General features: G+C 59.7%; 54 protein-coding genes. 27 read left to right on the forward strand and 27 right to left on the reverse strand.

Annotated elements, in window-relative coordinates; genetic code table 11:
* Positions 1–166: 166 nt before the first annotated feature.
* Entirely contained in the window at positions 167–1,390 is a 1,224-nt protein-coding gene (locus BLR16_RS23555; protein ID WP_170846048.1) for a CaiB/BaiF CoA transferase family protein, read from the reverse strand.
* Positions 1,391–1,399: 9 nt separating this feature from the next.
* Positions 1,400–2,581: an acyl-CoA dehydrogenase gene (locus tag BLR16_RS23560; protein WP_074808974.1), complete on the reverse strand. Its 1,182-nt coding sequence runs from the start codon at positions 2,579–2,581 to the stop codon at positions 1,400–1,402.
* A 153-nt stretch (positions 2,582–2,734) separates the two neighbouring features.
* Here BLR16_RS23560 and BLR16_RS23565 point away from each other — a divergent pair, with 153 nt between their 5' ends.
* From BLR16_RS23565 to BLR16_RS23610, 10 genes are all read left to right on the forward strand, one after another.
* Positions 2,735–3,658, forward strand: a complete 924-nt coding sequence (locus BLR16_RS23565) for a LysR family transcriptional regulator (RefSeq protein ID WP_074808976.1) — start codon at positions 2,735–2,737, stop codon at positions 3,656–3,658.
* A 405-nt stretch (positions 3,659–4,063) separates the two neighbouring features.
* Positions 4,064–5,185, forward strand: a complete 1,122-nt coding sequence (locus BLR16_RS23570) for a Re/Si-specific NAD(P)(+) transhydrogenase subunit alpha (RefSeq protein WP_092194493.1) — start codon at positions 4,064–4,066, stop codon at positions 5,183–5,185.
* 10 nt (positions 5,186–5,195) lie between these two features.
* Complete coding sequence (locus BLR16_RS23575) at positions 5,196–5,519, forward strand: NAD(P) transhydrogenase subunit alpha part 2 (protein WP_002555867.1); 324 nt, start codon at positions 5,196–5,198, stop codon at positions 5,517–5,519.
* Complete coding sequence (locus BLR16_RS23580; RefSeq protein WP_003432845.1) at positions 5,516–6,970, forward strand: NAD(P)(+) transhydrogenase (Re/Si-specific) subunit beta; 1,455 nt, start codon at positions 5,516–5,518, stop codon at positions 6,968–6,970. The genes BLR16_RS23575 and BLR16_RS23580 overlap by 4 nt, the downstream gene beginning before the upstream one ends.
* A 179-nt stretch (positions 6,971–7,149) precedes the next feature.
* Positions 7,150–8,643: an acetyl-CoA hydrolase/transferase family protein gene (locus tag BLR16_RS23585; protein WP_003368016.1), complete on the forward strand. Its 1,494-nt coding sequence runs from the start codon at positions 7,150–7,152 to the stop codon at positions 8,641–8,643.
* Between the two features lie 320 nt (positions 8,644–8,963).
* Positions 8,964–9,179, forward strand: coding sequence for a DUF1127 domain-containing protein (locus tag BLR16_RS23590; RefSeq protein WP_002555870.1), 216 nt, complete (start codon positions 8,964–8,966; stop codon positions 9,177–9,179).
* 312 nt (positions 9,180–9,491) lie between these two features.
* On the forward strand, positions 9,492–9,809 hold the full coding sequence (locus tag BLR16_RS23595; RefSeq protein ID WP_003368015.1) for a DUF2388 domain-containing protein: 318 nt from the start codon (positions 9,492–9,494) through the stop codon (positions 9,807–9,809).
* 86 nt (positions 9,810–9,895) lie between these two features.
* Complete coding sequence (locus BLR16_RS23600) at positions 9,896–10,201, forward strand: DUF2388 domain-containing protein (RefSeq protein ID WP_003368014.1); 306 nt, start codon at positions 9,896–9,898, stop codon at positions 10,199–10,201.
* Positions 10,202–10,239: 38 nt separating this feature from the next.
* A complete protein-coding gene (locus BLR16_RS23605; protein WP_003368012.1) occupies positions 10,240–10,560 on the forward strand; it encodes a DUF2388 domain-containing protein in 321 nt (106 codons plus the stop codon).
* The gene (locus BLR16_RS23610) at positions 10,557–12,518 is read left to right on the forward strand and encodes a DUF7844 domain-containing protein (RefSeq protein ID WP_054082245.1); all 1,962 of its coding nucleotides are present in this window, start codon (positions 10,557–10,559) and stop codon (positions 12,516–12,518) included. The genes BLR16_RS23605 and BLR16_RS23610 overlap by 4 nt, the downstream gene beginning before the upstream one ends.
* On the opposite strand, the gene BLR16_RS23615 is transcribed toward BLR16_RS23610, so the two are convergent.
* The 5 genes from BLR16_RS23615 to BLR16_RS23635 all read right to left on the reverse strand — a co-directional run bounded on the left by BLR16_RS23615 (position 12,519) and on the right by BLR16_RS23635 (position 15,601).
* Complete coding sequence (locus BLR16_RS23615) at positions 12,519–12,896, reverse strand: SCP2 sterol-binding domain-containing protein (RefSeq protein WP_003432843.1); 378 nt, start codon at positions 12,894–12,896, stop codon at positions 12,519–12,521.
* A gap of 166 nt (positions 12,897–13,062) precedes the next feature.
* Entirely contained in the window at positions 13,063–13,506 is a 444-nt protein-coding gene (locus BLR16_RS23620) for a hypothetical protein (RefSeq protein WP_003432842.1), read from the reverse strand.
* A 247-nt stretch (positions 13,507–13,753) separates the two neighbouring features.
* Positions 13,754–14,029, reverse strand: coding sequence for an HU family DNA-binding protein (locus BLR16_RS23625; protein ID WP_003316110.1), 276 nt, complete (start codon positions 14,027–14,029; stop codon positions 13,754–13,756).
* Positions 14,030–14,221: 192 nt separating this feature from the next.
* A complete protein-coding gene (locus tag BLR16_RS23630) occupies positions 14,222–15,370 on the reverse strand; it encodes an NAD(P)/FAD-dependent oxidoreductase (RefSeq protein ID WP_054082246.1) in 1,149 nt (382 codons plus the stop codon).
* 63 nt (positions 15,371–15,433) lie between these two features.
* A complete protein-coding gene (locus BLR16_RS23635) occupies positions 15,434–15,601 on the reverse strand; it encodes a rubredoxin (protein ID WP_002555879.1) in 168 nt (55 codons plus the stop codon).
* 188 nt (positions 15,602–15,789) lie between these two features.
* Between BLR16_RS23635 and BLR16_RS23640 the strand changes: the two genes are divergently transcribed.
* The 5 genes from BLR16_RS23640 (at position 15,790) to BLR16_RS23660 (ending at position 20,921) form a co-directional block, all read left to right on the forward strand.
* Positions 15,790–16,350: a chorismate--pyruvate lyase family protein gene (locus BLR16_RS23640; protein ID WP_074808979.1), complete on the forward strand. Its 561-nt coding sequence runs from the start codon at positions 15,790–15,792 to the stop codon at positions 16,348–16,350.
* The gene (gene ubiA / locus BLR16_RS23645; RefSeq protein ID WP_003367996.1) at positions 16,350–17,243 is read left to right on the forward strand and encodes a 4-hydroxybenzoate octaprenyltransferase; all 894 of its coding nucleotides are present in this window, start codon (positions 16,350–16,352) and stop codon (positions 17,241–17,243) included. Before BLR16_RS23640 ends, ubiA begins: the two co-directional genes overlap by 1 nt.
* 164 nt (positions 17,244–17,407) lie before the next feature.
* Positions 17,408–18,097: a phosphate regulon transcriptional regulator PhoB gene (phoB, locus tag BLR16_RS23650; protein WP_002555882.1), complete on the forward strand. Its 690-nt coding sequence runs from the start codon at positions 17,408–17,410 to the stop codon at positions 18,095–18,097.
* A gap of 96 nt (positions 18,098–18,193) precedes the next feature.
* Positions 18,194–19,480, forward strand: a complete 1,287-nt coding sequence (phoR, locus tag BLR16_RS23655; RefSeq protein WP_230082027.1) for a phosphate regulon sensor histidine kinase PhoR — start codon at positions 18,194–18,196, stop codon at positions 19,478–19,480.
* A gap of 100 nt (positions 19,481–19,580) precedes the next feature.
* Entirely contained in the window at positions 19,581–20,921 is a 1,341-nt protein-coding gene (locus BLR16_RS23660; RefSeq protein WP_003367992.1) for a hemolysin family protein, read from the forward strand.
* Between the two features lie 61 nt (positions 20,922–20,982).
* On the opposite strand, the gene BLR16_RS23665 is transcribed toward BLR16_RS23660, so the two are convergent.
* From BLR16_RS23665 to BLR16_RS23700, 8 genes are all read right to left on the reverse strand, one after another.
* The gene (locus tag BLR16_RS23665; RefSeq protein WP_003367990.1) at positions 20,983–21,885 is read right to left on the reverse strand and encodes a peptidoglycan DD-metalloendopeptidase family protein; all 903 of its coding nucleotides are present in this window, start codon (positions 21,883–21,885) and stop codon (positions 20,983–20,985) included.
* Between the two features lie 190 nt (positions 21,886–22,075).
* On the reverse strand, positions 22,076–22,963 hold the full coding sequence (locus BLR16_RS23670) for a response regulator (RefSeq protein ID WP_003432838.1): 888 nt from the start codon (positions 22,961–22,963) through the stop codon (positions 22,076–22,078).
* A 204-nt stretch (positions 22,964–23,167) separates the two neighbouring features.
* Positions 23,168–23,929 carry a phosphate signaling complex protein PhoU gene (gene phoU, locus BLR16_RS23675; RefSeq protein WP_002555887.1) on the reverse strand — a complete coding sequence of 254 codons (762 nt, stop codon included), beginning with the start codon at positions 23,927–23,929 and terminating at the stop codon, positions 23,168–23,170.
* A 70-nt stretch (positions 23,930–23,999) separates the two neighbouring features.
* The gene (gene pstB, locus BLR16_RS23680; RefSeq protein ID WP_074808981.1) at positions 24,000–24,833 is read right to left on the reverse strand and encodes a phosphate ABC transporter ATP-binding protein PstB; all 834 of its coding nucleotides are present in this window, start codon (positions 24,831–24,833) and stop codon (positions 24,000–24,002) included.
* A gap of 66 nt (positions 24,834–24,899) precedes the next feature.
* The gene (pstA, locus tag BLR16_RS23685) at positions 24,900–26,516 is read right to left on the reverse strand and encodes a phosphate ABC transporter permease PstA (RefSeq protein ID WP_165441295.1); all 1,617 of its coding nucleotides are present in this window, start codon (positions 26,514–26,516) and stop codon (positions 24,900–24,902) included.
* Between the two features lie 69 nt (positions 26,517–26,585).
* A complete protein-coding gene (locus BLR16_RS23690; protein ID WP_054082249.1) occupies positions 26,586–28,871 on the reverse strand; it encodes an ABC transporter permease subunit in 2,286 nt (761 codons plus the stop codon).
* A gap of 142 nt (positions 28,872–29,013) precedes the next feature.
* Positions 29,014–30,012 (reverse strand): phosphate ABC transporter substrate-binding protein PstS, encoded by a 999-nt coding sequence (locus tag BLR16_RS23695; protein ID WP_003367977.1) that lies wholly within the window; start codon positions 30,010–30,012, stop codon positions 29,014–29,016.
* Between the two features lie 166 nt (positions 30,013–30,178).
* Positions 30,179–31,468: an MFS transporter gene (locus BLR16_RS23700; RefSeq protein WP_003432834.1), complete on the reverse strand. Its 1,290-nt coding sequence runs from the start codon at positions 31,466–31,468 to the stop codon at positions 30,179–30,181.
* A 431-nt stretch (positions 31,469–31,899) separates the two neighbouring features.
* On the opposite strand from BLR16_RS23700, the gene BLR16_RS23705 reads away from it, so the two are divergent.
* Positions 31,900–32,301, forward strand: a complete 402-nt coding sequence (locus tag BLR16_RS23705; RefSeq protein ID WP_003316086.1) for an acyl-CoA thioesterase — start codon at positions 31,900–31,902, stop codon at positions 32,299–32,301.
* Positions 32,302–32,392: 91 nt separating this feature from the next.
* Positions 32,393–33,304, forward strand: coding sequence for a D-hexose-6-phosphate mutarotase (locus BLR16_RS23710; protein WP_003432833.1), 912 nt, complete (start codon positions 32,393–32,395; stop codon positions 33,302–33,304).
* Positions 33,305–33,324: 20 nt separating this feature from the next.
* On the opposite strand, the gene BLR16_RS23715 is transcribed toward BLR16_RS23710, so the two are convergent.
* The 4 genes from BLR16_RS23715 to purE form a co-directional block, all read right to left on the reverse strand.
* Positions 33,325–33,867 (reverse strand): DUF3299 domain-containing protein, encoded by a 543-nt coding sequence (locus BLR16_RS23715; protein WP_003367971.1) that lies wholly within the window; start codon positions 33,865–33,867, stop codon positions 33,325–33,327.
* An 83-nt stretch (positions 33,868–33,950) separates the two neighbouring features.
* Entirely contained in the window at positions 33,951–34,196 is a 246-nt protein-coding gene (locus tag BLR16_RS23720; protein ID WP_002555896.1) for a GlsB/YeaQ/YmgE family stress response membrane protein, read from the reverse strand.
* Between the two features lie 336 nt (positions 34,197–34,532).
* Positions 34,533–35,615: a 5-(carboxyamino)imidazole ribonucleotide synthase gene (locus BLR16_RS23725; protein ID WP_003349746.1), complete on the reverse strand. Its 1,083-nt coding sequence runs from the start codon at positions 35,613–35,615 to the stop codon at positions 34,533–34,535.
* A 9-nt stretch (positions 35,616–35,624) separates the two neighbouring features.
* Entirely contained in the window at positions 35,625–36,116 is a 492-nt protein-coding gene (gene purE, locus BLR16_RS23730; RefSeq protein ID WP_074808983.1) for a 5-(carboxyamino)imidazole ribonucleotide mutase, read from the reverse strand.
* 354 nt (positions 36,117–36,470) lie between these two features.
* Here purE and BLR16_RS23735 point away from each other — a divergent pair, with 354 nt between their 5' ends.
* Positions 36,471–37,103, forward strand: a complete 633-nt coding sequence (locus BLR16_RS23735) for a zinc metalloprotease (RefSeq protein WP_072365332.1) — start codon at positions 36,471–36,473, stop codon at positions 37,101–37,103.
* A gap of 43 nt (positions 37,104–37,146) precedes the next feature.
* Here BLR16_RS23735 and BLR16_RS23740 read toward each other — a convergent pair whose 3' ends face one another.
* Positions 37,147–38,058 (reverse strand): LysR substrate-binding domain-containing protein, encoded by a 912-nt coding sequence (locus BLR16_RS23740; RefSeq protein WP_003367967.1) that lies wholly within the window; start codon positions 38,056–38,058, stop codon positions 37,147–37,149.
* Positions 38,059–38,373: 315 nt separating this feature from the next.
* Here BLR16_RS23740 and aspA point away from each other — a divergent pair, with 315 nt between their 5' ends.
* From aspA to BLR16_RS23755, 3 genes are all read left to right on the forward strand, one after another.
* Positions 38,374–39,798, forward strand: coding sequence for an aspartate ammonia-lyase (gene aspA / locus BLR16_RS23745; RefSeq protein ID WP_003367966.1), 1,425 nt, complete (start codon positions 38,374–38,376; stop codon positions 39,796–39,798).
* 282 nt (positions 39,799–40,080) lie between these two features.
* Positions 40,081–41,532, forward strand: coding sequence for an alanine/glycine:cation symporter family protein (locus BLR16_RS23750; RefSeq protein WP_003367965.1), 1,452 nt, complete (start codon positions 40,081–40,083; stop codon positions 41,530–41,532).
* 29 nt (positions 41,533–41,561) lie between these two features.
* The gene (locus BLR16_RS23755; RefSeq protein WP_003432830.1) at positions 41,562–42,566 is read left to right on the forward strand and encodes an asparaginase; all 1,005 of its coding nucleotides are present in this window, start codon (positions 41,562–41,564) and stop codon (positions 42,564–42,566) included.
* Positions 42,567–42,621: 55 nt separating this feature from the next.
* Here BLR16_RS23755 and BLR16_RS23760 read toward each other — a convergent pair whose 3' ends face one another.
* The 3 genes from BLR16_RS23760 to BLR16_RS23770 form a co-directional block, all read right to left on the reverse strand.
* Entirely contained in the window at positions 42,622–43,509 is an 888-nt protein-coding gene (locus BLR16_RS23760; RefSeq protein WP_003316074.1) for a bestrophin family protein, read from the reverse strand.
* A gap of 119 nt (positions 43,510–43,628) precedes the next feature.
* On the reverse strand, positions 43,629–44,840 hold the full coding sequence (locus tag BLR16_RS23765) for a YeeE/YedE family protein (protein WP_003432829.1): 1,212 nt from the start codon (positions 44,838–44,840) through the stop codon (positions 43,629–43,631).
* A 54-nt stretch (positions 44,841–44,894) separates the two neighbouring features.
* Positions 44,895–46,457, reverse strand: a complete 1,563-nt coding sequence (locus BLR16_RS23770) for a MocR-like pyridoxine biosynthesis transcription factor PdxR (RefSeq protein ID WP_074808985.1) — start codon at positions 46,455–46,457, stop codon at positions 44,895–44,897.
* 89 nt (positions 46,458–46,546) lie between these two features.
* Here BLR16_RS23770 and BLR16_RS23775 point away from each other — a divergent pair, with 89 nt between their 5' ends.
* Genes BLR16_RS23775 through BLR16_RS23785 form a run of 3 tightly spaced genes read left to right on the forward strand, consistent with a single transcriptional unit; the run spans position 46,547 to position 48,312 of the window.
* The gene (locus BLR16_RS23775; RefSeq protein WP_074808987.1) at positions 46,547–47,185 is read left to right on the forward strand and encodes an FMN-binding negative transcriptional regulator; all 639 of its coding nucleotides are present in this window, start codon (positions 46,547–46,549) and stop codon (positions 47,183–47,185) included.
* The gene (locus tag BLR16_RS23780; protein WP_058398165.1) at positions 47,182–47,628 is read left to right on the forward strand and encodes a GNAT family N-acetyltransferase; all 447 of its coding nucleotides are present in this window, start codon (positions 47,182–47,184) and stop codon (positions 47,626–47,628) included. Before BLR16_RS23775 ends, BLR16_RS23780 begins: the two co-directional genes overlap by 4 nt.
* A gap of 15 nt (positions 47,629–47,643) precedes the next feature.
* Complete coding sequence (locus tag BLR16_RS23785) at positions 47,644–48,312, forward strand: GNAT family N-acetyltransferase (protein WP_058398166.1); 669 nt, start codon at positions 47,644–47,646, stop codon at positions 48,310–48,312.
* Between the two features lie 151 nt (positions 48,313–48,463).
* Here BLR16_RS23785 and oadA read toward each other — a convergent pair whose 3' ends face one another.
* Together oadA and BLR16_RS23795 are read right to left on the reverse strand one after the other, a co-directional pair.
* Entirely contained in the window at positions 48,464–50,272 is a 1,809-nt protein-coding gene (gene oadA / locus BLR16_RS23790; RefSeq protein ID WP_003432826.1) for a sodium-extruding oxaloacetate decarboxylase subunit alpha, read from the reverse strand.
* A gap of 11 nt (positions 50,273–50,283) precedes the next feature.
* Positions 50,284–51,699: an acetyl-CoA carboxylase biotin carboxylase subunit gene (locus tag BLR16_RS23795; protein ID WP_074808989.1), complete on the reverse strand. Its 1,416-nt coding sequence runs from the start codon at positions 51,697–51,699 to the stop codon at positions 50,284–50,286.
* A gap of 160 nt (positions 51,700–51,859) precedes the next feature.
* Here BLR16_RS23795 and BLR16_RS23800 point away from each other — a divergent pair, with 160 nt between their 5' ends.
* A complete protein-coding gene (locus tag BLR16_RS23800) occupies positions 51,860–52,810 on the forward strand; it encodes a LysR family transcriptional regulator (RefSeq protein WP_054082255.1) in 951 nt (316 codons plus the stop codon).
* Here the strand turns inward: BLR16_RS23800 and BLR16_RS23805 are convergent.
* The gene (locus BLR16_RS23805) at positions 52,764–52,949 is read right to left on the reverse strand and encodes a PA3496 family putative envelope integrity protein (RefSeq protein WP_003316061.1); all 186 of its coding nucleotides are present in this window, start codon (positions 52,947–52,949) and stop codon (positions 52,764–52,766) included. The two genes, BLR16_RS23800 and BLR16_RS23805, sit on opposite strands and share 47 nt — an antisense overlap.
* A gap of 254 nt (positions 52,950–53,203) precedes the next feature.
* Here BLR16_RS23805 and BLR16_RS23810 point away from each other — a divergent pair, with 254 nt between their 5' ends.
* A complete protein-coding gene (locus tag BLR16_RS23810; RefSeq protein ID WP_003432821.1) occupies positions 53,204–53,515 on the forward strand; it encodes a hypothetical protein in 312 nt (103 codons plus the stop codon).
* 302 nt (positions 53,516–53,817) lie between these two features.
* On the opposite strand, the gene hexR is transcribed toward BLR16_RS23810, so the two are convergent.
* The gene (gene hexR / locus BLR16_RS23815) at positions 53,818–54,684 is read right to left on the reverse strand and encodes a transcriptional regulator HexR (protein ID WP_003367945.1); all 867 of its coding nucleotides are present in this window, start codon (positions 54,682–54,684) and stop codon (positions 53,818–53,820) included.
* Between the two features lie 307 nt (positions 54,685–54,991).
* Between hexR and uvrD the strand changes: the two genes are divergently transcribed.
* Positions 54,992–57,175, forward strand: a complete 2,184-nt coding sequence (gene uvrD / locus BLR16_RS23820) for a DNA helicase II (RefSeq protein WP_074808991.1) — start codon at positions 54,992–54,994, stop codon at positions 57,173–57,175.
* Positions 57,176–57,247 lie beyond the last annotated feature (72 nt).

Consider the following 57,247-nt stretch of genomic DNA (forward strand, 5'->3'; position numbering starts at 1 on the left):
ACTATTGATCTACAAGGCTTTTTCGTTTCCGTCTGCGCCGGAAGTGGGGCGAATTATAGACACCTCACAGAGGGCGTCAACCGTTAATTTCAAAATCGCCGAAATTAACCTTAAAGGCCCCCTGGCTATATAGAAGAGCTCTTCGCAAACGCTTTCTTCTATATAGCTACAGCACCCCCGCCTCGCGCAGCACAGTGATCTCTTCCTCACCAATCCCCAGCAGCGCCTGCAGCACTTGCGCCGTATGCTCTCCCAGCAAGGGCGGCGCCCTTGTGTATTCGACTGGCGTTTCGGACAGCCGAATAGGGCTGGCCACCTGCGGAACACGCCCGGCCAGCACATGAGGGAGCTCTATGGCCAAACCCCGCGCCACCACGTGCGGATCGGCGAACACCTGAGCCAGATCATTGACCGGCCCGCAGGGCACACCGGCTGCCTCCAGCTCACTGACCCACTGGGCAGTGGCCTTGAACACTGTCACTTGGCGAATCAACGGAATCAGCTCGGCACGATGAGCTACTCGCAGTTTGTTGGTCAGGAAGCGAGGATCTTCCGCCCACTGCGGCTGCCCCGCCACAGCGGCAAACTTCCTGAACTGACTGTCATTGCCGACAGTCAGGATCAGGTCGCCATCGGCAGTGGGAAAATCCTGATAGGGCACGATGTTGGGATGAGCATTTCCCAAACGCTTGGGCGCTATTCCGGTAGTCAGGTAGTTCATGCCCTGATTGGCCAGACAGGCCACCTGTACATCCAGCAGCGCCATATCAATGTACTGGCCGATATCGCTTTGATCACGATGGGCCAGAGCGGCGAGAATGGCCGTCGTCGAATACAGACCCGTCAGGATGTCGGTCAATGCGACGCCGACCTTCACCGGCCCCGCACCCTCTTCACCATCGGGCAAGCCGGTAAGACTCATCAAGCCACCCAGCGCCTGAATCATGAAATCGTAACCCGGACGCCGCGCATACGGCCCGCTTTGCCCGAAGCCGGTAATGGAGCAATAAATCAGCCTCGGGTTGACCGCCTTCAGCGACTCGTAATCCAGCCCATAAGCCGCCAGCCCGTCGACCTTGAAGTTTTCGATCACGATGTCGGACTTCGCCGCCAGCTCGCGCACCAGCCTTTGCCCTTCAGGGCGCGTGAAGTCGATAGTGACTGACTGTTTATTACGATTGGCGGACAGGTAATAGGCCGCCTCGGTAGTGTTCTGCCCCGCAGCATCCTGAAGGAACGGCGGCCCCCATGAGCGAGTGTCATCGCCGCCCCCTGGGCGCTCGACCTTGATCACATCGGCGCCAAGGTCAGCAAGGATCTGTCCGGCCCATGGCCCGGCGAGGACTCTCGACAGGTCGAGCACCCGGATATGCGAAAGCGCGCCCATGATCAGCCCTCCTTAATAGAAAGCCTGAATGCCGGTCTGCGCACGCCCCAGAATCAACGCATGCACGTCGTGCGTGCCTTCGTAGGTATTCACAACCTCCAGGTTGACCAGATGCCTGGCGATGCCGAACTCATCCGAGATGCCATTGCCGCCCAGCATGTCGCGAGCCATGCGCGCGATATCCAGCGACTTGCCGCACGAGTTGCGCTTCATGATAGAGGTGATCTCCACGGCAGCCGTACCTTCGTCCTTCATGCGCCCCAGACGCAGGCAACCCTGCAAGGCCAGAGTGATTTCGGTCTGCATGTCTGCCAGCTTCTTCTGGATCAGCTGATTGGCCGCCAACGGACGGCCGAATTGCTGGCGATCCAGGGTGTACTGCCGCGCGGTGTGCCAGCAGAACTCTGCAGCACCCAGCGCGCCCCAGGAAATGCCATACCGTGCCGAGTTGAGGCAGGTGAACGGCCCCTTCAGACCGCGCACGTCGGGGAAGATGTTCTCTTCGGGCACGAACACGTTATCCATGACGATCTCGCCGGTGATCGATGCGCGCAAACCGACCTTGCCGTGGATGGCCGGAGCGCTCAGGCCTGCCCAACCTTTTTCGAGAACGAAACCGCGGATATCGCCGGCATCGTCCTTGGCCCACACTACGAACACATCAGCGATCGGGCTGTTGGTGATCCACATCTTGCTGCCGCTCAAGCGGTAACCACCCTCGACGCTCCGGGCGCGGGTGATCATCGCTCCAGGGTCGGACCCATGATTGGGCTCGGTCAGGCCGAAGCAACCGATCCATTCGCCAGAAGCCAGTTTGGGCAGGTACTTCTGTTTCTGGGCCTGCGTACCGAACTCGTTGATCGGCACCATGACCAGCGAGGACTGCACACTCATCATCGAACGGTAACCCGAATCGATACGTTCGACTTCACGCGCGATCAGCCCATAACACACGTAATTCAGACCGCTGCCACCGAACTCTTCCGGGATGGTCGCCCCCAAGAGCCCCACCTCGCCCATCTCGCGAAAGATGGCCGGGTCGGTTTTCTCGTGACGGAATGCTTCCAGCACGCGCGGGGCCAGCTTGCTCTGGGCGAACTGCTCGGCCGTGTCGCGGACCATGCGCTCTTCTTCGGTGAGCTGTTGATCCAGCAACAAGGGGTCAATCCAGTTAAAGCTTGCCTTACCGCTCATGCCAGTTCCTCGCGTTCAGATGAAATCCTGCAGTGATCCTAGTCCTGGCCCATGCCAGCGACAAACGAGGTTTTATCAAGCATGTGTGCTAATTTCTCACTCCGAGGCACAGAAAGGCGCTCCAAAACAAAAATACCAGTGAGAAGAAAGTACATGAGACGCAAGATACCCAGCACGACTGCACTGGTCAGCTTCGAGGCAGCCGCCCGCCACGAGAGCTTCACCAAGGCCGCTCATGAGCTGTCCCTCACGCAAGGCGCCGTGTGTCGGCAAATCGGCGGGCTGGAAGAGTTTCTCGGCGTCGAGCTGTTCCGGCGTTCGCGCAGGGGCGTAAAGCTCACGGAAGCCGGGCTTTCCTATAGCCGTCGTGTTTCCCAGCAACTGGACGCGGTCGAGCGCGACACACTGTCGGTCATGGGCCAACAAGGCGCCAATGCCATCGAGCTCGCCGTGGTGCCGACCTTCGGCACTCAGTGGCTGCTGCCGCGCCTGAAGGACTTCCAGCACAAGCATCCCGACGTCACGGTCCACCTGACCAACCGCACCCGCCCATTCCTGTTTGCCGACACCGACTTCGATGCCGCCATTTATTTTGGCGATGCGGACTGGTCCGGCACCCAGTCGCATCGACTGATGAGCGAAAACTCCATGCCGGTCTGCAGCCCCTCTTTTCTTGAAGGTCGCGACAGTCTGGGAGCACGTGAACTGGCCGAACTGCCGCTGCTGCAACAAACTACCCGGCCCTACGCCTGGCGCCAATGGTTCAATGCGCAGGATCTGGATGTCGCGCGCGACATGACCGGTCCGCGCTACGAGCTGTTCTCGATGCTGGCGCAGGCGGCCATGCATGACATGGGCGTTGCTCTGATTCCTCCCTTCCTCATTCAACGCGAACTGCAGGAAAAGCGTCTGGTGATCGCGAACACTCGGTCGCTGCTCGGCAGTAAGGCCTATCACCTGATGATTCCTGAGCGCAAAGTTGAATCGGCATCGCTGACTGCGTTTCGTGACTGGCTGATCGAACAGGCCCGGGCTTACCAGTTGCCCCAGGAAAAATCCGACCCATATCTCAGGTAGCCCATAGCTGTTGGCACCTACAGATATAAACTTATGTCGCCCTGAAGTAACTTCCAATCGCGCACAGAAAACGGGACATAACCCTTTATTTATAGGGTCTATAGGTCGATACGGCGCATTTATCGGATTTTCGGCAGAAAAACTTTTATCACCTGTTTTTCGTAAGGAATATCGCCGCAGCCCATACAGACAAAGGGCCCTGTCGAATAAGTGCGACAATAGGTCACAGTGTGACTTGTAGTTCACCTATAGTTTCGTTACAGAATGTATTGAAGCCTGCAAACTTCGCCTGCAAAATGCCCCGCCCCTGCTGCAAAGGGGTGTGCTGATTGGCCAAGCCAGACGCACCAGCCGTAGTGCACTGGCCTACATACGAACAATAAAAAATCGCGCAGGAGATTTGTCGTGCACATTGGCGTTCCTCTCGAAACACAAGCGGGCGAAACCCGGGTAGCTGCTACTCCGGAAACCATCAAAAAGCTGATCAGCCAGGGTCACCGGGTTACGGTGCAAAGCGGCGCAGGCCTTCATGCCAGCGTTCCGGACAGCGCTTACGAGGCTGCTGGCGCGGTGATCGGTGACACGCACCAGACCTATGCGGCCGAACTGATTCTCAAGGTCGTCGCACCTGACGAAGAGGCGCTGAGCCTGATCAAAAGCGGCTCGGTGGTCATCGGCATGCTCAACCCCTTCAACAACGAACTGATCGGCAAGATGGCCGCACGCGGCATTACCGCGTTCGCCCTGGAAGCCGCGCCGCGCACATCGCGGGCGCAAAGCCTTGATGTGCTGTCTTCGCAAGCCACCATTGCGGGCTATAAGGCAGTACTGCTCGCCTCGCATCACTACCCGCGCTTCATGCCTATGCTGATGACCGCTGCCGGCACCGTCAAAGCTGCCCGGGTGCTGATCCTGGGCGCAGGCGTTGCCGGCCTGCAGGCCATTGCCACCGCCAAAAGACTTGGCGCCGTGGTAGAAGCTTCGGATGTGCGTCCGGCAGTGAAGGAGCAGATCGAGTCGCTGGGCGCGAAATTCATTGATGTGCCCTACGAGACCGACGAAGAGCGCGAATGCGCCGAAGGCGTTGGTGGCTACGCGCGCCCTATGCCGGCCAGCTGGATGCAACGCCAGGCCGCCGCCGTGCATGAGCGCGCGAAACTGTCGGACATCGTCATCACGACCGCACTCATTCCCGGCCGCAAGGCCCCGGTGCTGCTCGGCGCAGAAACCGTGGCGCAGATGAAGCCCGGCTCGGTGGTGATTGACTTGGCCGCTGCACAAGGCGGCAACTGCCCGCTGACCGTTGCCGATCAAGTGGTTGTCGAGCACGGCGTAACCATCGTCGGCCACACCAACCTGCCCGCTCTGGTCGCTGCCGATGCATCGGCGCTCTACGCCCGCAACCTGCTGGACTTCATGAAGCTGCTGTTCGACAAGGACGGCACATTCTCGATCAACCTCGAAGACGACATCGTCGCCGCATGCCTGATGTGCCGCGACGGGCAAGTTGTCCGCAAGAACGGCTGAGGACACACCAATGGAAGAGCTGATTTCCCCCGGCGTCTACAACCTGATCATTTTCGTACTGGCGATTTATGTCGGCTACCACGTGGTCTGGAACGTCACGCCTGCGCTGCACACGCCACTCATGGCGGTCACCAATGCCATCTCTGCCATCGTTATCGTAGGTGCCATGCTAGCCGCCGCGCTCACGGTCACCCCGCTGGGCAAGACCATGGGCACGCTGGCGGTCGCACTGGCAGCCGTGAACGTGTTTGGCGGGTTTCTGGTCACTCGGCGGATGCTGGAAATGTTCAGGAAAAAGGCCCCCAAGGCAAAGGATGAGGCGCCCAAGTCATGAGCATGAATCTGGTTACCCTGCTGTACCTGATCGCATCGATCTGTTTCATCCAGGCACTCAAAGGCTTGTCGCACCCGACCACCTCGCGCCGTGGCAACTTGTTCGGCATGCTCGGTATGGGCCTGGCGGTCATCACCACGATCGGCCTGGTCTTCAAGCTCGCGGCACTGTCTACCGCTGAAGGGACCAGCGCGGGGATCGGCTACATCGTAGTCGGCCTGCTGGTGGGCGGAACCGCTGGCTCGATCATGGCCAAGCGCGTCGAGATGACCAAAATGCCGGAGCTGGTGGCGTTCATGCACAGCATGATCGGCCTGGCCGCGGTGTTCATCGCTATCGCTGCAGTCGTCGAGCCTCAATCACTGGGCATCGTTCGCAATCTGGGCGATGCGATTCCGGCCGGCAACCGTCTGGAGCTGTTCCTCGGGGCAGCCATCGGTGCGATCACCTTCTCGGGTTCGGTCATCGCTTTCGGCAAACTCTCGGGCAAGTACAAATTTCGCCTCTTTCAAGGCGCACCGGTACAGTTTTCCGGCCAGCACACGCTCAATCTGGTCCTTGGCCTGGCCACGCTGTTCTTCGGCCTGACCTTCATGTTCACCGGCAGCCTCACTGCCTTTGCGATCATGCTGGCGCTGGCCTTCGTCATCGGTGTGTTGCTGATCATCCCGATTGGCGGGGCCGACATGCCGGTAGTGGTGTCGATGCTCAACAGCTATTCAGGCTGGGCAGCCGCCGGTATCGGCTTTTCGCTGAACAACTCGATGCTGATCATCGCAGGCTCGCTGGTGGGCTCCTCGGGCGCGATTCTCTCCTACATCATGTGCAAGGCGATGAACCGCTCGTTCTTCAACGTGATCGGCGGCGGCTTCGGCGGCGCAACGGACTCGGCAGGCCCGGCGGGTGCGAAGGAAGCACGCCCGGTGAAGTCCGGCTCGGCAGACGACGCAACCTTCTTGCTGACCAACGCCGACACGGTGATCATCGTGCCCGGTTACGGCCTGGCAGTGGCTCGCGCCCAGCACGCGCTCAAGGAACTGACCGAGAAGCTCGTACACCGCGGCGTCACCGTGAAGTACGCCATTCACCCGGTGGCCGGACGCATGCCCGGGCACATGAACGTGCTGCTGGCCGAAGCCGAAGTGCCTTACGACCAAGTGTTCGAGATGGACGACATCAACTCCGAATTCGGTCAGGCCGATGTGGTGCTGGTGCTCGGTGCCAACGACGTGGTCAACCCGGCCGCCAAGAACGATCCGAAATCCCCTATCGCCGGGATGCCCATCCTGGAGGCGTTCAAGGCCAAGACCATCATCGTCAACAAACGCTCGATGGCCAGTGGTTACGCAGGTCTGGATAACGAATTGTTCTACCTGGATAAAACCATGATGGTGTTCGGAGACGCCAAAAAGGTGATCGAGGACATGGTGAAGGCCGTCGAAAACGCCTAGCCTGACCCCGCTCCATTGAAGCCCCGGCTCGCTTGGCGACCGGGGCTTTTTACATTCCGCGTAACAGTGTTTTGCGCTGGAACCCGCTAATTAGAGCGGTCAAATGCGACCTTGGTAGCAGGACGAAGATCGGCCAAGGCTCTAGACTTGTCGTTCGCTTCTATCTACGAGACAGACCCATGTACCGTGACCGTATCCGCCGGCCCTCCCTGATGAGCAAGGTTATGAGCGCAGCCGACGCTGCCGCCTTGATTGAAGACGGCATGACCGTCGGCATGAGTGGCTTCACCCGTGCAGGCGAAGCCAAGGCTGTGCCCCACGCGCTGGCCGAGCGCGCCAAAGTGACGCCGCTGAAAATCAGCCTGATGACCGGCGCCAGTCTGGGCAATGATCTTGACAAGCAGCTGACCGAGTCCGGTGTACTGTCCCGGCGAATGCCCTTTCAGGTCGACAGCACGCTGCGCAAGGCGATCAACAACGGCACGGTGATGTTCATCGATCAGCATTTGTCCGACACCGTCGAGCTGCTGCGCAATCGACAGATCAAGGCGGTGGACCTGGCCGTGATCGAATGCGTGGCGATCACCGAAGAGGGCCATCTGGTGCTGAGCACCTCCGTGGGCAACTCGGCCAGCTTTGCCATCCTGGCCAAACAGGTCATCGTGGAAATCAACCTGTCCCAGCCACTCGAGCTTGAAGGTCTGCACGACATTTATATACCCAGCTACAGACCGACACGCCTGCCGATTCCAGTCCTGGAGGCAGATTCGCGTATCGGCAGCCACGCGGTGAAGATCGACCCGGCAAAAATAGTCGGCATTGTCATCAGCAACCAGCCTGACTCGCCCTCCACGGTAACGCCGCCTGACGCCGACACTCAGGCCATTGCCAATCATCTGGTGGAGTTCTTCAAGAAAGAAGTGCGCGAAGACCGGCTGACCGACAAGCTGATGCCGTTGCAGGCCGGGATAGGCAACATTGCCAACGCCGTGATGCACGGCCTGCTGGCGTCTCCCTTCACCGACCTGACGATGTACTCCGAGGTGCTGCAGGACTCGACATTCGACCTGTTCGATGCAGGCAAACTGACCTTTGCCTCGGGCAGCTCCATGACCTTGTCGGCGGCCAAGCACGCTGAGGTCTTTGCCGACTTCAATCGCTACAAATCCAGGCTGGTACTGCGCCCGCAGGAAATCTCCAACCACCCCGAGGTGATCCGTCGCCTGGGTATCATCGGGATCAATACCGCGCTGGAGTTCGACCTGTACGGCAATGTGAACTCCACCCACATCTGCGGCACACGCATGATGAACGGCATTGGCGGTTCCGGGGACTTCTCGCGTAACGCACACCTGGCGATCTTCGTCACCAAATCGATCGCCAAAGGTGGCGCGATCTCCAGCGTCGTGCCCATGGTCAGCCATGTCGACCACACCGAACACGATGTCGACATCCTGGTCACCGAGCAGGGCCTGGCGGACCTGCGCGGTCTGGCGCCACGCGAACGCGCCAGAGTAATCATCGATAACTGCGTGCATCCGGATTATCGCGATGCGCTGAACACCTATTTCAGTGCCGCTTGCGCCGTGGGCGGGCATACCCCGCACATCCTGCGCGAAGCACTGAGTTGGCACATCAACCTGGAAGAAACCGGGCGCATGCTGCCAGCCTGAACAGGACAGTTGGAAGTGAGCAAGCGCTTTTCCGATTCACTTTCAGCTGGCACCCGAGGGCTTATCGAAAAACTGTACTGCTGTACCGGTCATAAAACTGCCTTGAAAGGTCAAAATCACCACAATCGACCACAAAATGCACCCATAAAGTGCAGACCGGTACAGTTGCCCCATTTATGAACAAAACAGTGTCCAATCACAGTTAACTGAACCCTCACAATACAGGTGAACTGTGTCTATGGAAGCTGGACGCACGCGAGGAAAATGGGCACCAGTCAAGCAACTCACTTATCCCGCCACAAGCGGAAGGAAGTCACACCATGGAACGTACAATCAGTTCCGATCTGTTCAGCGAAAGCACCGTTACCACCGCAAAAGCCTCTCTGCCTCTGCGCGTATTCGCCAACCTGATGCTCTGGCAGCGTCGCCTGTCCAGCCGCCACCAGCTGGCCCGTCTGGATGCACGCCTGCTGGCTGACGCCGGTATCAGCGAATCCCAGCGTTACGAAGAGCTGAGCAAGCCGTTCTGGCGCTAAACATGCGCCCGCTGGTCCTTGACCTCTAGGTCTCCCACCAGCAACCCGAATTGCTTCATACAAAACCCGTCTCAGGCAACTGAGACGGGTTTTGTCGTTTCAGGGGCAGATTCAGAGCGCGCCGGCCAAACCAGTACAGATTTAACAAAATCAAAATACGGCAGGTACAGTCATCAAATATTGCAAACTGTGTAAGCCGAAACCGTCGACCTTCATGACAACTGCAGTATGGGTGGGATAGTCTAGCGCTCTACCTCAGCCCTTCGGCTTCACAGGCAGTCTGTGCCCACTTGTCCACAACGGAACTCGATCATGTCTCTGCTACGTAACCTTGGCGCTGTCTTTCTGTTGACCGCCGCAGCCGGTGCAAACGCCTCCAGCTTCATCGTCACCACTGACGCAGTGGTCGATGCCGTCAATGCATCGACCCGCGCGACCTCCAACGTGTCCTCTTCCCTGAAAGACGACAAGATCGTTCTTGCCGCCCGTGACGACGCCGCCAGCTTCGTGGCCAGCTCTGGCGACATCCGCAGCGCCCGCCTTGAAGGCGCGTTGCAGCACATCCGCCAGGTCCTGCCTGAACTGCAAGCCAGCGACAGCCAGCTGGCTCAGGCCATTCTGGCCATCTGACCGCTGCGCCCCGGCTACGTGCCGGGGTAGCTCTGGCCCGCGCATTGCGCTAGCCTTGGAGCCTGTTTTGCCGGTTCGTGAAAGTCATGCGTTTAGTGCACCTTCTGTATATCGCTCCCTTTGCCAGCCTGATGTACGTCAGTCAGGTTCAAGCGTTCGATACGACCACGCAAGGCCTGGTCAAGACCGCCTATGCCACCAGTCAGGTCTCGACAGGACCGTTCGATAACAAACTGATCATGGCTGCCCGGGACGATGCGGCTGCATTCATCGCCAGCGACGGAGAAATGCGTGGCGCCCGGCTTGAGTCAGCGCTGCACGCCCTGCGTCAGGCAGATGCAAAACTTCATGCCAGCGACCTTGAACTGGCGCAGGCAATCCTCGTCCAATAGCCACTTTCCCCTCTTCGCGTAACTGGAGACGTCACTACATGCGTACCCCGCTGATTGCTGCTTCCCTTGGCCTGCTCTTGCTGGCCGACTTTGCCCAGGCCCAGACTGTTGTGGCCACGAGCAACATCATCGTTCGTGCGTTCGGCCGTACCATCGATTTCACTTCCGACACCACCACATCGATCCGCGACTCCAAGGTCGTTCTCCAGGCCAAGGACGATGCTGCCAGCTACGTTGCCACCGGTGGTGATATCCACGGTGCCCAACTGGATGCTGCGTTCGACACGCTGCGTAGCCGCGTGCCGGAAGCGCGTGATGCAAGCGATCAGACCCTGGCTGAAGCAATCCTCGCATTGTGAGGCGGTTTCGCGCCTGGCTGCTTGCTGGCGCGCTGTCGCTGGTCGGTACGCATGCCTTTGCCAGCCTGAAGCTGGAACTGCACACCGACGGCCTTGATGCGCCCCAACAACAAGCCAGCCAGGCGCTGCTCGACGAAGCCCTGCACGCATTACCGCCCAGCTTCGTCGCAGCACTGGACCGCACCGTCGAGGTGAGCTGGTCCGCTGACATGCCGCAGAACGCCTACGGTCAGGCCGCCGGTCCCTATCAGCTGTACCTCAACAGCCACCTGCTGACGTCCTTGACGGACGGCTCGGCAGCCACCGCTCAGACGGGCCGGCCACACGGTACGGTGCGCCGGGAGCTGCTCGCTACTGTCCTGCACGAGCTGACCCACGTCTACGACCGCGCCCGCCTGTGGTCTCCCAGCGAGCGAGCGGCGATTTTTCGCTGCACATCACGTAGCAGTTCGCTGGGCAAGGTCGGTCTGCCTGACGACTGCCGCGGCCAGACCGAGCGCCGCTTCACCCTGAGTGACGATCCACGCCTGCTGGACCTGGCGGGCTGGCAGCAATATGTCGGACGTCGTGGCGAACGCGAGGAACATAACGGCCAGGTCGCCCGCAGCCCGGACATCTACGAAACCACCAGCCCGCTGGAGTTCGTGGCGGTGAACATGGAGTACTTCCTCCTCGATCCGGCCTACGCCTGCCGTCGCCCTGCCCTGTATGCCTATTACAAGGAGCGTTTTGGCTGGGCACCTGCAGCCCATAATGAATGCCCGACGTTTTACCCCTACCTGAATGCCGGCAGCGACTTCGGCCGAGAGCCACTGGGCAAGCTGGACCCGGAGCGGGTGTATGCGGTGGATTATCTGCTGGCCGAGGCGAACCAGAACTGGGCAAGCCGCTGGGGCCACAGCATGTTGCGCCTGGTGATTTGCAAACCCGGCCGCCCGCGTGGTCCGGATTGCCGACTGGACCTTGATCAGCACCTGGTGCTGTCGTACCGGGCGTTTGTCGGCGACGTGCAGCTGTCCAGCTGGGACGGCCTGATGGGGGCCTACCCGTCGCGCCTGTTCGTCCTGCCACTGGCGCAGGTCATCGATGAATACACCAAAACCGAGCTGCGCAGCCTGGCGTCGGTACCAATCAAGCTGTCGCGTCCGGAAATAGAAGGGCTCGTGCAGCACGCCGCCGAGATGCACTGGAGCTACGACGGCAACTACTACTTCCTCTCGAACAACTGCGCCGTTGAAAACCTGAAGCTGTTGCGCGCCGGTACGCACAACCCCAAGCTCGTCGGCCTGGACAGCATCTTGCCCAACGGTTTGCTTGAAGTCCTTGAAGGCCGCGGGCTGGCTGACACCAGTGTATTGGACGATCCCAAGGAAGCGCTGCGTCTGGGCTATCGGTTCGACTCCTACCGGGATCGCTATCAGGCGATGTTCGAAGTGCTGAAGAAGCACCTGCCGATCAAACAGAACAGCGTGGAAGACTGGATGGCACTGCCCGCCAGTGAGCGCAGCCAGTGGTTTGCTAAAGCAGACCTGCGTACCAGCGCTGCGATTCTGCTGCTGGAGCAGGCCAGCCTGCGCAGGCAACTGTTGTTGGCCCAGGACGAAGTGAAACAGAGCTATCTGGGTGCACGGGAGTTGAAAGACGGCAAGGTTTCCAACGCCACCAAAACGCTGCAGGAGATCCTCGCCAGCAGCGGGTTCCTCAGTCGGCCTGCCGAGCTGCTGGGCAGCGACGGGTACGGTTTGCCACAGGCAGGAGAATGGCAGCGTCTTGAAGCAGAAAGCAGTCAGCGCCAGAAGCAGCTCAAGCGCCTGACCGGTGATCTCGACAAGGAGGTGCGAGCCCTGCTGGAGCCTGAGCGCGCCAAAGAGATTGCCGCCAACGAAGCCAACCTCAAACAGGTGTCGGAGCACCTGAGGGCGTTGCACAAGGCTGCAGGCGGGCTGCAGCTGCCGTGATCAGGCTGCTTTCTTTTTCGGTTTGAGGTATTTGACCAGGCCCTGGAACCAGATCACCAGGGCCGGGTTGCCCTTGATCTGAATATCCTTGTCCTGAATGCCCTTCATGAACGCCAGCTGCTTGTTCTTCGCCTGGAGAGTATCAAAGCCAAAGGCTGCATCACGAAACACGATGGCAAAGGCCGGCTCTGCAACCGTACCACTTGCACTGCGGATCCGTTGCTCATGGACCACGAAGTGACGTGAAATCTTGCCATCTGCAGTCTGCAACTGAAAGGTCAGGTCCTTGCCAGCCAATTGCTGCTGGAACGCCGGATTGTTACGACTGGCGCGGGCCATCAGCAGGCCCAGCATCCACAACAGGAAACGAAATTTCATACACGGCCTCTGAACACGCGGGTTCCGACTCGGAATCGGCGTAGCAGTGTAGCGGGTTATCGGCGCAAAACCTGTAGGACAAAAATGGATTTCGAGGGAGATCGGCACAAAACAGCCCTCGAATATGAGGATGCTGCTCCGCGTGGGGAGCAGCATCACACTGACATCAACGAATGCTGTTGATGCTGCCTTTGTTACCCGTGACCTTTACATCGACCTTCTTGAAGATGAAGTAGTCTTTGACGCTGACTTCGTAGCGCGGCGCAACAATCAGGTCGGCACCGGAGGATTTAACCGCCTTGAAGGCAGCTGCCGCTTTGGTCGTCGAGACAGGATCAGGCAACGCCAGACCCAGGCCGCCACCGCCAGCTGCACCACCGTAGGTCACGCCGTCGGCGAACTGATTATCGCCGCCGAAGCTCAGGAAGTTGAACAGCACGTTGGTGGACGACTCGCCGCTGATAGTGCCGCCAACCTTGACGTCAGCCTTCAGGTCGGTTTTGACCGTGCCTTCCAGCGGCGCGCTTGGCTGGCTGACGTTGTAGCTCACACAACCGCTGGTTGTGGCGATCAGAGCCGCAACAGCAGCAAACTTCCATGGCTTTTTCATTCTGGATTTCCCAAGAGTAATTGAAGGGGTGCAGCAGGGGCGGCACTCTAAGGGAATCAGCAACAAGAAAAAGTCAGGCAAAGCTGGGGCTTTGGAAGGCAATTACACGCAATGGAGTAGGACAATTCTCACAGGGAGCGAGAGGCATCATCGGCGTCATACGGCAGAAACAAGAAACGGGCACCCAATCCGATTGGTGTGCCCGCCTGTGGGTCGTGCGCCTCCCGCCGAGGCGCACACCGGGGTATCAAGGGTTGACGCTGTCTTTCAGGGCTTTCCCCGGCTTGAAGGCAACCGTGTTGCTTGCCTTGATTTTGACCGGCTCCCCGGTCTGAGGGTTCTTGCCAGTGCGGGCGCCACGGTGGCGTTGCAGAAAAGTACCGAAACCTACCAGCGTGACACTGTCCTTGCGGTTCAGTGCGCCAGTAATCTCTTCAAGAATGGCATTGAGAACGCGATTGGATTGCTCTTTGGTGAGATCCGCCTTTTCAGCGATGGCGGCTGCAACTTCTGGTTTACGCATATGAAGCCTCTTTTACGGTTTTTTGTTTTTATGTCCCGCGCCGCTTTTGTAAAACAACGGCCACAAGGCGCCGCGACAGCTCTACGTAGCGGCAGACAAGACCGAGGATGGCATGCCGAACTGACCCGCGCCAGTGCATGAGCGCGGTTTATTGGCAGAAATACGGGGTCAATCCGACAAAATGACGAGAAATCACGCCAATAACGCGGGCAGCACCTTGTTGAGTGCGAGTTTTTCCATAACCGCAGCGCCTGTCAGGGCATAGCCCAGCAGATGGCCGTCGGCGTCGTGACACAGCGCTTTGATATCAGCGCCCTGCCCTTCGACGCTCCAGTGGCCATCGCTGCCACGCGGCGGCGGCGAAACCACCAGCGGGCAGGCTGGCGTCTTCACGGTGATCGGCATGGGCCCGTATTTGACTGAGGTCGGGTTTCCGGCCAGCGTCTGAGCCAAGGCACGAGCGCAGCTCATCAACGGCATCACGTAGAGCAGGTTGAGACCATCGACCTCAGCGCAATCACCCAGCGCGTGGATGTTGGCGTGGGAGGTTTGCAGCAGGCGGTCGACCAGAATGCCGCGCCCGGTCTGCAGGCCGGCAGCAGCGGCCAGCTCGATGCGAGGACGCAGGCCGATGGCTGAGACCACCAGATCGCAGTCAATCACCTGCCCGTCCGACAAGTGCGCTTGCAGGCCCTCGCCATTGCGATTCAGACGGGTCAGCACCGGCCCCAGATGGAAACGTGCACCCAGGCTTTCAAGGCCAGTTTTCACCGCAGCCGCCGCCTCAGGGGGCAACAGGGTCGGCATGACCTGTTCGCACGGCGCCACCAGATCCACTTCATAGCCGCCCAGGATCAGGTCGTTGGCGAATTCACAGCCAATGAGCCCTGCGCCGAGAATCAGCACCCGACGCTTGCCCGACGCAGCCGCACGGAAACGGGCGTAATCCTGAAGATCGTTGATCGAAAAAATCGCGTCGCCTGCATCGCCTTCCACCGGTACACGAATGGCTTCGGCGCCCCAGGCCAGCACCAGATCGCGGTAATACACCGCCTCTTCGCCGATCCACAGGCGTTTGTGCCCGGCATCGATCCCGCTGATGCGCGTGTGCGTGCGGATCTCGGCCTTGAGCTGATCGGCCATGGCGCCGGCTTCAGCCATGCTCAGGCCGTCGGCTTCCTTGTTTTTGCCAAAGCCGGTAGAGAGCATCGGCTTGGAGTAGGAACGGCCATCATCGGCCGTGATCAATAGCAGCGACGTGTCTGCGTCCAGCTTGCGAAACTCCCGAGCAAGGTTATACCCCGCAAGGCCGGTGCCGATGATGACGACAGGTGCGCTCATTGTCCTTTCCTATTTCACTGTGCCTGGTGCTCGTTGTTGCCAGCCCTTGTCTGCAGGCAGCAATCAACCGATTTCGATCATTTCAAAGTCCATCTTGCCCACGCCGCAATCCGGGCACAGCCAGTCTTCCGGCACATCCTGCCAGAGGGTGCCGGGCGCAATTCCGTCATCCGGCCAGCCATCGGCTTCGTTATAGATCAGGCCACAGACGATGCATTGCCATTTCTTCATGTCAGGTTCTCTCGTTTATCAGGCTCAATAGCGTACGACGGTCGGTTGCCGTCTTCTGAAGGGGCGTTGTACTGATCGACAGGCGCGGATGCAAGTCTGATTCTATAACTCAGGCTCTACCGACCGTCGGTCGAAACCGGCAATCATGCTAAGCTCGCCGCCTCGTTGGCTGCCGGAACTGGCTTACCGTGACCCAGCAATCCCCCGCATTCATTGGCCCTGTCTGGTTTGAGCGCGAGCAATTGATCGACGTGCCGGACCCGGTAATGCTCGACTGGCTGTTCAATCAGGACTCCCTCACTCGCCGCTTGGACCGTTTGTCTGATGGTCGTTTCAGCGTATTTCCGCAGTTTGAAGGCTGGCAGCCGTTGCGCCCTGATGAGTGCCTGGCGTTGGGCCTGCCAGAGGCTGGCGAGGGCTGGGTGCGCGAGGTGTATTTGCGCGGCAACGGCAACCACTGGGTGTTCGCGCGCAGCGTCGCCGCCCGTAGCGCCCTGCAGGATGGCGGCCTGAATATGGATGAGCTGGGCACTCGTTCTCTGGGTGAGTTGCTGTTCAGCGACCCGGCGTTCGTGCGCGGCACACTTGAGGTGTGTCATTACCCCGAGGCCTGGCTACCCGCTGCCGACGCAGCGCGCGGACTGTGGGCACGCCGCTCGCGATTCGATCGCGGCGCATTGAGCGTGCTGGTCGCCGAAGTTTTCCTGCCAGCCCTGTGCACTGCGATCCACGACAAGGACCACGTCTGATGTACCTGTCCCTCCTCAAATCCCTCAATCGTCTGAGCCCGCGCGCCTGGGACTTCATCCAGCTGACACGCATCGACAAGCCCATCGGCGTCTACCTGCTGCTGTGGCCGACCCTGTGGGCGGTCTGGATTGCAGGCAAGGGCGCGCCCTCGCTGCAGACCGTGTTCATTTTTGTGCTCGGCGTGTTTCTGATGCGGGCGGCAGGCTGTGTGATCAATGACTTCGCCGACCGCAAGGTGGACGGCCACGTCAAACGCACCGAGCAACGTCCGCTGGTCAGCGGCAAAGTCAGCTCCCGGGAAGCGCTGGTGCTGTTTGCGGTGCTGGTCGGCCTGAGCTTTGTGCTGGTGCTGTTTACCAACGCGACGACCATCTGGCTGTCGTTCGGCGGTCTCGCCCTGGCGGCCAGCTATCCGTTCATGAAGCGCTACACCTATTACCCGCAAGTGGTGCTGGGTGCTGCGTTCTCGTGGGGCATGCCGATGGCCTTCACCGCCGAAACCGGCGAGTTGCCCGCTGCAGCCTGGTTGCTGTACATCGCCAACCTGCTGTGGACGGTGGGCTACGACACCTACTACGCCATGGTCGATCGCGACGACGACCTGAAAATCGGCGTGAAATCCACGGCAGTACTGTTCGGCGATGCCGACCGGGTCATCATCCTGACCCTGCAAGGGCTGGCACTGGGCTGCCTGATACTGGCCGGTGCGCGCTTCGAACTGGGCGCGTGCTTCTACGTCGGTCTGCTGGCAGCGGCAGGCTGTTTCGCCTGGGAATTCTGGAGCACCCGTGAGCGCGGGCGAGACGCCTGCTTCAAGGCCTTCCTGCACAACCACTGGGCCGGGCTGGCGATATTCCTGGGCATCGTCGCCGACTACGCGGTGCGCGGATAACGGCCACTGCCAGCCTGCGCACGATGGAAATAAATTCATGATCGCGAGGCCTGCGGGCCCCCGCAGCCTGTCAGCGTGCTAGCCTCATTCAGACCTGTCACACGACTGCAATAATTCCGTTATCTAATGCGCCCCAAGACAGTTAAATGACAAGAGGTTCGAGCATGGCTGGCAGGAGCATCCTGATCGTTGACGACGAAGCGCCAATTCGCGAAATGATCGCCGTTGCGTTGGAAATGGCTGGATACGACTGTATTGAAGCCGAAAACTCTCAGCAGGCCCACGCGATCATCGTGGACCGCAAGCCTGACCTGATTCTGCTCGACTGGATGCTGCCTGGCACATCCGGCATCGAACTGGCACGGCGCCTCAAGCGTGATGAACTGACCGGGGACATCCCGATCATCATGCTCACCGCCAAGGGTGAAGAGGACAACAAGATCCAGGGCCTGGAAGTGGGCGCCGACGATTACATCACCAAGCCTTTCTCGCCCCGCGAACTGGTGGCGCGCCTCAAAGCCGTGCTGCGTCGTGCCGGCCCGACTGACGGCGAAGCGCCCATCGAAGTCGGCGGCCTGCTGCTCGACCCGATCAGCCACCGTGTCACCATCGACGGCAAACCCGCCGAAATGGGCCCGACCGAATACCGTCTGCTGCAGTTCTTCATGACCCACCAGGAGCGCGCCTACACCCGCGGTCAGTTGCTGGATCAGGTATGGGGCGGCAACGTCTACGTCGAAGAACGCACCGTCGATGTTCACATCCGCCGCCTGCGCAAGGCCTTGGGGGATGCGTATGAAAATCTGGTACAAACCGTGCGCGGCACTGGCTATCGTTTCTCGACCAAGAGCTGACAACCGCTGCGTCGATGCAAGGCAATGGCCAGTGCAGACCAGACAAGGATTTACCCCTAATTGAATCAAAATTGGCACGGCACTCTGATACGCCACATGTTGTTGCTGGTCACCGCCTGCCTGTTGGTCGGTCTGATCAGTGGGCAGTATGCCTGGAGCCTGGCCGCCGGACTGGGACTGTATCTGGCCTGGACCCTCAAGCAACTGTTACGCCTGCACGACTGGCTGAGCAGCCACAAGGCTGACGAGCCGCCTCCGGACGGTTATGGTCTGTGGGGCGAAGTCTTCGACAGCATCTACCACCTGCAACGTCGGGATCAGCGCGTCCGTGGCCGCCTTCAGGCCGTTATTGACCGCGTGCAGGAGTCCACCGCCGCGCTGCGTGATGCAGTGATCATGCTCGACAGCGATGGCAACCTGGAGTGGTGGAACCGTGCCGCTGAAACCCTGCTGGGCCTGAAGACGCCACAGGACAGCGGTCAACCCGTGACCAATCTGGTGCGGCATCCACGCTTCAAGGAATACTTTGCGCTGGGCGACTACAGCGAACCGCTGGAAATCCCGTCGCCAACCAACGATCGCCTGCGCATTCAGTTGCTGATCACCCGTTACGGCAACAACGAACACCTGATGCTGGTCCGCGATGTGACGCGCATCCATCAGTTGGAGCAGATGCGCAAAGACTTCGTCGCCAACGTGTCTCACGAGTTGCGGACACCGCTCACGGTGATCTTCGGCTATCTGGAAACGCTGCTCGACAACGTCGACGAGGTCAATCCGCGCTGGGTACGTGCGCTGCAACAGATGCATCAGCAAGGCGGGCGCATGCAGACGCTGCTCAATGACCTGCTGTTGCTGGCCAAGCTCGAGGCCACCGATTATCCGTCGGACAATCACCCGGTGGTCGTCAATACACTGCTCAAGACCATCACCGCCGATGCCAACGCGCTGTCGGGCAGCAAGAACCAGCAGATCCACCTCAGCCTGGAAAGCGACATGCGCCTCAAGGGCAGCGAAAGCGAGCTGCGCAGCGCGTTTTCCAACCTGATCTTCAATGCCGTGAAATACACACCGGCCGAGGGCGTGATCCGTATTCGCTGGTGGGCCGACGAACGGGGCGCGCACCTGAGCGTGCAGGATTCAGGGATCGGCATCGAGACCAAACACCTGCCGCGCCTGACCGAGCGCTTCTACCGGGTCGATACCAGCCGCGCGTCCAATACCGGCGGTACAGGGCTCGGTCTGGCCATCGTCAAACATGTGCTGCTGCGCCATCGCGGCAACCTCGAGATCAACAGTGTTCTCGGCAAGGGCAGTGTTTTTATCTGTCACTTTGCCAGCGCTCAGTTGTCCAAACCCGCGAGCGACGATTCAGACTACTAGGCAATCCTGCTTCGAGCCGCTACATTGCCGGGTTCATGGCGTCTTCTCTGACGTGACACGACCCTCTTCCTGATTAATACGGACCCTGCAAAACCCCATCATGGACCCTTCCCCTAGTTTTAACCTGTCTTCACTCTTCGCCGATTTCGGCATGATTCTTTTTGCTTTGTTCCTGGTCCTGCTCAACGGCTTTTTCGTTGCGGCAGAGTTCGCCATGGTCAAACTGCGCTCGACCAAGGTTGAAGCCATTGCCGACAAGAACGGCTGGCGCGGGCACATCCTGCGCAAGGTCCATGGCCAGCTGGACGCCTACCTTTCGGCCTGCCAGCTGGGTATCACCCTCGCCTCTCTGGGTCTGGGCTGGGTCGGTGAACCGGCCTTCGCGCACCTGCTGGAGCCATTGCTGGCGGCGATGGGCGTGGACACGCCGGAATTGATCAAGGGCGTGTCGTTCTTTACCGCCTTCTTCATCATTTCCTATCTGCACATCGTGATCGGCGAGCTGGCCCCCAAATCCTGGGCGATCCGCAAGCCGGAGCTGCTGTCGCTGTGGACAGCGGCGCCGTTGTACTTCTTCTACTGGTTGATGTACCCGGCCATCTACCTGCTCAACGCCAGCGCCAACGCCATTCTGCGCATCGCTGGACAGGGTGAGCCCGGCCCGCACCATGAACACAGCTACAGCCGCGACGAACTGAAACTGATCCTGCACTCCAGCCGTGGCCAGGACCCCAGCGATCAGGGCATGCGCGTGCTGGCGTCGGCAGTGGAAATGGGCGAGCTGGAAGTGGTCGACTGGGCCAACTCCCGCGAAGACATGGTGTCGCTGGACTTCAATGCGCCGCTCAAGGAAATCCTCGCCTTGTTCCGCCGTCACAAATTCAGCCGTTATCCGCTGTATGACGCTGAACGTGGCGAGTTCGTCGGCCTGTTGCACATCAAGGACCTGCTGCTGGAGCTGGCAGCGCTGGACCATATTCCGGAGTCGTTCAACCTCGCCGAGCTGACCCGCCCGCTGGAACGTGTTTCCCGGCACATGCCTTTGTCACAGTTGCTCGAGCAGTTCCGCAAGGGTGGCGCGCACTTCGCCGTGGTAGAAGAAGCCGACGGCAAGATCGTGGGCTACCTGACCATGGAAGACGTGCTCGAAGTGCTGGTGGGCGACATCCAGGACGAACACCGCAAGGTTGAACGCGGCATTCTCGCCTATCAGCCCGGCAAACTGCTGGTACGGGGCGATACGCCATTGTTCAAGATCGAGCGCCTGCTGGGCGTCGACCTGGATCACATCGAAGCCGAGACGCTGGCCGGTCTGATCTACGACACGCTCAAGCGTGTGCCGGAAGAAGAGGAACAGCTGGAAGTCGAAGGCCTGCGCATCATCATCAAAAAGATGAAAGGCCCGAAAATCGTTCTGGCCAAGGTACTGAAGCTGGACTGACCCGATCAGCGCCGCCTGCCCAAGGGCGGACGCAGGGCGTGGAGCTATGAATAGCTCCCCCTCAATTCCCGCCGACGGCGAAGTTGGGCAGACTCTGTACCGGTGTGGCGAATTCGTAGGGGATCGAGACCAGTTCGTTCCCCGAGTTGCGCTGCACGACGAAGTGCAGGTGCGGGCCGGTGCTGTTGCCGGTGTTGCCCGAACGTGCCAGCGCTGTTCCAACACTCACCCGTTGACCTTCCCTGACACTCACCGAGCCGCGCATCAGGTGCAGGTAGACGCCCATGGTGCCGTCGTCGTGCAGAATGCGCACAAAGTTGCCTGACGCATTCGAGCCACGCCCTGACTGGCTGTTTTCGATCTTCACCACCGTGCCGCCGCGCGCGGCAATGATCGGCGTGCCCTCCGGCATGGCGATGTCCATTGCATAGCGCCCCTTGACGCCGTAATGGCTGTATCGGCCATTCGGGCCCTGCGTCAGGCGAAACGGCCCGCCAATCCACGGCAGCGGGTATTTATAGGCTTGCACCGAGCCCTTGGGATCACCCAGGGTTGAAGTCAGCACCGAGGCGTAGTTCATCGGCTTGCTCCCCACCTTGGGGCTCAAGACCACCACGCGCTGGTTGCTGCGCGCAGGGATCGTGCGACGCAACGTTGCCGACGAGCCAGAGACCCCCAGCACGTTGGTCACACTGGAAAGCCTGAGTTCAACTTCGACCGGGGCGTACAGATCGTTGCGCACATACAGGCTGTGTACGCCCTTTTCACGCCTGACACTCAAGTGCACCTGGCCGTCGATACGCTCGACCATGCGGTCCCGAAACACCATGACCGATGCGCCGGGCGTCGGCCGGTCCGAAAAGGACACCACGCCATTGGCATCGGTGAATTTATAAATCGTGACAGCCCCGGCCGACTGCACAGTCAACGTCAGGGCAAACAGGATAAGCAGGCGTTCAAGCATCGGAGATGTTCGGGTTCAAGGGCACTGGGTGCCAAGCCTAGCAGCCTTGCAGGCAGAAGAGGACGCAAGGGTATCAATCGGACATGAATGAAGCGTCAAGGAAGGCGCGCCAGAGGCTCGGTACGCGGTGTCGTGTAACACCGCGCAAGGCTGACGCGCATGGGCATGCCACTCAGCTCAGAGGCAGGTATCAGGCGCCCGGGATGAAGTGCTTCTGCGCCGTGCCACGAGCGATCAGACGCGACAGGTAATCGAGCTTCTGCGCGTCGTGATCGACAAAGCGGAAGGTCACTTGCAACCATTCGCTGTCGGGCTTCTGCTCGAACGCGGCAACAGAGTGCAGATAGCCGTTCAGGCGTGCGACCTCGTTTTCCTCGCCCTGCTCCAGGTCCAGCACCGCGCTATCGAGTACCTGTGGCAGGTTTTCGCTGACGCGAATCACCAGTGTGGCGTCTTTCAGGGTGAGGGCCTTGATCACACACGACTGAGTGCCGTTGGGCAGGCGCAACTGGCCCTGGCCGCGACCGGTCGGCTCTGCCGATCTGACGGGTGCAGGGGCTGGCTTGGGAGCAGCGGCGGCGGCAACAGGCGCGGCACGAACCACTTCGGCCTTGCCACCGGTCAATGCGCTCAGCGAGTCATTGAGCGGCGAGTTCATGCGTGCCGGGGCTGTGGACATGACGGCGTCGAGCTTGCCGACTTTTGCCAGTGCTTTCTTGACCTTGGTCAGCAGCTGTTCATTGGTGAACGGCTTGCCGACAAAATCGGTCACACCGGCCTGAATGGCCTGCACGACGTTTTCCTTGTCACCACGGCTGGTCACCATGATGAACGGCACGGTTCTCAGGTAATTGTCTTGCTGACGGCACCATGTCAACAGCTCCAGGCCGGACATTTCTGGCATTTCCCAGTCACACAGAATCAGGTCGAACGCCTCTTTGCCCAGCAACGTCTGAGCCTTGCGACCATTGACCGCGTCCTCGGTATGAATCCCGGGAAAATAATTGCGCAGCCCTTTCTTGACCAAGTCGCGAATGAAAGTCGCGTCATCCACCACCAATACACTGACCTTACTCATCGACGCTCCTGCGGGCGTGTTCACCTGGAGGCGAACTGCGGTATGCCAACACGCCCTTTGTTTCGGCAAGCATAGCGTTGACCGATAGCCAACTGCCATATTGATTGACTGCGCCGCGACATTTAATCCGCAGGCGACGGGAAATACTGATCTGCGTAACGAAAAACGCCCAGCGCGTGCTGGGCGTTTTTCTCGCAGGCAATCTTACTTATCGTCAGCGTCGCCCGGAACATTAGCGGTTTCGCTCGATATACCCTGCACTTCTTCCTTCATGCGCTTGAGACCCATGTGCCGCACGTCGGTCCCACGCACGAGATAGATCACCAGCTCGGAAATGTTGCGCGCATGGTCGCCGATTCGCTCCAGAGAGCGCAGCACCCAGATGACGTCCAGTACCCGGGAGATCGAGCGTGGATCTTCCATCATGTAGGTCGCCAGCTCGCGCAGGGCCGTCTTGTACTCGCGGTCGATGGTCTTGTCGTACTGCGCCACCGACAGGGCCAGCTCGGCGTCGAAACGGGCGAACGAATCCAGCGCATCGCGCACCATGTTGCGCACCTGATCGCCGATGTGACGTACCTCGACGTAGCCGCGTGGTGCCTCGCCCTCTTCGCAGAGCTTGATGGCACGGCGCGCGATCTTGGTCGCTTCATCACCAATGCGCTCCAGGTCGATCACCGACTTGGAAATGCTGATGATCAGGCGCAGGTCGGACGCCGCAGGCTGACGACGAGCCAGAATGCGCAGGCATTCCTCGTCGATGCTGCGCTCCATCTGATTGATCCGGTCGTCGACCTCGCGAACACGTTGGGCTAGACCGGAGTCTGCCTCGATCAGCGCTGTGACCGAATCGTTCACCTGCTTCTCGACCAGGCCACCCATTTCGAGCAAATGGCTGCGAACGTCTTCGAGTTCAGCGTTGAACTGTTGGGAAATGTGATGCGTATGGCTGTCTTTGTGGATCATGCTGGGTGTCCTTGGAACGTCCGGTTAATTGCGAAAACGCAGCGGTGGTTCAGGGCTGACGAAGCACGTACTACCCGTAACGACCGGTGATGTAGTCTTCTGTCTGTTTTTTTGCCGGGTTGGTGAACAAGGTATCCGTATCACCAAACTCGACAAGCTTGCCCATGTACATAAACGCGGTGTAATCCGACACCCGAGCCGCCTGCTGCATGTTGTGGGTAACGATCACAATGGTGTATTTCGATTTCAGTTCGTAGATCAGTTCTTCGACTTTAAGGGTCGAAATCGGATCGAGTGCCGAACAGGGTTCGTCGAGCAGCAGGACTTCCGGCTCCACGGCGATCGTTCGGGCAATGACCAGACGCTGCTGCTGCCCCCCGGATAAACCCAATGCCGACTCATGCAGTCGATCCTTGACTTCATCCCAGAGCGCAGCGGCTTTCAGCGCCCACTCGACAGCTTCATCGAGCACGCGCTTCTTGTTGATGCCCTGAATACGCAGCCCGTAGACCACGTTTTCATAAATCGTCTTGGGGAACGGATTGGGCTTCTGAAACACCATGCCGACGCGGCGACGCAACTCGGCGACTTCCTCGCCCTTGGTGTAGATGTTGTGCCCGTACAGGTTGATCGCGCCCTCGACCCGGCAACCATCGACCAGGTCGTTCATGCGGTTGAAGCAGCGCAACAACGTCGATTTGCCACACCCGGACGGACCGATGAACGAGGTCACCTTCTGCTTCGGGATATTCAGGGCAATATCGAACAGCGCCTGCTTGTCGCCATAGAACAGACTCAGGCCCGGCACTTCGATGGCCACGCTCTCGTCGGCCAGATCCAGACGTTGCTTGTGACGCCTCAGGGCCGACATGTTCATGCCACTCGTCGGGCTTTCATGCTGCATGGATTGCTCCTGTGCGAACTGTTCGCGTCATCGCACGGCCGCGTTTGCCAAAGGGCGAATTCGGGATCAATTGTCGAGCGCCTTGTACTTTTCCCGCAAATGGTTACGGATGCTCACCGCCGACAGATTGAGCAAGGCGATGACCAGCACCAGCAGCAGCGCGGTGGCATACACCAGCGGGCGTGCGGCCTCGACGTTGGGGCTCTGGAAGCCGACGTCGTAAATGTGGAAACCCAGGTGCATGATCTTCTGATCGAGGTGCAGATAAGGATAGTTGCCGTCCAGCGGCAGCGACGGCGCCAGCTTGACGACGCCCACCAGCATCAAGGGCGCAACTTCCCCGGCGGCACGCGCTACCGCGAGGATGAGCCCGGTCATCATCGCCGGGCTGGCCATTGGCAGTACGATTTTCCACAGCGTCTCGGCCTTGGTTGCACCCAGTGCCAGCGAACCTTCACGCAGGGTCAGCGGAATGCGCGCCAGCCCTTCTTCCGTCGCCACGATCACTACCGGCACGGCAAGCAGTGCCAGGGTCAGCGAGGCCCATAACAGGCCCGGCGTACCGAACGTCGGGGCCGGCAGCGCTTCAGGAAAGAACAGCCGATCCACCGAGCCGCCCAGCACATAGACGAAGAATCCCAGGCCAAACACGCCGTAGACAATCGCAGGCACACCGGCAAGGTTGTTCACAGCGATGCGAATCAACCGGGTAACCGGCCCCTGGCGCGCATACTCACGCAGGTAGACCGCCGCCAGCACACCGAACGGCGTGACGATCACGGCCATGATCAGGGTCATCATCACCGTGCCGAAGATCGCCGGGAAGATACCGCCCTCGGTGTTGGCTTCGCGTGGATCGGCGCTGAGAAACTCCCACAGTTTCTCGAAGTAGAAGCCAAGCTTGGTCACCGTGCCCATCGCATTGGGCTGATAGGCACGCACCACTTTGCCCAGGCTGAGCTCGATCTCTTTACCGTTGCCATCGCGTGCGGTCAGGCTGTCGCGATCAAAGGCCTGGTGCAGCCCGTCAAGGCGCGCCTCGATCACCTTGTAACGCGCATCCAGCTCGGCCCGCTCGGCAGCCATATCCGCTTGCGCGGCGGCATCCAGTCGGCCATCGAGTTCCAATTTACGGGCCTGCAGGCGCAGGCGCTCGATACCGTGATTGATGGCACCAATGTCTTTCTTTTCCAGGCTGTAGAGCTCGTCAGCCAGCTTTTCGACGCGTTTGATGCGCTCTTGCAGGACCGGCCATGCCGCCTCGCCTTCGGCCACGACACGCCCGCCTTCCTTGACGTTGACCAGATAGCCGTAGAAATTGCCCCACTCGCGACGCTCCAGCGTCATCAGGTCTGCAGGCCGGCTCTGCCCGGTCAGCCATTCGCCTACCACCCAGTTGAAGTCACTGGGGTTGAGATCGCGATTGCCGACCTTGAACAGCTCGCGGGTCATGAATTCCGGCCCTTGATCAGGCACCGGCAGGCCCGCGCTTTTCAGGCGCGCACGAGGTACTTGCTCCTGCTCGACCCGCTCGCCGACCAGAACGCTCGATTCCTGATTGGGCACCGCGTACTGCGCGCTCACCAGATCGGCGGGCCAGAAATGCCCAAGGCCACGCACGGCGATCACCGCCAACAGGCCGATGGTCATGATCACAGCGATGGATACGGCACCCGCACTCATCCAGACGCCGGGGGCGCCACTTTTGAACCAGTTCCTGAGGGAGTTCCGCTTCACCAACGCCTACCTTCCTTACAGCGACGAGTATTGCTTGCGCAGACGCTGACGAATCAGCTCTGCGAGGGTGTTCATCACGAAGGTGAACATCAACAGCACCAACGCCGCGAGAAACAGCACCCGATAATGGCTGCCGCCCACTTCCGACTCCGGCATCTCCACCGCGACATTGGCCGCCAGCGTACGCATGCCCTCAAACAGGTTCATGTCCATGATCGGCGTGTTACCGGTCGCCATCAGCACAATCATGGTTTCCCCCACGGCCCGGCCCATGCCGATCATCAAGGCGGAAAAGATGCCGGGGCTGGCGGTCAGAATCACCACCCGCGTCAGGGTCTGCCACGGCGTCGCGCCCAGTGCCAGCGAACCCAGCGTCAGGCTGCGCGGCACGCTGAACACAGCGTCTTCGGCAATCGAATAAATGTTGGGGATCACCGCAAATCCCATGGCGATGCCGACTACCAGTGCATTGCGCTGATCGTAGGTGATACCCAGGTGGTCACGAATCCAGGTGCTCATGTCACCCGCGAAGAACCAGTTCTCCAGATGCGGGCTCATGCTCAGTGAAAACCAGCCCACCAATAGCACGACCGGAATCAGAATCGCGCCTTCCCAGCCATCGGGAATACGCAAGCGAAACGAATCAGGCAGGCGGGTCCAGAAAAAGCCCACCAGCAAAATGCCGATCGGCGTAAGCAGCAACAGGCTGAAGATGCCGGGCAGATGCCCTTCCAGATACGGGGCCAGAAACAATCCGGCAAAAAAGCCGAGAATCACCGTCGGCATCGCTTCCATCAATTCGATCACCGGCTTGACCTTGCGGCGCATGCCCGGGGCCATGAAGTAGGCGGTGTAGATCGCGGCAGCCACGGCCAGCGGCGCGGCCAGCAGCATGGCGTAGAACGCCGCTTTCAGCGTGCCGTAGGTCAACGGCGCCAGGCTCAGCTTGGGCTCGAAGTCGGAGTTGGACGCCGTGGACTGCCAGATGTACTTGGGTTCATCGTAATTCTCGTACCAGACCTTGCCCCACAGCGAACTCCAGGAGACTTCCGGGTGCGGGTTGTCCAGCGTCAGCGGCAGCAGCTTGCCAGCGCTTTCAATCAGAATCCGGTTGGCGCGTGGCGATAACGCCAGAATACCGGGCCCCTCGGCGACCTTGTCGATCAGCAGGGTGCGGTGCGCTGTGCTGTGAAATACGCCCAGCTTGCCGGAAGCATCCAGAGCGATGAACCCCTTGCGGCGCTGCTCGGCCTTGATCTGCGCGATCGGTGCGCTGCCCAGGCTGAAATCGCGGATGCGCATCAGGCGCTGCTCACCGTCAGTGTCCCGGGCCATGAACCACTGGGACATACTGCCCTTCGAGTTGCCGATGATCAGCGAAATGCCGCCGACCAGTTGAGCGCTCGCCGTGATCTCGGCGTTGCCGTCTTCCAGCAATTTATAGCGGCCATTGAGGCTGCGATCGCGCAGGCTGAACACATCCGCCTGCGCGCGCCCGTTGATGACATACAACCATTGCTGACGCGGGTCGATGTAGATCGCCTTGACCGCTGCGGACATCTGCGGCAACTCGACACGCGTCTGCTCGCGGGTCATCTCGCCGGTCATCATGTTTTCTTTCTGTTCGAGCGAGATGACATGCAACTGAGTGCCGGTAGACCCTGCCAGCTTCAGGCTGTCGCCATCGGCACTGACGGTGACATGCTCGACCGCACGCCCGGCCTCATCCAGTACCAGGGGCGCTTCGCCGTAAGGCCAGGCCACGCTCGGGGTGATGGTTTTCTGATCGTTCGGGTAGGTCGTCAGGTAAGAATGCCTGAACACCAGCACCTGACCGTTGGACAAACCCAGGGCTATCAAGGGCGCGCCGGGCTGATCCTTGCCGATGGACGCAACGGACACGCCCGCAGGGAGCGGCAAGGCAATGCGCCGCAGCTCTGCGCCGTCCTCGCTGTTGAAAAAGACCACTTCGCCCTTGTCGGAAATGCGCATGCCGATCTGGTTCTGCTCTTCGATGGTAATCATCAGCGGAGCGCCGGCATCCTGCAGCCAGGCGGTATTCAGCGCAGGTTCGGCGGTCAGGCTGGCGCCTTTGAAGAGCGGCGCAACGACATAGGCCAGGTAGAAAAAGATCAGCGTAATGGCAGCCAGCACAGCAAGGCCGCCAATGGCGACGTACCAGTGAGTGAGCCGGTCGGTAAACGCACGGACACGACGCTTGCGCACCATCGCGGGCGTATTGAAATCAATACGCGCTGGAGGCGAGCTCTGGTCCATCGTCGATTTGAACAGCTCATTCATGCGCACACACCGTAGACGCCTTGTATGACAGAAACATTACAGCAAGGTGACGCAAGAAAGCCCGCTGCCTGCGAAACCGGCGGCGGACTGTTCAATTTGTATGCAGGCCAGTCCATTGAGCCCCGCTCCAACGCGTACGTGACTACTTTACCGCCACGCCACCCGCGCCCTGCAGGCCAAGATCGGCCAGCGTCTTCTCGACGACACGGGCGGGCAGCGGGATGTAACCGTCCTTCATCACCACTTCCTGGCCCTGTCTCGACAGCACCAGTTTTACAAACTCGGCCTCCAGCGGCGCCAAGGGCTGGTTCGGCGCCTTGTTCACGTAGACATAAAGGAAGCGCGACAGTGGATAACTGCCGTTCAGGGTATTGGCTTCGCTGTCTTCGACAAACTCGCCCCCTTCCTTCTTCGCCAGCGGCACAGTTCTGACGTTGGATGTCTTGTAACCGATGCCCGAATAACCGATGCCGTTAAGCGAATTGCTGATCGCGCTGACCACCGAAGCAGAGCCGGGCTGCTCGTTGACGTTGGCCTTGAAGTCGCCTTTGCACAGCGCTTCTTCCTTGAAATAACCGTAGGTACCCGACACTGAGTTACGACCGAACAACTGGATCGGTTTCCCTGCCAGATCGCCGGTCACGCCGACATCACCCCAGGTTTTCGCATCTGCCCTGGCGCCGCACAGGCGGGTCGCGGAGAAGATCGCGTCCACTTGCTGCAGGGTCAGGCCCTTGATCGGGTTGTCCTTGTGCACAAAAACCGCCAAAGCATCCACCGCGACCGGGATGGCAGTGGGCTTGTAGCCATGCTTCTGCTCGAAAGCCGACAGCTCGCCGTCCTTCATCCTGCGGCTCATCGGGCCCAGATTGGCCGTGCCCTCGGTCAGCGCGGGTGGCGCCGTGGAGGAGCCGGCCGCTTGAATCTGGATGTTCACGCTCGGGTATTCTTTCTTGTAGGCCTCGGCCCACAGGGTCATCAGATTTGCCAGGGTATCGGAGCCGACACTGGAGAGATTGCCCGACACACCGGAGGTCCTGGTATAGGCCTGGATGGCAGGGTCGACCGCAGCCAGCGTATTGGCTGCCGTCACTCCGGCGGCAACCAATGTCAGTGCAGTCATCAAACGCTTGAGTGTCATCCTTGCGCTCCTGGCAGGGTGTGTAGGTGTCCACGAGCCTTTTTGGGCCAGTCTTATGACTACTCTATGAATTGATTATGACAATAAGATGAAAAGGCTATCGACCTGTGCAGGTAGATAGCCTTTGGCTGTAGCGGTGCCCGAGCGATTCAGCAGCGGCTGATGATCAGCGCTTTCGGCTCAGCAAAAACACACCGATGGCCATGCCCAGACCGCAGAGGATCGCGACGTACCACGCCGGCCCCATCGGACTGCTCTTGAGCATGAAGGTCACGACCATCGGCGTCAGACCGCCGAAGATCGCGTACGCCAGGTTGTAGGAGAACGACAGCCCCGAGAAGCGCACCACAGGCGGGAATGCCTTGACCATGACGTAAGGAACTGCGCCGATCGTACCGACGAACAGACCGGTCACGGCATACAGCGGGAACAGCACTTCCGGATGGCTGCCGAGGATGTGATAGAACGTCCAGGAACTGACCAGCAAACCTGCGCTGCCCAGCAGAAACACCCAGCCTGCGCCGAAACGATCCGCCAGCGCGCCCGCAGCGATGCAACCCACGCTCAGGAAGACAATCGCCAGGCTGTTGGCTTTCAGCGCGGTAGCGGCCGGAAAGCCATAGATGGTTTGCAGGATGGTCGGTGTCATCAGGATCACGACGATGATGCCGGCAGACAGCAACCAGGTCATCAGCATCGACAGCGCAACGGCGCCACGATGATCACGCAGTACCGCCTTGAGCGGCACCTCTTCGGCCAGTGCCTTGCGCAGTTGCAGCTCGGCAAACACCGGCGTTTCATGCAGCAGGCGACGCAGATACACCGACATCAGACCGAACACGCCACCCAGCAGGAAAGGGATACGCCATGCGTAATCCGATACCTCGACGGGGGTATAGATGCTGTTGATCGCCGTGGCGACCAGCGAGCCCAGCAGGATGCCCGCTGTCAGGCCCGCGGTCAGGGTGCCGCAGGCATACCCGACACGCCGTGCAGGCACATGCTCGGACACGAAGACCCAGGCGCCAGGCACTTCACCGCCGATGGCGGCACCTTGAATGACGCGCATCAACAACAGCAGAATCGGCGCCCACATGCCGATCTGTGCGTACGTCGGTAGCAGACCCATGATCAGGGTCGGCACCGCCATCATGAAAATGCTCAGCGTGAACATTTTCTTGCGCCCCAGCAGATCGCCGAAGTGCGCCATGATAATGCCGCCCAGGGGTCTCGCCAGATAACCGGCGGCGAAAATGCCGAACGTCTGCATCATGCGCAGCCAGTCGGGCATGTCCACCGGGAAAAACAGTTTGCCGACCACCGCCGCGAAAAACACGAAAATGATGAAGTCGTAGAACTCCAGCGCGCCACCCAGGGCCGACAGCGAAAGGGTTTTGTAATCGCTGCGAGTCAAAGGCCGCGCAGGCTGCGTGGAACTTGGAGGAACAGATGACATGACAAGGCTTCTCTTTACGTGTTCTTTGAAAAGGGGCGAGCGACAGCAACGCTGGCTGCTGCGGGGTGCCGTGCAGAAGCGATTGTCGGGAGCAACGGCGCAGATAGGCACCAAAATTGCGTGTACAGGCAGTCTTGTCACCTGTAGAGGTCCAGCAAGATAGCAAATTGCTACAAAAAACACATGGCAGAACTGCCACTGACACAAAATGAAGACCCCACGGTCGTTCTATGACGCAACGCCCGATATACTCGCAAGTCGTCAACAGCCTTGGGAAGTTGTGCGAAAACGTCTGAATCAGCGGGTTTCGCAGAGTTTCCCTTTGGGCCACACCGGCGCTGAACACATAATGTTCATGCTCATGGTTTTGAATGGCACCTGTTAACCGCGGCATACAATAATGAGAGTCATGGGTCAGAGGCACCCTAGGCATGATCGAGCTCGAACAAGAAGATCCAACCCCGCAAGGCGACCTTGCACTGCAAATCACCGCCCTTCCCCGCGAAACCAATGGCTTTGGCGACATCTTTGGTGGCTGGCTGGTGTCCCAGATGGACCTGGCAGGCACAGCTATGGCCAGCAAAGTCGCGGGTGGCCGCGTGGCGACCGTGGCCATCGATCGCATGGCGTTTCTGGTCCCGGTCGCGGTCGGCGAACAGCTTTCCTTCTATACCCGCACCCTGGAAGTCGGACGCACCTCGATCAAGATGATGGTCGAAGTGTGGAGCGACGACCCGCTCACCAGCGAATGGCGCAAGGTCACCGAGGCCGCGTTCGTATTCGTGGCCATAGATGCCAGCGGCCGGACGCGCTCGGTTCCCGCGCGACGGTAAATTGTCGCTCGGCTCCAGGTTGGCTGCCCGGTTAAACTCGCCCTGCATGAAGCGGTCTATTTTCGTCACGGTCATTGAGTGAGAACTTTGCATGCCAACATCCCCGGTTGAACCCACCGTTGAATCCATCCTTTACGATGAGCTGAACTGCTGGCGTATTTGCCACGGCGAAGCAGAGCTGCTGGTTGCGCAACAAGGCGCACACATCCTCAGCTATCAAGTGGCCGGGCAGCAGCCGCTGGTGTGGCTGAACGAAGAGGCCGTTTTCAAGCGCGGCAAACCCATTCGTGCAGGCATGCCGATCTGCTGGCCGTGGTTCGGCAATCTGGAGCGCAACCCGCAAAGCGTGCAGGCCATGCGCGACAGCAGCGAACCTGCCAAGGCACATGGCGAAGTGCGAGCGCTCGACTGGCAGTTGCTGGGTATCGGCGCAGATGGCGATGCACTGCTGGTGGAGTTCGTCCTTCCCGAGGCCGAAGGCCACTTGCCGGGCTGGCCGCACAATGTCGCCCTGAAATTGAGCATTCGTCTGGACCACGCACTGAATGTCAGTCTGGTCAGCTACAACTGTGGCACTGAGCCTGTGGTGATCAGCCAGGCGCTGCATACCTATTTCGCAGTCAGCGATGTACGTCAGGTCAGCGTCGAAGGGCTCGACGGCCTGCGTTACATCGAAACCCTGGCAAACTGGGAAGAACGCGAGCAGACCGGCGACCTGACCTTCACAGGCGAAACCGACCGCATCTACAAGGACACACCAGGCGTGCTCAGCATCGTTGACCCGCAGTGGCAGCGACGCATCCACATCCGCAGCACGGGCTCGAACTCAGCCATCCTATGGAACCCGTGGATCGAGAAGACCGGCAAGTTCACCGACATGGCAGCAGACGGCTGGCAGCGCATGGTCTGCGTCGAAACCGCCAACGTGCTGGACGACGTGGTCACCCTGGCACCGGACCAGATGCATGTTCTGGGAGTGAGTATCTGGAGCGAGGCGCTCTGATCAGTAATTGATCAAGCCCATCAAAGGTCCGACTCAACCACCACGCGGACCTTTGAGGCATCCATCGCATACGCAGCATCGGCAAGGTCGTTACTGACCTTCTCGATTTTCAGGGTGCCTTCTACCCACAGTGGTGTGTAGATATCATCCAGTTTCAGACCCTTGGGGTAACGCACCAGCACCAGCTGGTTAGGCGGCGGTGGTGGAACGTGAATGCAGGCGCCTGGATAAGGCACGATGAAGAACAGCGTGCTGCGGCCCTTGGCGTCGGTTTCGAGAGGCACAGGGTAGCCGCCAAGACGAATCGTCTTGCCGTTCATTGCCGGGACGGTTTTGGTCGAATACATGACTGCAGGCAAACCCTTGCTCTGCTTCAGTCCACCCTTGCTGTCGAACGTGCCCATGGCTTCCGGAGAATTGTGGTCAATCTCGGGCATGGCTTCGAGGGCTTTTTGATCGGACTTGGGCATCAGCTCAAGCCAGTCGGTTTCCGGCAACTGGGCGTATGCGGGACCGCAGAGCGCGGATAACAGCAGAAGAGTCATCAACAGGAAGCGACGCATGATAAAGCTCGGCAAAGGGGTGGAAAGTTGCCGAGCATTCTAGCCCTCTGCGCACTGTAAAACAGAGGGCTGACGCCTAAGCGTTATTTCTTTTTGATCATGCCGTAGATAACCAGCAGGATGATTGCACCTACCAGCGCGCCGAGGAAACCTGCACCCTCGCCTGCCTGATAGATACCCAGCGCCTGACCACCGTAAGTGGCTGCAAGCGAACCGGCGATACCCAGCACGATGGTCATGATCCAGCCCATGCTGTCGTCGCCCGGCTTCAGAAAGCGAGCCAACAGACCAACGATCAGGCCGATAAAGATGGTTCCAATGATACCCATGCCATTTCCCTCTGTATTAAGTGAATACGCCCGGGCTGACAGCAGCCCCGACCTACTGCTATCTGAGAACGACGAGAGGGAATGGTTCCGGCGCAATGGCCAGTTTGCTTCGGGGTGGAGAATTCTTCATGAATGACGGGGCTGAACCTACCTGAACGGAGGCCAGGCGTCTCGAACAGTGCTTCAACGCGAAGCATCGGCACGACAGTTAGAAACGCTCGTTGCGCACGCTCTGCGTGGGAATGCAGTTCTCGACGCTCCGTGTCGCAAAAGGACGCGGCGTCTCCTGAAACTGCGTGCCAACGCGGAGCATCGGCACGCTAGCCGTGGGCCTGATCAGCCTTTGATCAGCGCTTCTACCAACTTCACCTGACGATCCAGCGTTGCGCGGTCAGCGCTGCGAACCGTGGCGTGTCCGACCTTGCGGCCAGCCTTGAACGCCTTGCCGTAGTGATGCAGGTGGCAGTCTTCGACAGCGATGACCTTGTCCACTGCGGGCACTTCACCAATGAAGTTGAGCATGGCGCTTTCACCGACCTTGGCTGTAGAGCCCAGCGGCAGACCGGCAACCGCCCGAAGGTGGTTTTCGAACTGGCTGCACTCGGCGCCTTCGGTGGTCCAGTGACCGGAGTTGTGGACGCGCGGCGCAATCTCGTTGGCTTTCAGGCCACCGTCGACCTCAAAGAATTCGAATGCCAGCACGCCCACGTAATCCAGCTGCTTCAGGACGCGGCCGGCGTAGTCTTCGGCCAGTGCCTGCAAAGGATGATCAGTGCTGGCGATGGACAGACGCAGGATGCCGCTGTCATGCGTGTTGTGCACCAGCGGGTAGAACCGGGTCTCGCCATCACGCGCGCGCACGGCAATCAACGACACTTCACCGCTGAACGGTACGAAGCCTTCCAGCAGGCACGGCACGCTGCCCAGCTCGGCGAATGTGTCGACCACATCGGCTGCCGAACGCAGGACCTTCTGGCCCTTGCCGTCATAACCCAGGGTGCGGGTTTTCAGCACGGCAGGCAGACCGATGCTGGCTACTGCAGCATCCAGGTCGGCCTGCGACTGGATATCGGCGAATGCCGGCGTCGGGATGCCCAGGTCCTTGAACATGCTCTTTTCGAACCAGCGGTCACGCGCAATGCGCAACGCTTCGGCGCTCGGATAGACCGGTACGAACTGTGACAGAAACGCCACGGTCTCGGCCGGAACGCTTTCAAACTCGAAGGTCACCAGATCGACTTCATCCGCCAACTGACGCAGATGATCCAGATCGCCGTAATCGGCACGCAGATGCTCGCCAAGTGCCGCAGCACAGGCGTCCGGCGCAGGATCGAGAAAGGCGAAGTTCATGCCCAGCGGCGTACCTGCCAATGCCAACATGCGGCCCAGCTGGCCGCCACCGATTACACCGATCTTCATGGAAAAACCTCAGGCGTGGCGTGGGTCTGGATTGTCCAGGACGCTGTCTGTCTGTTCAGTGCGAAATTTCTTCAGCGCTGCGTGGAATTGCGGGTACTTTGCGCCGAGGATGCTCGCTGAAAGCAGCGCTGCGTTGATTGCACCCGCCTTGCCGATCGCCAGGGTCGCGACCGGGATACCGGCCGGCATCTGCACGATCGACAACAGCGAGTCGACACCCGAGAGCATTGAAGACTGCACCGGAACGCCCAACACAGGCAGGTGGGTCTTGGCAGCGCACATGCCCGGCAAGTGAGCGGCACCACCAGCACCGGCGATGATCACTTCAATACCACGGCCTTCCGCTTCGTCGGCGTACTGGAACAGCAGATCCGGTGTGCGGTGCGCTGACACCACCTTGACTTCAAAAGGGATGCCGAGCTTTTCCAGCATATCGGCGGTGTGGCTAAGGGTGGACCAATCGGACTTGGAGCCCATGATCACGCCAACCAGTGCGCTCATCGTCGTGCCTCTCATCGGGCGCCCGCAGGCGCGTCTGAAAACAACAAGCCACGCGGGGGAACCGGCGTGGCTTGTTGTACGAATAATGACCGGTTTAACCGGCCAAAGGCCGCGCAGTATACCGCAAAGCGCCAGGATGACAGCCCCCATACGCTCAACCGTCCAGGTTTTTATAGCGGAAGGCAGCACGGAAAAATCCGGCAGAGAGTCGGCACTTGTACTGCACACTAATCAAACAAGGGCTACTGCGATAGATGTCGATCCTGATTTCCTGTCAACGCCAGTTGCTATTAGATCTCCGGCACCGGACTACACACGGCCCGGCCACAATCCACCTACTCAAGGATGAGTGTGATGATCAAGAAATATACAAGCTGTCTGGTGCTATGTGCGCTGGCGCTGAGCCATGCGGCATGGGCCAACAATAGCGCCTCCAGGCAACCGTTGACCCTGTACCTGGTTCTCCACAACGACACGTCACATCACGGCACCCAGGAACTACGCCAGGACTACTTCGCCTGGCTCATAAAAGATCTGGAAAGCTTCACGGGTCGTTATGTGCGATTGGCGTTCATTCGCGACGTCCCGGGCCTTACTGACTTCGCTTATCAGAGCGACGATGTAGACGAAACCTATTACGCCTGGAAAAACAGGATGGATCGGTATGTCATCGACCACGGCCTGGAGCGCAACGCGACCACCAAGTACCTGCTGTTGACTCAGAACAGGATCAACTCAAAGACTCTGGGCGCCAGCACCGACAAAAGCTACACAGGCATAGCCTCACTGGAAACATTCGCAATCCCCGCGCACGAGCTGGGCCATATGCTCGGCGGCACTCATGAGGCCGCAGAGGTTATCTATAAGGGGGGATGGTGGTGTCAGACGAATATCATCGAAAGCCACGAAAAAATACGCTCCAATTGCTATGTCTACAGCGACGCCAACAAGCAAATCATTGCTGATCATCTGAACAGATTTCCCTGAGCAGACCAGGGTCGCTCTCCGGCATCGCCAGGAGCGGCGCTTGTCACCGGGAATCTGGCGCCGCCGCACCTTCAAGCTTGCGCCACAACAGGCGCACGTTGGCCTTGCGCACCAGTGCGCAGCGGTACAGGCGGATCTCCAGCGGCACATGCCACTGCGGTCCGCCACACACCACCAGTTCACCGCGCGCCAGCTCGGCGCGCACACTCAGTTGCGGCACCCAGGCAATCCCCAACCCTTCCAGCGCCATGCTTTTCAAGCTGTCGGCCATGGCCGTCTCGTAAACCGTCGTGAAGCGCAGATTGCGCTGACGCAACAACAGGTTCACCGACCGCCCGAGAAAGGCCCCGGCGCTATAGGCAAGCAGCGGCACACTGCCCTCGCCTTCCATATCGAATAACGGCCGCCCCTCGGCATCGGCGGCACAGACCGGCAACATCTCGGTGTGGCCCAAATGCAGCGAGGGAAAGATTTCGGCGTCCATCTGCAGCGCGGCATCGGGATCGTAGAACGCCAGCATCAGATCACAGCCACCTTCGCGCAACGCATGCACCGCGTCGCCGACATTGGTTGCCACCAGCCGGGTGGCAATGTTCAGCCCTTCGTTGCGCAATTGGGCGATCCAGCGCGGAAAGAACCCCAGTGCCAGAGAGTGCGCCGCAGCCACCTGCATGACCTCGCCCTGCCCGCCTTCCAGGTGATGCAGATGACGCACGACTTCGCCCAGTTGCTCGACCACGGTACGGGCCGTGACCAGAAACAATTGTCCGGCAGCGGTCAACTCGATGGGCGTACGCGAGCGATTGACCAGTGTCAGCCCCAATGCCGACTCAAGACTGCGAATACGCCGGCTGAATGCCGGCTGAGTCACGAAGCGACGCTCGGCGGCCTGAGAAAAGCTGCGAGTGGCCGCCAGGGCGCTGAAATCCTCCAGCCATTTGCTTTCCAGATTCATCAGGTCCTCCCGGACAATGGATGACGGCTTCGACAGGCAATTGCGCGTGCCCTGCGGCACCAGTTTGCAGCGTCCTGGTGGGACGCCCGGCGAAGCGAGGCGGATACATACCCTGACGGCGCAGCAAATGTGACCGAAGAAGCGCACCGGTGCGACATTTTGCCCCCTTTACGCACTGAACGGAATCCAGGTCACGCGCTGATTATGCCGTTATTGCATAGGCCAGCGTTTAACAGCATTGGTCAATCGAAGACGGCAAGCCCACTATTCGTGGCGTTCCGGCATTGTCCGTGCCTTTTTGAGACTTTTTTTATCATGTCCTCGCCTGCATCATCGCGCATCGAAAAAGACCTGCTTGGTGTTCTCGAAGTACCTGCCAACGCTTATTACGGCATCCAGACCCTGCGAGCGGTGAACAACTTTCACCTCTCCGGCGTGCCGCTTTCGCACTACCCGAAACTGGTAGTCGCGCTGGCCATGGTCAAGCAGGCGGCAGCAGATGCAAACCATCAGCTCGGACACCTCAATGACGCCAAGCATGCGGCGATCAGCGAGGCCTGCGCCCGCCTGATCCGCGGCGACTTCCATGATCAGTTCGTGGTCGACATGATTCAGGGCGGCGCCGGCACGTCCACCAACATGAATGCCAACGAAGTCATCGCCAACATCGCTCTGGAAACCATGGGTTTCGAGAAAGGCGAATACAAACACCTGCACCCCAACAACGATGTCAACATGGCGCAGTCGACCAACGACGCCTACCCCACCGCGATCCGTCTGGGTCTTCTGCTGGGTCACGACGCCCTGCTCGCCAGCCTGTCCAGCCTGATTCAGTCCTTCGCCGCCAAGGGCGAAGAATTCAACCATGTGCTGAAGATGGGCCGCACCCAGTTGCAGGACGCCGTTCCAATGACCCTGGGTCAGGAGTTCCGCGCCTTTGCCACCACCCTGACCGAAGACCTCAACCGCCTGCGCAGCCTGGCACCCGAGCTGTTGACCGAAGTGAACCTGGGCGGAACCGCCATCGGTACCGGCATCAACGCCGACCCCGGCTATCAGAAGCTGGCGGTCGATCGTCTGGCGCTCATCAGCGGTCAGCCTCTGGTGCCTGCTGCCGATCTGATCGAAGCGACCTCCGACATGGGCGCCTTCGTGCTGTTCTCGGGCATGCTCAAGCGTACCGCGGTCAAGCTGTCGAAAATCTGCAACGACCTGCGCCTGCTGTCCAGCGGCCCGCGCACCGGCATCAACGAAATCAACCTGCCGGCACGCCAGCCAGGCAGCTCGATCATGCCCGGCAAGGTCAACCCGGTGATCCCGGAAGCGGTCAATCAGGTTGCTTTCGAAATCATCGGCAACGACCTGTCGCTGACCATGGCTGCCGAAGGCGGACAACTGCAGCTCAACGTGATGGAGCCGCTGATCGCCTACAAGATCTTCGACTCGATCCGTCTGCTGCAGCGCGCCATGGACATGCTGCGCGAGCACTGCATCGTCGGCATCACCGCCAACGAACAGCGCTGCCGCGAGCTGGTCGAGCATTCGATCGGTCTGGTCACCGCCCTGAACCCCTACATCGGTTACGAAAACTCCACCCGTATCGCCCGCATCGCGCTGGAAACCGGCCGCGGCGTGCTGGAACTGGTGCGTGAAGAAGGTCTGCTCGACGACGCCATGCTCGACGACATCCTGCGCCCGGAAAACATGATCGCTCCCCGTCTGGCCCCCTTGAAGGCCTGACAGGGAATGACCTGCGCAACCTGCTCACCAGATTGAGGGCCTAGACACCCCTCAATTTTTTGAGGGTCTGGGAGTGATTCTCCAGACCCTTTTTTTTGCCCGCAGCAAAGGGCTCCGACACTGGACCCAGAGCCTTCGGCACACCACTTTTGCGGAGCCATCCGTGGAAGTATTCATTCATCGTCGCGAATGAAGAATCAGCCGTACAAGAAAGCGACTACAGACGTAAAAACTTTGCACCGGTATAGTGCGCCCCCTCAAAAGTAGCGAGGAATAACAAAAATGCTGGAAATGATTAACGACTTTCTCTCCGGTAAAGTACTGATCGTACTTATCGTAGGCCTGGGTAGTTACTTCACGATCCGCTCGCGTTTCGTTCAGTTTCGACACTTTTTCCACATGTTCTCGGTTTTTCGCGACAGTCTGCGCAGCAGCGCGGGCCAGTTGAGTTCGTTTCAGGCCCTGATGCTCAGCCTTGCGGGCCGCGTCGGTGCCGGTAACATCGCAGGCGTCGGCATTGCCGTGACGCTCGGCGGTCCGGGTGCCGTGTTCTGGATGTGGGTGACCGCACTGGTCGGCATGGCCAGCAGCTTCATCGAGTGCTCCCTCGCTCAGCTCTACAAGCGCAAGGATTCCGAAGGCCAGTTCCGTGGCGGTCCGGCGTTCTACATCCAGCACGGTCTGGGTAAACGCTGGCTGGGCATGGTCATGGCCGTACTGCTGCTGGTGACCTTCGGTTTTGCCTTCAACGGCCTGCAATCGCACGCTGTGACCGACTCGCTGAAAAGTGCGTTCAACGTCGACACCCGAACCACCGGCATCTGTCTGGTCGTACTGCTGGGCCTGGCCTTCGTTGGTGGCATCAAGCGTATCGCGGCTATTTCCGACCTGCTGGTTCCGGTCAAGACCCTGATCTACATCGCGGTCACCATCTACGTCATCGTCCTGCAGATCGACCACGTTCCCGGCATGCTGATGACCATCGTCAGAAGCGCCTTCGGCCTTGATCCGGTATTCGGCGGCCTGATCGGCAGCGCGATCGTGATGGGCGTCAAACGTGGCGTCTTCGCCAACGAAGCCGGTCTGGGCAGTGCGCCCAACGTGGCTGCCGTGGCACACGTCGAGCACCCGGTAGCGCAGGGCGTGGTTCAGGCGTTCAGCGTGTTCCTCGACACCTTCGTGATCTGCACCTGCACCGCCTTGCTGATTCTTCTGTCCGGTATCTACGACATCGGCTACGACGGCAACGGTATCGTTCTGGCACAGAACTCGCTGGCAGCCGTAGTCGGTGACTGGGGCAGAATCTTCATCAGCGTAGCGTTGGCCCTGTTCGTCTTCACCTCGATTCTCTACAACTACTACCTGGGCGAAAACAGCCTGCGGTTCCTGTTTGGCGAGAAGATCCAGACCATCATCATCTACCGTATCGCGGTGCTGGTATTGATCATGTGGGGTGCCGTCGTCGACCTGAAAGATGTACTGGCGTTCGCCGACATCACCATGACCATGCTGGCGTTCGTCAACCTGATCGCGCTCGCAATGCTGTTCAAAGTCGTCAAGCGCATTTTGAACGACTACGATGCGCAACGCCGGGCCGGGGTCAAGACGCCGGTGTTCGATTCCAGTCAGTTCCCTGATCTGGACCTGGACCGCAACGCATGGCCGGCCAATCCGACCCGTCAGTCGACACAGGACGCCGAAGCGGCAGCCAAGCCTGTACCCGAAGCACGATAACCACCGCGACACTACGCCGGAGTAGAGCCATGCCTCATGACGCACAACAACCAGCCCAACGCGTAATGGTTCTTTACACCGGCGGCACCATTGGGATGCAGGCCAGCGCCAACGGCCTGGCACCGGCCTCCGGTTTCGAAGCGCGAATGGCCGGGCAACTGGCCGAGCACCCGGAACTGGTGGTGCCGCAGTGGCACTTTCGCGAGATGTCGCCGCTGATCGACAGCGCCAACATGACGCCTTCCTACTGGTTGCGTCTGCGCGAGGCGGTGATCGAGGCGGTTGAGGTCGACGGTTGCGATGCGGTGCTGGTTCTGCATGGCACCGACACCCTGGCGTACAGCGCAGCGGCGATGAGCTTCCAGTTGCTGGGGTTCAGCGCACCGGTGCTGTTCACCGGCTCTATGCTGCCTGCCGGCGTGCAGGACAGCGATGCCTGGGAAAACGTCAACGGCGCCCTGCTGGCGCTGGGGTCGGGTCTGGTGTCAGGCGTTCAGTTGTATTTTCACGGGCAACTGATGACACCTGTACGCTGCGCGAAAATTCGCAGCTTCGGCCGTCAACCGTTCGCACCGCTGCAACGCTCGCGTGGCGGCCATGCGGTGGTTTCGCTCCCTGACGCATTGAACTATCGCCAGCCGAAGACACTGGCAGAGGTCGCAGTATTACCACTGTTTCCGGGTGTCGGTGCTGCTCAGCTGGACGGTTTGATCAATAGCGGTATCCGCGGTCTGGTGCTCGAGTGCTTCGGCAGCGGCACAGGCCCAAGTGACGATCCGCAATTTCTGGCCAGTCTGGAGAACGCCCGAGCGCTGGGTGTCTGTGTGGTCGCGATTACCCAGTGCCATGAGGGCGGTGTCGAACTGGATGTCTACGAAGCGGGCAGCCGACTGCGTGGTGCAGGCGTGCTCTCCGGTGGTGGCATGACCCGTGAGGCCGCGCTCGGCAAGCTGCATGCGCTGCTGGGCGCACGCCTGACGACCGAGGAAGTACGGCGCCTGGTCGAACTGGACCTGTGTGGCGAGCTGCGTTAAGCGGCTACTTCTGCTTTACCCGAGGCGTCACGCACTCGCGCGACGCCTCACCCCTTCATGAAGCCTTGCATTCTTCCTGCGCGCCCCTGAGCATCGAATCCAGATTGCGCTCGATGTTTTCGCACAACGCCGTCATCTGAATCTCATGTTCACTGGCACGGAACGGGCTCTGCAGGTCAGTACCGATCTTCTCGATCGCCAACAGCATGAAACCCACCACCGTCGACGCCAGCGGCGTGAACCAGCCAAGGGTCTCCACCAGACCAATCGGTACGATAAGGCAGAACAGCGTGATGAACAGGCGCGGAAAGGCTACGTACGGATAAGGCAACGGTGTATTGGCAATACGCTCCATGCCGCCCTGGCAATTGGAGATGTCCACCATGGTCGACTCCAGACGTGCCAGACGAATGCTGTCCAGCCGCCCGGCCTGATACTCCTTGGCCAACAGCGCAGCCGACGTATTGAGCAGGTCGTTGGGAAAGTTGTTGGTGTCGTGACGACGTTCAAATTCCTCGCGAGGAATCAGCATCTGAACCTCATCACCACATTTGGCGCCCTTCAGGTGCGCAGACAGGCACTTCACATACGCGACATGGCGACGCAACAGTGTGGCCTTGACCGGGTTGATCCCGTCGTCATCCTCGACCAGCGTCAGCACTTGCCGAGCGAAGCTGCGTGAACTGTTGACCAGCGCACCCCATAGCGTCCTGGCTTCCCACCAGCGGTTATAGGCACTTGAGTTGCGGAAGCTGGTCAGCACCACCAGCGCCGAGCCCAGCAGGGTCAACGGCATGGACGGCAAGGTGATCTTGCGTTCCAGGTAGAGCATGAAGTCGACCGTGACAATCACGTCCCAGATCAACAGCCAGAAAAGCGACCATCCTACGTAGCCGATGGTCTTGCCGAGAAAACGGATTTTCGAAATGATCGTTTGCTGCAAAAGAACCACCCCATCGAAAAATAAGCGAACCGCATACGCACAGTTACCGCATGGCCTTTGAATACGAAACCGGCAGTTGGTTCGCAAGCGGCCCGCTTGTCTCGGGGTTTCAGACGTTTTCAGCAGCCATTAAGAGCCACCTGTGGACGCTCGCCGGTGAAGAAAATCGGCCGCAGGCGGACACCAACGACGTTACCGGCGTAGGCCGCTACCAGCCACAGCCAGCCGTGCAGGCTGCCGGATGCGATACCGCTGAAGTACGCACCGATGTTGCAGCCGTAGGCCAGTCGCGAACCGTAGCCCAGCAGCAAGCCGCCGATGACCGCCGCCACCAGCGAGCGCGTGGGGATATCGAGGCTGGGTGCAAAACGACCTGCCAGACCTGCCGCCAGCAAGGCACCGAGCATGATGCCGATGTCCATCACACTGGTGATGTCTTCCCACACCGGAGCCGCCAGCGCCTTGGCGTTGGCAGCGCTCTGCCAGAACACCCAGCTGCCGACGTCTACCCCCAGCCCGCTGGCCGCTTTTGCACCCCACAGCGCGAACGCCGAGGTGATGCCCCACGGACGACCGGCCAACGCCAGCGTTGCGTAATTGAGAAGCGCCAGCGCGACAGCGCCCCAGACCAGAATCCACGGCCCGCGCAGCACACGACTCAGACCGCGATGGTCCGTGGCTGGCGGCGTTTCAAGCTGGCCATGACGGCGCTTTTCGAGCTTGACGGTCACCAGGGCGATCAAGCCGAACAGCGCCAGATTGACCAGCAGCGCAGGCAGCACGCCGAAGGTTTTGACCACCGACACCGCCGGGAACGAAGGCAGGGCAAACCACCAGTCGACGTGATGGGTGGCAATCAGTGAGCCGAGGATGAAAAACAGCAAGGTCACCAGCATCCGCGCATTGCCACCACCGGCAGTGAACAGTGTGCCGGACGCACAGCCACCGCCCAGCTGCATGCCGATGCCGAAAATGAACGCGCCGACGACAACCGAAATCCCGACCGGAGCAACCAGACCAGTGACTGGCTGGCCAAACAGCGTGCCCGCGCCCAGTGCCGGGAAAAACAGCACAACGGCGACCGCCAGCATGACCATTTGCGCGCGCAGGCCTGCACCCCGCCGCTCGCGGATGAACACCCGCCAGGCCGAGGTGAAACCAAATGCCGCGTGATACAGCGTTACGCCCAACGCCGCGCCGACGATCCACAGCATCACCTGACGGGTGCCGACACTGAGCAGAAGGAACTGGGCGCCCATCAGCAGCAGGAACAGCGCGGCCAGCGGCGCGCCGAACTTGCGTCCGGGTGTTGCAGTAAGAGAGTTGTTCATGGGTATCTCAAGGACAGGTAACAGAAAGCACAGATTATACGCCTGCCAACGGGACTACTCGGACCAGACCTCGCGCAGCCTGTTCAATGCCTCGACCATCTCGTACTCGGGCACTGCGGCAAACCCCAGCACCAGCCCGGCCCGGTTATCCACAGGCTCAGTGGAATCAGGCAGCCAGTAATCACTCAGGGCATTCATTTCGACCCCGACGCCATTGGCCTTGGCAATCAGCGCCTGCTCACGCGCCACGCTGTCGACCTTGACCATGACATGCAGCCCGGCAACCCCTCTGGGCATTGTCGCGCATCCCGGAATATCGGCAGGCCAGTTATCCAGCAGCACATTGCGCCGACTGAGCGCCGCGCGCCGCATGCGACGTATGTGTCGCTGGAAATGACCCGACGCAATAAATTGCGCCATGACCGCCTGAACGCCAATTTCAGTATGGCGCATGTCCACGGCCTTGCGCTGGCTGAACATCGGCACCAGTTGCTCTGGCAAAACCAGATACCCGAGGCGCAGCGCCGGGAAGGCGATTTTGCCGAACGTCCCGACGTAGAGCACGCGCGCGTTGCGGTCGAGCGCGGCCAGAGGCGCCAATGGTGAACCGCTGTAGCGATACTCACCGTCGTAATCATCCTCGACAATCCAGCCTTGGTGTTTCTCGGCCCAGGCCAGCAATTCCAAGCGCCTTGCCAGGCTCATCACCACGCCGGTCGGGTACTGGTGTGAAGGTGTCACGTAGGCCAGGCTGCAGTCTGCCTGCTCGAGGTCGGCGCAACGCATGCCTTCGTTATCCACAGCCACCCCGTGCAATCGGGCACCTGCCAGTGCAAACGCATGACCGGCCGCCCGATACCCCGGATTCTCAACGGCGACGCCCTCGCCCGGGGCAAGAAGCAACTGTGCACAAAGGCTGATCGCATGCTGTGCACCACTGGTGATCACAATTTGCTCAGCACTGCAATGCAGCCCACGCGATGAGCGCAGGTAGACCGCAATCAGTTCACGTAACCGCGAGTCTCCCGCCGCTGACCCATAACCGAGCTGAGCAAGGTCCGGCTTGCGCCAAAAAGCGGCATACAGCTTGCCCCACAAGGCAAAGGGGAAAAGATCGAACGCCGGTACGCCTACCCGAAAGGCCCGCGGCCTACCCGTTGGTGGTTCATGCAAACGATGCTTTTCGAGCAGCGCGCGTGTCGGGTTGTGGATAACTTCACAGGAGGAATCTGACGGCATTTCAGCCGCGATTGTGGACAAACCTGTGCGTAAGCCTGTGGATACACCTGTGGGTAAGTTGGTGGATAGTTTTTTACGGCTTGCCCGTCGAGGCGAAGAGTTTGCTTCAGAGAGCTGCGCGACATACGTGCCGTCGCCAACGCGCCCTTCAATGAAGCCCTCGGCATACAGCTGGTCGTAGGCCCGTATCACGCTGTTACGGGAGATGCCCAGTGAATGTGCCAAATCGCGGCTGGCTGGCAGGCGCGTGCCGCTGCTCAGGCGCCCATCGAGGACCTGCTGGCGCAACAGGCTATAAAGCTGCTTGCTCAGGCCCTGATTCGGGTCCAGCGCGATACCGGTGAGCGTGGACGGAAACGCAACGGGGACATCAGGCATGCATTGGCCCTATTGAAACTATCAAAAATGGATCTTACATCAGACCAATGCCTTGCCTACGATCCGGTCATCAGCCAAGGATATTCCCCATGTACATCCCCGCCGCTTTCAAGGACAACGACACACCGAGCCTGCATCAGCAGATGGAGCAGACGCGCCTGGCGATTCTGGTCACTGACGGCGCAGAGGGCTTGCAGGCGACCCACCTGCCGCTGCTGTTGCGCCGCGACGAAGGCCCCCGAGGCACACTTTACGGGCATCTGGCCAAAGCCAATCCACAGTGGCAGCAGTTGAGCTCCGGCGCCGAAGCACTGGTGGTTTTTCCTGGCGGCGATGCCTACGTCAGCCCGTCGTTCTACCCAGGCAAGGCAGAGCACGGCAAGGTCGTACCCACATGGAATTATGTGGCCGTGCATGCCTATGGGCAGGCCGAGGTTTTTACCGACGTCGCGCACTTGCATCAATTGCTGGCTGACCTGACCCATCGCCATGAATCCGGCCGGGCGCAACCCTGGTCCATTGACGATGCGCCGGCGGACTACATCGCAAAAATGCTTGGAGCGATTGTCGGATTCGCCATTCCGGTGCAGCGGCTACAGGGCAAACGTAAACTCAGTCAGAATCGCAACGCTGCGGACATGGCCGGTGTGCGCGACGGCCTCGCCGCAAGCCAGGATGCAAATGACCAACTGATCGCTCGCTTGATGAGCGAAGGAAGCAGCTCATGACCGATGTGCGAATTCGCCCCGTTAGCGTCGACGATCATCACGCGTGGCTGCCTCTGTGGCAGGCCTATCTGCGCTTCTACAACACCGAGCTGGCCGAAGGCGTCAGCGACACCACCTGGCAACGCCTTGTGGCCCCAAACGAACCGACTCACTCGGCGCTCGCCTGGCTGGGTGACGAGGCGGTGGGCATGGTGAACTTCATCTACCATCGCTCCAACTGGAGCATCAATAACGCCTGTTACCTGCAAGATCTGATCGTCGCACCCGAAAAACGCGGAACAGGCATCGGCAGGCGACTGATCGAGTTTGTCTATGCCACGGCCAAGGCAGACGGTTGCGACAAGGTGCACTGGCTGACCCACGAAACCAACGCCACGGCCATTCAGTTGTACGAGCGAATCGCCGAACGGCCCGGCCTCATACAATTTCGCAAAGCACTCTGAAACAGGAAGTGACTGATGTCCGACACCCTGCTGGACTGGCAAGCCGCTGCATTGCCCACGCCCCATACACTGACAGGCCGTTTCATTCGCCTGGAAAAACTCGATGTCGCGCGTCACGCCGATGACTTGTGGGCGGCATTTGAAGGCCCGAATGCGGACCCGAAGCTGTGGGATTATCTGCCTTACGGGCCGTTCATCGACCGTAACGCCTTCGATGCGTGGCTGGCCGGGCATCAGGCAGCCACCGATCCGTGGTTTTACACCGTGGTCGATCAGCAGACCGATAAGGCCGACGGCGTCATCAGCCTGATGTCGATCGTCGCTGCCCATGGGCGAATCGAAATAGGTCATGTCACCTTCAGCGCCGCCATGCAACGCACGCCCAAAGGCACCGAAGCCATTTACCTGCTGGCCAGAGAGGCCTTCGCACTGGGCTATCGCCGCCTGGAATGGAAGTGCAACGCCAACAATGCCCGCTCCAAACGCGCTGCCGAGCGATTCGGCTTCAGCTACGAAGGCACCTTCCGCCAGCACATGGTGGTCAAAGGCCAAAGCAGGGATACCGCGTGGTACTCGATCCTCGACAGCGAATGGCCTGAATTACGAAAGGCATTTGAAAACTGGCTGGCTGTGGATAACTTCACTGACGGGCAACAGATCAAGGGGCTTGAGGCGTTTCGCTGATCCTGAGGATGCAAGGCGCCCAGAACTGCATTTCCACGTTGGAGCGTGCGGAACGATAGTCGTGACCGCTGGGCCCGCCTGCCAGAATAAAAAAAGGGAAGCCACGAGTGCTTCCCTGAGGTAAACCTTTGGATGATGCGCAGGTGTCAGCTCAACCTTCGATCTCGATCAGCACTTCGCCCGGATTGACGCGGTCGCCCTTGGCGACGTGGATGGCGACGACCTTGCCTGCGACCGACGCCTGAACCTCGGTCTCCATCTTCATCGCTTCAGTGATCAGCACTGCCTGACCGGCCTTGACCACATCGCCCTCCTTGACCAGCACATCGACGATGTTGCCGGGCATGGTCGTGCTGACGTCGCCCGGTGCATGGGCTTGCTTGCGTTTACTGGCCCCGCCGCCGACGAATTCGTTGAGCGGCTCGAACACCACCTCTTCCGGCATGCCGTCTATGGTCAGGTAGAAGTGGCGCTTGCCCTCAGCCTTGACGCCCACACCGGTGATGTCGACCCGATAAGTCTCGCCGTGCACATCAATGACGAACTCGGTCGGTACGCCCTCACCGCCTGCCTTCGCCACGCTTCCGGCTTCGGGAATCGGCAGCAGCACTTCCGGCGCCAGCGTCCCGGCAGCGCGTTCCTCCAGGAACTTGCGGCCAATGTCCGGGAACATGGCAAACGTCAGCACGTCCTCTTCGGACTTGGCCAACGCGCCGATATCGGCCCTTAGCTTGGTCATCTCCGGCTTGAGCAGGTCGGCCGGACGAACATCGATCAGTTCTTCATTGCCGATCGCCTGGCGACGCAGCTTCTCATCCACCTGCCCCGGCGCCTTGCCGTACCCGCCCTGCAGATACAGCTTCACTTCATTGGTGATGGTTTTGTAACGCTCCCCGGCCAACACGTTGAAGAACGCCTGAGTACCGACGATCTGCGAAGTCGGCGTTACCAATGGCGGATAACCGAGGTCTTTGCGCACGCGCGGAATTTCAGCCAGTACTTCGCTCATGCGGTTGAGTGCGCCCTGCTCCTTCAGCTGATTGGCCAGGTTGGAAATCATCCCGCCCGGCACCTGGTTAACCTGCACCCGAGTGTCGACTGCAGTAAATTCGCTCTCGAACTGATGGTATTTCTTACGCACCGCGTAGAAATACAGACCGATTTCCTGCAGCAGTTCCAGGTCCAGCCCGGTGTCGAACTCGCTGCCCTTGAGCGCGGCCACCATCGATTCGGTGCCCGGATGGCTGGTGCCCCAGGCAAAGCTGGAAATCGCCGTGTCGATATGGTCCGCGCCGCTTTCGATCGCCTTGAGCTGGCACATCGCGGCCAGACCGGCCGTGTCATGCGAGTGGATGAACACCGGCAACGACTGCTCGGCCTTCAGCGCCTTGACCAGCTCACCCGTGGCATAAGGCGTCAAGAGGCCGGCCATGTCCTTGATCGCCACCGAGTCACAGCCCATGGCTTCCATCTGCCGGGCCTGCGCCACGAAGGCCTCGATGGTATGCACCGGGCTGGTGGTGTAGGCGATGGTGCCCTGTGCATGTTTGCCCGCCGCTTTCACCGCCTCGATGGCAACCCGCAGGTTACGCACATCGTTCATGGCATCGAAAATACGGAACACATCAATACCGTTGACCGCCGCCTTGGCGACGAACGCCTTGACCACGTCATCGCTGTAATGCCGATAACCCAGCAGGTTCTGGCCACGCAGGAGCATCTGCAACCGGGTATTGGGCAGGGCCGCACGCAGCTGGCGCAGACGTTCCCACGGGTCTTCCTTGAGAAAACGCACGCAGGCATCGAAGGTGGCGCCGCCCCAGACTTCCAGCGACCAGTAGCCGACCTGGTCGAGCTTGTCGCAGATCGGCAGCATGTCTTCGGTGCGCATGCGCGTCGCCAGCAACGATTGATGAGCGTCACGCAGGATGGTGTCGGTTACGAAAATCTTCTTGGACATTTCACTGTTCCTTACAGACCGGCGTGTGCGGCAATGGCGGCGGCGATGGCCAGGGCCAGCTCTTCGGGTTTGCGTTTGATCGAATAATTGGTCAGCTCGGGGTGGCTCTCGACAAAGCTGGTGTTGAACTCACCGCTGCGGAACTCCGGGTTGCGGAGGATTTCCTGGTAATAGGCAGCCGTGGTCTTGACCCCTTGCAGGCGCATGTCATCGAGCGCACGCAGGCCGCGGTCCATGGCCTCCTCCCAGGTCAACGCCCAGACAATCAGCTTCAGGCACATCGAGTCATAGAACGGCGGAATGGTGTAGCCGGTATAAATCGCCGTGTCGGTGCGCACGCCAGGTCCGCCGGGCGCGTAATAACGAGTGATCTTGCCGAAGCTGGGCAGGAAGTTGTTCTTCGGGTCCTCAGCGTTGATCCGGAACTGCAGCGCAAAACCGCGATGGATGATGTCTTCCTGCTTGACCGACAGCGGCAGACCGGAGGCGATACGGATCTGCTCGCGAACGATATCAATGCCGGTGATTTCTTCGGTGATGGTGTGCTCGACCTGCACCCGGGTGTTCATTTCCATGAAGTACACCTCGCCCTCGGCGAGCAGAAACTCCACGGTGCCAGCGTTCTCGTAACCAACCGCCTTGGCCGCACGTACCGACAGATCGCCGATGTAGGCGCGCTGTTCGGGCGTCAACTGCGGGCTGGGGGCGATTTCGATGAGCTTCTGGTTGCGTCGCTGAATCGAACAGTCGCGCTCGAACAGGTGCACCACATTGTCAAAGCTGTCGCCCAGAATCTGCGCTTCAATGTGCTTGGGATTGACGATGCACTTCTCAAGAAAGACTTCTGCCGAACCGAAGGCCTTGGTCGCTTCGGAAATCACGCGCGGGAAGGCCTGCTCGAGTTCTTCGCGGCTGTTGCAGCGGCGGATACCACGTCCACCGCCCCCGGAAGTGGCCTTGAGCATCACCGGGTAACCGATACGCTCGCCCTCGGCCAGCGCCTCGTCGATATCTGCCACGTTGCCTTCGGTACCGGGCGTGACCGGCACACCGGCCTTGATCATGCTGCGTCGGGCCTCGGTCTTGTCCCCCATGCGGCGAATCACTTCGGCTGAGGGACCGATGAATTTGATCCCTCGTTCGGCACAGATATCGGCCAGTTCGGCATTCTCGGAAAGAAAGCCGTAACCGGGATGCAGCGCATCGCAGCCGGTTTCCACTGCCAGATTCACCAACTTGCGCGGGTTCAGGTAACCCGCCAGAGGTTCGGCACCAATGCTGTAGGCTTCGTCGGCACGTTTGACATGCAAGGCATGCCGGTCAGCGTCGGAAAAGATCGCCACCGAGCGAATGCCCATCTCGGCGCATGCACGCACGATACGAACGGCAATCTCCCCGCGGTTGGCGATCAGAATTTTTGTTATCACTGGCGTTTCCCTCGACCCACACTTGTAACCGTGTATGTGACTGAATGTCGCAGAGCCACCCTATGCCGAATCGAGGATTAACAAAAATGAGTAAAAGTTGGGAGGTGCATAAGTAAAAGCTTATAGTTAGCGCTTCGGTTGGATAGTGGAGCTTTTGTAAATGCGTAAGTCATTGATGCGTATGACATTGCGTCAGTTACGCATTTTCAATGAGGTGTGCGATCTGCGCTCCTACAGCCGTGCGGCTGAAGAAATGTCGCTCACACAGCCCGCTGTCAGCCTGCAGATTCGACAGCTCGAAGAGTTGATCGGCCAGCCGCTGTTCGAATACGTCAGCAAAAAGCTCTACCTGACCGAAGCGGCGCAAGCCCTGCAACAGGCCAGCCGGGATATTTTCGGGCGCCTGGAAAGCCTGGACATGCAGCTTTCCGACATGCAGGGCTCACTGCAAGGCCAGTTGAAGCTGGCAGTCGAATCGAGCTGCAAGTACTTCATCCCCCACCTGTTCGCCGCCTTCAAGCGCCAGCACCCGGAAGTCAGCCTGAGCCTGATGGTGGTCAATCGCGCGCAAGTCATCAGGCGCCTGGCGGATAACCGCGATGATCTTGTGGTGATGTCGGCAGTGCCCCTGGACATGGGCCTGGAGTTCTTACCGTTCCTGAATAACCCGATTGTCGCCGTGGCACCGCCTGACCATCCGCTGAGCACCCGCACGGCGCTGAACCTGAAAGACCTGGAGCCATGGCCGTTGCTGACCCGGGAAACAGGATCGGGCACGCGACGGGCCTGCGAGGAGTTCTTCAAGGAGAAACGCGTGCACTTCACGCAGACGCTGGAAGTCTCTTCCAGCGAAGCACAACGTGAATGCGTGGTTGCCGGGCTGGGCCTGGCGATGCTGACCCGGCACGCGGTCTGCCAGGAACTCGCCACAGGCGCCCTGATTGAGCTGCCCGTGGCGGAGTTGCCACTGTATCGAAGCTGGTGCGTGGCTCAGGCCGGGGACAAACGCCTTTCACCCGTGGCACATGCGTTTCTTGCGTTCATCCGCACCGAACGTGCGCAGATCAGCCAGCTTGTCGAGCGTTTCGACGGTCGACCGCGGGCAACTTGATCGTCTGCCAGACAGCGTTATCCATGCCATCCATGTAGTCACACAGCTCCTGATTGAGCTGACGTGCCTCACTGTAGCTTTCAATTGCCCGACGAAACTCCATGCGACGCTGATCTTCCTGCTGACGGCGGGTTTTCACGGTGCTGGTAGGTAAATCATCGTAATGCCGAGCCATATCCTGTCTCCCAATACGTTTTGTGGGAGCACCAGAATGGAGCGTGACAGTGACAATCAGACGGCACGCAGGTGACAGATCGATGAACTTTCGTTCAGCGCTCATCAAAAAAATTTCAAAAAATATATATGTATTGCCGCTCGCTGACGCGCCACACACAAACTTGCCCTGCTGAAAGCAACTCACTCATTAAACAATTACTAGCAAGGAGCTACCCAATGACGACCAAAGACAAAAACTGGATCGCGCGTGATGACAGAACGCCGGAAGTCAATACGCTGACCGTGGCTGGCCTGGTGCCTACATCCGCCAGTCACTCTCTCCCATGGCTGAGTCTGCGCAACATACCGAGCGAAGCGGGCCAATTGAATCTGGACCTCAACTACTACGCGACAGGTCTGGGGCCGTGGACAGGGCGCGAGACACCCGCCGTATACGCCCAGCCCAGCGATGCATCCATCACCTCCGTCCGTATCTATCAAGACGACGAGTTGCTGGTAAGCATCGATGAGCTGACCGTCATACAGTGATCAACAAGTAACAGATTCAGTAAAGCCCTCGCCAGACGCCTCAGGGTTTCCGGGGAGGGCTTTCTTCGTTGCGCAAGCTGACTGCAGCGGACACATGACAGTCTGGTTAATTCTTGTAACGTGATAGCCGGAAAAAAACGCCAAAAGTATACAATTACCGCATCTCGGGAGCCGAATCGATAGAAACTGGCCCTGCAGGATGCAATTCACTCATTACCTCAATTAATCCAGTCGCGGGCCCCTGCCAATAAACGCAGGTCATTGGCGGGACTCTTGACGTCGTTTTCAAATTGAAAACAACGTCAATCTTCGTGAGCCTTGATCGACTTCGGCGACAGGCGCAAACCACGCAGGCTGCGTTTGACGCTTTTGAGATGGTTCACCAGACCGGGGCCGCGCGCCATTGCAACGCCCATTGCCAGCACATCAATGACCACCAGGTGGGCAATGCGAGAAGTCAGCGGCGTGTAGATTTCGGTGTCTTCATGCACGTCGATGGCCAGATTGACCGACGACAGCTCGGCCAGCGGCGTCTGACTGGGGCACAGGGTGATCAGCGTCGCGCCGCTCTCGCGGACCAGATTGGCGGTGATCAGCAGATCCTTCGAACGCCCTGACTGCGAAATACACACCGCGACATCGGTCGGCTTGAGCGTAACGGCTGACATCGCCTGCATGTGCGGATCGGAATACGCCGCAGCGGTCAGCAGCAAACGAAAGAACTTGTGCTGCGCATCAGCGGCTACTGCTCCGGACGCGCCAAACCCGTAGAACTCGACCCGATTGGCTCCGGCCATGGCCGTGACCGCCAATTGCAACGCATGGGGGTCGAGGTTTTCGCGCACTTCCATGAGCGTGTGCAGCGTGGTGTCGAAAATCTTCAGGCTGTAGTCGGCGACCGAATCGTCTTCGTGAATCGCGAACTGCCCAAAACTTGCGCCCGCCGCGAGGCTCTGCGCCAGCTTCAGCTTGAGGTCCTGAAACCCGGTGCAACCGATGGCGCGGCAGAAACGCACGATGGTCGGCTCGCTGATACCGACGCTGTGCGCCAGGTCTGCCATGGAACTGTGCATCACGGCCGCAGGGTCGAGCAGCACATGGTCGGCTACCTTGAGCTCCGATTTGCGCAGCAAATTACGTGACTGGGCGATGTGTTGCAGCAGATTCAAGGGGCAGACTCGGCAAAAGAGAGGTGGGCTGGGTTGTAGCTTTCTTGTAGTTATACTACATGACCCGCCAGCCGCCCAGTTAAACGAAGCTGGAACGTGCCGTGCGGGCGTTATCAGCGGCAATTGTGGGAATAATCCTACATTAGGCCGAATCGCCCGTCAGATACTGCCTGCTCACAGGTAAAGGTAGACGCAACGCATTCGCTCCCGGCAACAGGCGACGACCGGTCGTCAGCGCCCCGCCATTTTTATTGCCTGACGCAAAGCATGGTTTGCCCGTCATCGCGCGGCACCCTAGAATGCGCTGATGCGCGATGATCTCTCTCTTCTTCTGAATTCCCTCAACGATGCCCAACGTCAGGCCGTAGCCGCCTCTCTGGGTCGTCAGTTGGTCCTGGCTGGTGCTGGCTCCGGCAAAACCCGTGTGCTGGTGCATCGCATCGCATGGCTGATGCAGGTCGAGCAAGCCTCCCCGCATTCGGTCCTGTCGGTGACGTTCACCAACAAGGCGGCTGCCGAAATGCGCCACCGTATCGAGCAGCTGATGGGCATCAGCCCGGCTGGCATGTGGGTAGGCACCTTCCACGGTCTGGCCCACCGCTTGCTGCGTGCGCACTGGCAGGAAGCCGGGCTGGTACAGACCTTCCAGATTCTCGACAGCGATGACCAGCAGCGTCTGGTAAAGCGCGTGATGCGCGAGCTGGGTCTGGACGAACAACGCTGGCCTGCACGCCAGGCCCAGTGGTTCATCAATGGTCAGAAAGACGAAGGCCTGCGCCCGAAACATATTCAGGCCAGCGGCGACCTGTTCCTGACCACCATGAAAAGCGTCTACGAAGCCTACGAGATCGCCTGCCAGCGGGCCGGCGTCATCGACTTCTCCGAACTGCTGCTGCGCGCACTCGACCTGTGGCGCGATAACCCGGGCTTGCTGGCGCATTATCAGCGCCGCTTCCGTCACGTCCTGATGGACGAGTTTCAGGACACCAACGCCGTGCAGTACGCATGGCTGCGCCTGCTCGCCCAGGGCGGTGACAGCCTGATGGTGGTCGGCGACGACGATCAGTCCATTTACGGCTGGCGCGGCGCGAAGATCGAGAACATCCACCAGTATTCCTCTGACTTCCCGGACACCGAAGTCATCCGCCTTGAGCAGAACTACCGCTCCACAGCGAGCATTCTCAAGGCTGCCAACGGCTTGATCATCAATAACAGTGGTCGCCTGGGCAAGGAGTTGTGGACCGACGTCGGTGATGGCGAGCTGATCAATCTGTACGCCGCGTTCAACGAGCACGATGAAGCGCGTTACGTGGTCGAGACCATCGAGAGCGCGCTGAAAACCGGTATTTCGCGCAACGACATCGCCATTCTGTACCGCTCCAACGCCCAGTCGCGGGTACTCGAAGAAGCCCTGCTGCGTGAGCGTATTCCGTACCGCATCTATGGCGGACAGCGCTTCTTCGAACGCGCCGAAATCAAGAACGCCATGGCCTACATGCGTTTGCTGGAAGGCCGTGGCAACGATGCGGCGCTGGAGCGGGTGATCAACGTTCCGGCGCGCGGCATCGGTGAAAAGACCGTCGAAGCGATTCGCGAACATGCGCGTCATGCCGACGTTTCAATGTGGGAAGCCATGCGCCTGCTGGTGGCCAACAAGGGCCTGACCGGACGCGCCGCCACTGCCTTGGGCGGGTTCATCGAGCTGATCGAGAACCTCGCGGCCAAGGTCATGGAAATGCCGCTGCACCTGATGACCCAGACGGTGATCGAACAGTCCGGGCTGATTACCTATCACGAGCAGGAAAAAGGCGAGAAAGGTCAGGCGCGAGTAGAAAACCTTGAGGAACTGGTCAGCGCGGCCCGTGCTTTCGAGAATCACGAAAGCGAAGAAGACCTGACGCCACTGGCAGCGTTTTTGGGGCATGCCTCGCTGGAAGCGGGCGACACCCAGGCGCAGGAGCATGAAGACAGTATTCAGCTGATGACCCTGCACAGCGCCAAGGGCCTGGAGTTCCCGCACGTGTTCCTGGTGGGCATGGAGGAAGGGCTGTTCCCGCACAAGATGAGTCTGGAGGAACCGGGCCGTCTTGAAGAGGAACGGCGCCTGGCTTACGTCGGTATCACCCGTGCCATGAAACAGCTGGTGATGACCTACGCCGAAACGCGTCGCCTGTACGGCAGCGAAACCTACAACAAGGTCTCGCGTTTCGTACGCGAGATTCCGCCTGCGCTGATTCAGGAAGTCCGACTGTCCAACAGCGTCAACCGTCCGTTCGGTGGCACGCCGAAATTCAACAGCAGCAGCCTGTTCAACGGCACCGGCATTCCGGAAACCGAGTTCACCATGGGCCAGCGCGTCCAGCATGCGGTGTTCGGCGAAGGCGTGATCCTCAACTTCGAAGGCGCTGGCGCCCAGGCCCGGGTGCAGGTCAACTTCCCCGAGGGCAGCAAGTGGCTGATGATGGGCTACGCGAAGCTGGTGCCGTTGTAGGCCGGTCGATCATTGTCCATACGCCCATGACTATCGTTCCCACGCCGTAGCGTGAGGAACGATAATCCTCGT

Origin of the sequence: Pseudomonas sp. BS3767, assembly GCF_900099665.1 — a bacterium.
Taxonomy (GTDB): domain Bacteria; phylum Pseudomonadota; class Gammaproteobacteria; order Pseudomonadales; family Pseudomonadaceae; genus Aquipseudomonas; species Aquipseudomonas cerasi.

Excerpts from the sequence above, each read along its gene's own strand:
- BLR16_RS23560 (WP_074808974.1), bottom strand. The coding sequence starts at position 2,581 with ATGAGCGGTAAGGCAAGCTTTAACTGGATTGACCCCTTGTTGCTGGAT.
- BLR16_RS23565 (WP_074808976.1), top strand. The coding sequence starts at position 2,735 with ATGAGACGCAAGATACCCAGCACGACTGCACTGGTCAGCTTCGAGGCA.
- BLR16_RS23575 (WP_002555867.1), top strand. The coding sequence starts at position 5,196 with ATGGAAGAGCTGATTTCCCCCGGCGTCTACAACCTGATCATTTTCGTA.
- BLR16_RS23580 (WP_003432845.1), top strand. The coding sequence starts at position 5,516 with ATGAGCATGAATCTGGTTACCCTGCTGTACCTGATCGCATCGATCTGT.
- BLR16_RS23585 (WP_003368016.1), top strand. The coding sequence starts at position 7,150 with ATGTACCGTGACCGTATCCGCCGGCCCTCCCTGATGAGCAAGGTTATG.
- BLR16_RS23590 (WP_002555870.1), top strand. The coding sequence starts at position 8,964 with ATGGAACGTACAATCAGTTCCGATCTGTTCAGCGAAAGCACCGTTACC.
- BLR16_RS23595 (WP_003368015.1), top strand. The coding sequence starts at position 9,492 with ATGTCTCTGCTACGTAACCTTGGCGCTGTCTTTCTGTTGACCGCCGCA.
- BLR16_RS23600 (WP_003368014.1), top strand. The coding sequence starts at position 9,896 with ATGCGTTTAGTGCACCTTCTGTATATCGCTCCCTTTGCCAGCCTGATG.
- BLR16_RS23605 (WP_003368012.1), top strand. The coding sequence starts at position 10,240 with ATGCGTACCCCGCTGATTGCTGCTTCCCTTGGCCTGCTCTTGCTGGCC.
- BLR16_RS23615 (WP_003432843.1), bottom strand. The coding sequence starts at position 12,896 with ATGAAATTTCGTTTCCTGTTGTGGATGCTGGGCCTGCTGATGGCCCGC.
- BLR16_RS23620 (WP_003432842.1), bottom strand. The coding sequence starts at position 13,506 with ATGAAAAAGCCATGGAAGTTTGCTGCTGTTGCGGCTCTGATCGCCACA.
- BLR16_RS23625 (WP_003316110.1), bottom strand. The coding sequence starts at position 14,029 with ATGCGTAAACCAGAAGTTGCAGCCGCCATCGCTGAAAAGGCGGATCTC.
- BLR16_RS23630 (WP_054082246.1), bottom strand. The coding sequence starts at position 15,370 with ATGAGCGCACCTGTCGTCATCATCGGCACCGGCCTTGCGGGGTATAAC.
- BLR16_RS23635 (WP_002555879.1), bottom strand. The coding sequence starts at position 15,601 with ATGAAGAAATGGCAATGCATCGTCTGTGGCCTGATCTATAACGAAGCC.
- ubiA (WP_003367996.1), top strand. The coding sequence starts at position 16,350 with ATGTACCTGTCCCTCCTCAAATCCCTCAATCGTCTGAGCCCGCGCGCC.
- phoB (WP_002555882.1), top strand. The coding sequence starts at position 17,408 with ATGGCTGGCAGGAGCATCCTGATCGTTGACGACGAAGCGCCAATTCGC.
- phoR (WP_230082027.1), top strand. The coding sequence starts at position 18,194 with ATGTTGTTGCTGGTCACCGCCTGCCTGTTGGTCGGTCTGATCAGTGGG.
- BLR16_RS23660 (WP_003367992.1), top strand. The coding sequence starts at position 19,581 with ATGGACCCTTCCCCTAGTTTTAACCTGTCTTCACTCTTCGCCGATTTC.
- BLR16_RS23665 (WP_003367990.1), bottom strand. The coding sequence starts at position 21,885 with ATGCTTGAACGCCTGCTTATCCTGTTTGCCCTGACGTTGACTGTGCAG.
- BLR16_RS23670 (WP_003432838.1), bottom strand. The coding sequence starts at position 22,963 with ATGAGTAAGGTCAGTGTATTGGTGGTGGATGACGCGACTTTCATTCGC.
- phoU (WP_002555887.1), bottom strand. The coding sequence starts at position 23,929 with ATGATCCACAAAGACAGCCATACGCATCACATTTCCCAACAGTTCAAC.
- pstB (WP_074808981.1), bottom strand. The coding sequence starts at position 24,833 with ATGCAGCATGAAAGCCCGACGAGTGGCATGAACATGTCGGCCCTGAGG.
- pstA (WP_165441295.1), bottom strand. The coding sequence starts at position 26,516 with ATGAGTGCGGGTGCCGTATCCATCGCTGTGATCATGACCATCGGCCTG.
- BLR16_RS23690 (WP_054082249.1), bottom strand. The coding sequence starts at position 28,871 with ATGAATGAGCTGTTCAAATCGACGATGGACCAGAGCTCGCCTCCAGCG.
- BLR16_RS23695 (WP_003367977.1), bottom strand. The coding sequence starts at position 30,012 with ATGACACTCAAGCGTTTGATGACTGCACTGACATTGGTTGCCGCCGGA.
- BLR16_RS23700 (WP_003432834.1), bottom strand. The coding sequence starts at position 31,468 with ATGTCATCTGTTCCTCCAAGTTCCACGCAGCCTGCGCGGCCTTTGACT.
- BLR16_RS23705 (WP_003316086.1), top strand. The coding sequence starts at position 31,900 with ATGATCGAGCTCGAACAAGAAGATCCAACCCCGCAAGGCGACCTTGCA.
- BLR16_RS23710 (WP_003432833.1), top strand. The coding sequence starts at position 32,393 with ATGCCAACATCCCCGGTTGAACCCACCGTTGAATCCATCCTTTACGAT.
- BLR16_RS23715 (WP_003367971.1), bottom strand. The coding sequence starts at position 33,867 with ATGCGTCGCTTCCTGTTGATGACTCTTCTGCTGTTATCCGCGCTCTGC.
- BLR16_RS23720 (WP_002555896.1), bottom strand. The coding sequence starts at position 34,196 with ATGGGTATCATTGGAACCATCTTTATCGGCCTGATCGTTGGTCTGTTG.
- BLR16_RS23725 (WP_003349746.1), bottom strand. The coding sequence starts at position 35,615 with ATGAAGATCGGTGTAATCGGTGGCGGCCAGCTGGGCCGCATGTTGGCA.
- purE (WP_074808983.1), bottom strand. The coding sequence starts at position 36,116 with ATGAGCGCACTGGTTGGCGTGATCATGGGCTCCAAGTCCGATTGGTCC.
- BLR16_RS23735 (WP_072365332.1), top strand. The coding sequence starts at position 36,471 with ATGATCAAGAAATATACAAGCTGTCTGGTGCTATGTGCGCTGGCGCTG.
- BLR16_RS23740 (WP_003367967.1), bottom strand. The coding sequence starts at position 38,058 with ATGAATCTGGAAAGCAAATGGCTGGAGGATTTCAGCGCCCTGGCGGCC.
- aspA (WP_003367966.1), top strand. The coding sequence starts at position 38,374 with ATGTCCTCGCCTGCATCATCGCGCATCGAAAAAGACCTGCTTGGTGTT.
- BLR16_RS23750 (WP_003367965.1), top strand. The coding sequence starts at position 40,081 with ATGCTGGAAATGATTAACGACTTTCTCTCCGGTAAAGTACTGATCGTA.
- BLR16_RS23755 (WP_003432830.1), top strand. The coding sequence starts at position 41,562 with ATGCCTCATGACGCACAACAACCAGCCCAACGCGTAATGGTTCTTTAC.
- BLR16_RS23765 (WP_003432829.1), bottom strand. The coding sequence starts at position 44,840 with ATGAACAACTCTCTTACTGCAACACCCGGACGCAAGTTCGGCGCGCCG.
- BLR16_RS23770 (WP_074808985.1), bottom strand. The coding sequence starts at position 46,457 with ATGCCTGATGTCCCCGTTGCGTTTCCGTCCACGCTCACCGGTATCGCG.
- BLR16_RS23775 (WP_074808987.1), top strand. The coding sequence starts at position 46,547 with ATGTACATCCCCGCCGCTTTCAAGGACAACGACACACCGAGCCTGCAT.
- BLR16_RS23780 (WP_058398165.1), top strand. The coding sequence starts at position 47,182 with ATGACCGATGTGCGAATTCGCCCCGTTAGCGTCGACGATCATCACGCG.
- BLR16_RS23785 (WP_058398166.1), top strand. The coding sequence starts at position 47,644 with ATGTCCGACACCCTGCTGGACTGGCAAGCCGCTGCATTGCCCACGCCC.
- oadA (WP_003432826.1), bottom strand. The coding sequence starts at position 50,272 with ATGTCCAAGAAGATTTTCGTAACCGACACCATCCTGCGTGACGCTCAT.
- BLR16_RS23800 (WP_054082255.1), top strand. The coding sequence starts at position 51,860 with ATGCGTAAGTCATTGATGCGTATGACATTGCGTCAGTTACGCATTTTC.
- BLR16_RS23810 (WP_003432821.1), top strand. The coding sequence starts at position 53,204 with ATGACGACCAAAGACAAAAACTGGATCGCGCGTGATGACAGAACGCCG.
- uvrD (WP_074808991.1), top strand. The coding sequence starts at position 54,992 with ATGCGCGATGATCTCTCTCTTCTTCTGAATTCCCTCAACGATGCCCAA.